The following is a 57,671-nucleotide window of genomic DNA, read 5'->3' as shown; positions in this document are numbered from 1 at the left end:
AGGTTGTCGCTCAATACGTCTGTATCCGCCACCACCACAACGTTGATATTCTGCGCCTCGGTAAGCGCTCCGGGAGAGTCCAGGAAAGCCGAGCGTGCCGCCCCTTGAAGGCGTACCGCGATCAGGTAACGCTCGCCTGTAGCCTTGAAGCTCTTGGACAACTCATCGGGCTTTTCCAGATGATTCAGAAGCGCTGTCTTGTAGGGCATAGCCTGCTCCGAACTGTGCAGCAGCGGTGTCAGAGTAGTTGTTGCACCCGGCAAGGCGCTCAAGATACCGGCGGTGGTCAGGTTAAGGCTGCCAATACCAGCAGTAATCACATCCTGTTCATTCATCGCAGAGGGTGACAACCCCAGGGCAGTCACTTGCCAGACCGGCTCTGCGTCTTGTGCCAATGCCACAAACTGACCGTAGCGGCTGTCGCCTAACACGCTATCGGGTAGAAGCTTGATGCCCCACGCCTTGAACAAAAGCGCGAGGTCAGAAGACTTGTCTTTGCTGGGTATCCCAAAATAGTAATCGCCACGATCCTGCTCGCTATAAGGGTCGACGAACACCAGCAAACGCCCACCACGCAGCACAAACTGGTCAATAGCGCGCAGTGTCGTCACAGGCAACCGTTTGGGATGCACGAGCATCAGGACATTGAGTGCACTGTCGATGGTGTCGACATCGGACGCCAATTCGCGCACTTCAAACGCATTGTTGATCTCCTGCATAATGCGCCACGGCTGCCGGGTTCGCCCCGACTGCACATCGAAGCCACCTGCCAATGGCAACGAAGACATCAGCCCAATCACGGGCCGCGCAGGCCGATTCAACTTCTGCAATGTGCGGCTGATGTCGTACTCAAGGAACGTTTGTTGTTCAAGCGCAAAGAACCCAATGCTGGCGTGGTGCGCCTGGGCGTCAACGATGGCCAACCCAAAGAAAACCGCAGCACCCGCCTTGCCGATAGGGGCAGGTTGCAGGCCAAGTTCGACTGCTCGGGCTTCGTCTGCTGAAAACGGCGCAGGGTCAATCATGTGCACCCGTAGTCGACCATTTGACACACGTTCATATTCACGCAGCAGTGCCTGGATGCGCACCGCGTAACTGCGCATGACCGTAAGGTCCCTGGCGGCCTGGCTGGAAAAGTAGAAGTACAGGTCGGTGGGTTCCAACACGGCCTGAATGATCTGACGCGACCCCGGGCTCAGGGTGTAAAGCTGCTGCTCGGTAAGGTCCAACCGCATGGACGCCAAACGTGGTGCCAACTCGAAGTTGACCGCCACGAACCCAGCGATAATGACCATTAGGCGCAAGCAAGTGCGCGTCACCGATTTGAATGACATGGCGTCATACTGCCTTTTTCAATTCAACCGCAATCACGGTGACGGCGAGCCAGCCAATGATCTGACTGAAAAAATACAGCACGTCCTGCGGGTCGATTACACCTCGGCATAGTCCTTCGAAATGTGTGAGAAAACTCAACGAAGCCACCCCATCGAGCCACGGCAAACTTGACCAATCACGCAAGACATCCAATACCACCGGGAAGCCACAGGCCATGAATGCCAGACATAACGCCATTGCAGTAAGGAAGGCAATCAGTGGGTTCTTGGTCAGTGCCGACAGGCACCCGCCAATAGCCAGGCAACTGCCGGCCAGTAGCCAACTGGCCATATAACCACAAAGGATGACGCCGTTGTCTGGCGCCCCCAGGTAGTTGACTGTAATCACCAGTGGAAACGTCAACGCCAGCGCCAACCCGCTGACCACCCAGGCGGCGAGGAACTTGGCTACAACCGCCTCAGCCGTACCCACCGCCAGGCACATCAACAGCTCGATAGATCCGCTCTGCCGCTCGATAGACCACATGCGCATGGCAAGGGCCGGCAGCAGCAACGCATATAGCCACGGCAGATAGTCGAAGAACGGTGCCAGGTCAGCCTGGTTACGCTGGTAGAAGTCACCCAGGTAAAACGTGCTGATACCGCTGAGCAGCAGTAGCAAGAGGGTAAACACATACGCGACGGGAGTGACGAAATAACTGCACAGTTCGCGCTTGAACACCGGCCAGAACGTCCTCATGGTTGTTGCTCCCGCGTCAGCAGCCGGAAGACCTCCCCCAGTGAGCCTCGCTCGACTTCCTGGCGCGGTACATCCCAACTGCGACTCAGGATCAAAGAATTGATGGCCGGTAATATGACCGTTCCCGTGCGCGCCAGCACCCGCACGCTATAGGGTTCAGGCCCCGCCTCTATGCCTGCAACGCCGGGCAGCATGCCAAGCGTCATTACATCCAGGGGCCGGGTGGCGTACAACGTAACAGCCTGGTGATAGCGCGAACGACCTTCCAGTTCCAGAGGGGTGCTGTCGACCAACAGCCGACCTTTATCCATGACCAGCACGCGGCCGCACAATGCAGTAACCTCTTCGAGGATGTGGGTAGAAATGATGACGATTTTGTCGCGGGCCAACTCCTTGATTTGCTCGCGCACGCGGTACTTCTGATTCGGGTCCAGGCCATCGGTGGGCTCATCGAGAATCAGTATCTTTGGATCATGCAGAATCGCTTGCGCCAATCCGACCCGGCGCTGGAAACCCTTGGATAGGGTGTCGATGGTCTGGCCACGTACTTCCATCAGCTCGAATTGCTCAAGCATGGCCGTGACCCGCGCCGTCTTTTCGCGCCCACGAAAGCCACGCACTTGAGCAATAAAACCCAAAAAACTTGCGACGGACATTTCGTTATAGCAAGCAGCTGTTTCAGGAACGTAGCCGATCAGACGTTGAGCGTGGCGCGTCTGACGGCGTATATCAAAACCGAAAAGGTTGGCGGTGCCTGAAGTTGGCGACATGAACCCGGTGAGCATACGCAGGGTGGTGGACTTTCCCGCGCCGTTGGGGCCGAGCATCCCCAACACCTCACCCGAGGTGGCCTTGAACGACACATCGTTTACAGCAAAGGCTTTTCCAAACCGCTTGGTTAAATGGGTGATATCAATCATGACAGTCAAATTACCTACGCGGGCATTGAAGCGCCTCTAATAAGTGTACGCCTCGTTTGGCGACGCACCTTAACCGCCGCTCGTACGCAGCGGAAGATTGCACAAAGCAAATCCGAAAACGCCTTGGCAGTTGTCGAATTATCGCCGCCACCCGTACGGATTATCTTACGGCGTAGCGTAGGTGATCTATATAGCCTGTGTAGTACATATTCATCTCACTCAACCTAGATCCGCGTCGCCCTCATCTCACAGCACCCAACACGATTCACACGCAAGGTAAAGCACCTTATGCTATTAAAATACTTTACACCATTAGCCTCATATCATTATGAAGTACCCGGTCACTTGCTTTCTGCTGCGACAATACGAACGCAGGGCTGGGCATTACCGTCCCACTCCCTGTCTCCATCAACTACACAGGTGAACGAGAAAACTCTCAGCTCATTTCGTCAAGTTGGCATTCAGTTTCAAACTCACAAGCAATCACTTGCTCATTGGGAGAAATTGAGCAACTTTATTGCGCCGACATTAAAATATATGTAGATACCGTCGCGAGCTTCAGTGGTAAGCGAGCTTTACTGAATGACACTACATATGATGTATTTAGTACGGGTACGCCAGGGATAGGTATGATCGGCGAGGTTCGCGTGTCAGGCGACTATCTGCCGCTGACAAATGCCAGGACACTACTGGTCCGGCCAATACACACTAATCCTGTAGTCTATCACTTTGGTATGCATACTCAGTAAACTGTGGCGGCACTTACGATAATTACGAAGTAAGTTACATGATGACAGACACCAACTTTCCTGACAACACAACTCCAAACTTAAAACTTACTCAACCCTACAACACAGTAACAGGAATCTCAGCGCAAACAACAGATAACAATAACGCAATAACATTTACCCCCTCAAACGCCACAACTAGCAGACAAACTTTTGGCACCATATCCTTGAGTGGCAACACCCTGTCCAAAATATTGATCGCCCGATATATCTGCACCAGCACAACTATCACACCCGGGGCGGTAAGCGCATGTCATACAAGCAATATCTAACTCACTCACCGAAGTGACCATATCAATTTAACAGCGACGAATACTGGATAAAATTATGTTGTTTTGCAAATCGACCCCACATCTTCCCAACAACAGTCGAATATCTGCACACACCTATCGAACTGCCATTGAAAAGTGCATTTTATCTGACAACGCCTTCAGGGCCAGCTGACTTGTTTGCTCGCCCACATTGAAAGTTTAGTCCTTACGGAGCCGAATCCCCTATGTTACTAAGAACTCTCGAAGTACCCGATGCCCACGGACATGTACTCAACGCAGTCGTCCTGTGTGCTTTCGCCGCAGCCCCAGATAACCAGAAGTTTCTGGTTTACAGCCTCAATGAGAAATCGGACGATGACCTGGTCAAGATTTACCTGACATCTGTTGAAGGTAACCAACTGCAGCTGAGCATGTGTGATGCCGCACCCGAAATGCTTAAGCTCGCCACCCAAATACTCAAGGTTATTTTCCGGGACGCTTGCACGACAGAACCAAAGCAGACCGACGATAGCTATACCTTACTGGACCTTAACGACACAGACATTCAATGCAGCGCAATAAATACGCATTACAGCTTGAGGGTCAGCGACGCCTGGCTCCTGAGCCTTATGCAATACAACCCACAGGCTGAGGCAAGTGACCCGCCGGTGCCGTTGCAGGCCCCTGTAAACGCCGTGCCCGTGACAACATACGGGATGAGCGGTTCGATAGATGCCCCCTTGGTAAAGCTCGGCGAAAAAACAACGTCAGACAAAATAGAGGCGAACATCAAATCACTGATCGCCAGCGTCACAAATCATAAAGAAACGCTACTGAGCAAGTATGTTCAATTGGAGGACCGTCAACGACAATTGGAAGAGTGGGATCAGCTATTGATGCAGCGGGAATCCGCTGTGCAAAAACGTGAAGATGATCTTCTGACCATTATTAAGTTACTACAGGAAGGCGAGAAGCAGCTTAATGGACTGATGGGTGCTTGAGTCTCACACACTCCACTGAAGATATAATGAGAGGCAGGCATCAACGACATGTAAGCGGGAACTCCGCTGCCCAATTAGCGGCGCCTGCCCTCAACACATCCTTACTGCTCAATCGAATACAGTGCGTACTTAAAGGTATTTCCGCACTCTCACCTACCTGCTTCATCGCAGACCCTGCTCCGTCATATCAAATCAACTGCTTGGTCAGTTTATTATTCATCATAATTCCGAAACCAACCTCGAGTGAACGGCGGCTTCGATATGACTATAGCCCTGATCGCCGATATGCAAATGCAAGCTGGTTGCGGCCTTGAATGCATTGCGCTCAGTATAGATATCAAAAAATAAGGATTTTTTGCTTCAGAACGCTCGACACTGAGAAGTACGTAAAGCTGAACCGTGGTTCAAACGCATCAGTGGGCACGATAGAAATGGGATTTTTCCACGAGGTAGATATTCAGCGCCAGCTGAATGTAAAAGTAGCTTGCCCATTGGCACTACCAGGTCGTAAGGGATTACCAGTGCGAACGTAACGCGCGCGTAATGGAATTTGAAATAGCGCTTCACCACGTTTGATTTCACCGGCTTTCCATCGATTAACATTGTCCGGAGCAGAAGAGTCAGGCCCAAACTTTAGGAGATCATCACCGTGAAAAATCTGTATACCTATCCCGCTTGCAGTTGAGCGAGGACTTAACGACAATATATCGGTAATATTTCCAGGTGAAACAACATCAGTCAAAGTGATGTAGGGATATATTGACACACCTACATCCCCGCCCGTGCAGGACAATGATATAGAAAAATAGCTTGGGCTTGATGTATCTCCGAGGCGAGCAAAAGAACTCAAAGATACTTTCCCCAATTGCACAGCAATTACGGGCGTGGAGACCTTACAACTTGGTCCGACCTTGATCGACGAAGCACCACTGATTGTCAGTTCGAACCGACCACCACAAGCACCTCCCATGTCGTAACACAACGACATCCAAAGACCAGGGACTTTAATAGCAGACGTGGCGCTAATGGATCCTACTTTAACTAACTCAATTGAGAACTTTTGCTGATAGCTGTCACCAGTCACCCAATTTTTTATAGGGTAGGGACTATAACCATCAATGGGTGTTGGTTTCAGTTTTACGCCACCAGGGTTATCCCTTGAGGTATAATATACATTGTACCTTACCCCTATACCTGGGACATTCGTTTGAAACACATCTTCAAACCCAGATACTCTAAACGACTGCGCAGTAAGCCAAATATTTGGCTCAACGACTGCTCCGCCCAACCGTGTAAAAACTGGAGCAGAAGACCAAATAACACTGCCAATTGCAAGACTACCTGGAATACTCAAAAAGGTTGGCAGCTGTATATTGTTTTTCGAAGGTGTAAATTCGCCCATTGCTTGAGCATGCATTATAGGATGCATTAAAAATGCCATTACAAAACAATAGAACACTCGCACTGAACAATCCTTCTTAGTTTGTTAATAACATATATTACCCAATCGCTAAAGAGCACCCCAGCAGACTACTCACAAAATCACGTCGACAAATCCCAACCCCATCACAGAAAAATCCTACGGGCAAAAAAAGCGGCTGGCAGCCTATGCTCAACTGATCCCGGACACGACGTTAAGTCTTTTTTCGGACTGAGTCGGCGGCAGTCCGTTGCCCTGGCGCTTGCGATTGATCAACTTCGGTGCGGCGATCTCTGCCGTGGTGACATTGACGCAGTTGAGTATTACGCAGGTTTGCAACAGCGTTGATACTTCATCACGGGTGTCGGACAGGACTTAGGGTTCAGTCAGCGACGGCTTGGTCAGGCATGCCTCTCCAGGAGAATAGTCACTAACTCCGTTGTCATGAGGCACGAAGGTACTGCCCATGGGCAGATTCCATAGCCCGGTACGATCCTCCCAGTACAGCGGGGTTATGATCACCCCGCCGCGCTCTTCCTGCAGGAAACCTCGGGTATACGGCAGCCAATTGGCGATTTCCGGGTACATGGTCAAGCACAGGACCAAGCGCTTGGATGAGCGGATACCTCCCACCTTTTCACCACCAGCACCATCCGGCCAGAGCCAAGGGCGTCAAGGGCTACCACTGGATACGGCAGGCGAACCATGTCGACATGCGCCTGGCGTAGCTCGCTCATGCCAACTAACTTGGCACAGTTGGGCAGCAGGAATTGCACGCTGTCGTGCAGTTGCTTCGCCACAAACGTGTGAGCCGTACGAATACCGGGAAGATCCTGACTCAGCAACGGTAGGCACACCTCCAAGTGCTCCGAGGCCTGAATCGAATTGTTCATGCTGCGACGTGATCGGCCTTATCCATCAGGCAATGTGATGGTGCACACCAACTATTGGGCAACCGTCAATACCCGAATCGTTGCATCCTTTCCATCACCGTCGACCACAACAGGAACGTCGTCGGGTTTGAGGCCGATGAAGGCGAACTGCTTGCTCTCCAGTGGCTGCCAGTCGTTCAAATCTGGGCCGCCTTAACGCGACCTACGCTGAGGCCGGCTAACAAAAAAACACCTGAAAAATGTCATTTCCATGAAGGATCTACTCGACAATGAAATCCGTTATCGTCGCCATCGCCCTACCGCTCTTTGCAGGCTGCGCAACGCCGAAATATTGGGAGGCCACCGGCAGCAGTGCAACCTCCTATGTACGGACGCCGTTTGAGTACGCTCAGATCCGGGAGTCGCAAGGGCTGGCGATTGCCACGGGGCGCGGCCAATTTTGGGATTACCAACGCGCTGAACGCGCGGGCGACGAAAAGTCCGAGTGCCGGACCACGGAGCAATTCCACTGCCTGGAAACTACCGTGACTCAGGATTACCAGTGCCAGAAGTGAGGCCCTCCCAAGGCGTCGAGGCGCGTCGGGAAGTTGAAAGAACGGTAGCTGGCCTGGTGACAGGCGAACTGAGCGTATCTAGAAACAATACGAACTTGAGTGCGTCCCCTACGGTTCTGCACACAAACAAAAAAAATGCCGAAGCGTCTATTCCGTAAATCGCAGGCAAAAAAAGGCCACTCGCTAGAGTGGCTTTTTCATTAATGCGTGGAGCGGGAAACGAGACTCGCATCTGGAGTCCGACCCATTGAAATCCAAGGGGTTTATTTTCTTGCCGAAGCAGGAAAAGACTCAATTCTGGACTTGTTTTTGGGGTGTTCCCCCCGTATCTTCAAGAGCGAAAAAAGGGGCAATTCCTTTGCCTTTTTACAAGGATCAACAGGGAATACCCCCCCCCCCCCCCCGAAAAGACGTCCCAACCTCCCCCGCTCACCAGTCAACTCACAACCGACGAATATCGGCTACCGCAGGCAACTCTTCGGGCTGGTAGACCATGAGCAGATGTTCTGGAGCCCTCTCCCGCTCTGGATCAATGGCCGCTCGGAAGGATTGGATTAAATACTTGGCGATAGGGGCGCGGACGTTAAAAACCGTTGCTGCAGTACCCCCCATGTATTCCTCACGGACCATACGGACCTGTTCGGCCGACAGATCCCTGTGTGGCACCAGACGCACTGCAACTATCCTGTGCCAATCTACGTCTCGATCCAGCCTTGGGAGGCCGGCGTCTTCAGATGCACTTGCCGCCGAAATTCGGCCAAGATTTAGGTCGCAGAATGCCTCGGCTTTCGAGCAGTACGCCCGGATGTGCCACCGCGGCCCCGCTTGAATAAGCGAGTGCAGGCGAATTAATCGTTCATGTGCTTCAGGATTACTCAAGGAGCGATAGAGCACTCTGATGCAACGTCCTAGCCGCATTGCACGGTGAATCTGAGCAAACAGCGGGTGCCGGATCGATGTGGCATCGACCTGAATGCTCTCAACCGCCACACCTGCGGATACTGCACCTAGGCTTCCAATTGCTCCGATGAGTCTCTGGTACTCATCGAAAGTGCCACGGGTGAGTGTAGGACATAGGCTTCAAGAACCCACACAGCTCTTGCTACCACTATAGGGCTCGCAAGCCCACAAGGTGCGGATCCGGAAACCTCATCAGCGACGAATCAGATTGGCCCCTGGCACACTTCGAACTGTCCGCCTGCAACTACGATTTATCTGATAACGTTCATGAGCTCGACTGACTATTCTGCTCACCTCACCGCTACTCCTCAGTCTGACAGAGCGGAATTTCCAATGTTATTGCGAACACTTGAAATACCCGATGCCCAGGGCCAATTACTCAACGCCGTGGTCTTGTGCAGCTTCACCGCGACCAGTCTCAACCGGCAGTTCCTGGTTTATAGCCTCAATGAAAAATCGGGCGATGAGCTGGTAAGGATTTACCTGACGTATCTTGAAGGCGAGGATCAGAGGCTGCGCGTGTGTGATGCTCCGCCCGAGACACTTACGGCGGCGGCTCAAGTACTCAAAGATGTTTTGCGCGATGCGTGCGCGAGTGACCCAAGACAAACCGAAGATACTTATGCGTTGATGGACCTGTCCGACAGCGTCATTGAGTGCAGCCCTGTAGATACGCATTACAGCTTGAAAATCAGTGACGCGTGGCTCATGAGTCTCTTGCATTACGACCCACAGTCCAAAGCCAGTCCCCTACCCCTGCAATCGCAGCAGACTGGCAATTGCTCACCTACAGCAACACGCGTGACGAGCAGCTTGACGGGTGCGTCGGTGAAGATATGCGACGTACAGACGACTTCGTCAAAAATTGACGCGAACCTGAAATCACTTGTCGCCAGCATTACCAACCATAAGGAAATATTGCTGGGCAAGTATGTACGACTGGACGAGCGTCAACGCGAACTCGAACAGCGCGAACAGCAGTTAGTGATCCGTGAGCTCGCATTAAACCAGCGTGAGGACGAGCTAATGACCAGTATCAGTTCCTTACGGGCAGCTGAAATGCAACTCGATGCACTGCTCGACAACTGAAACAGCAGCGAGGCAACTGGCGGGGCACGGCTGTCAGGATAAGCCGTTGCGCATGGCTGGTGTCCAGCGGCAAACCACGCGCCTGGACAGCTGACGCCAGCCCAGTTCGTGGGACAAACTAACGTCGTGTCCGGGATTAGTTGACCGCTACAACATAATCTAACACTTCGATACACGTATCAAAAGGAAAAATTGCAAATAACTCCGCCAAAGCGATCGAAGAGAAAGTCTGAAATATCCTTAAGCGCGTGCGAATTATCTGATAGCCGCGCCGGTGCCACCGGAGTATTCTGCCGCTATATATTATAATAGGTGCTTAGCCTTTCCAAACTATCGTACGCCAATACCTGAACGTCATAATCGAGACTCTAGCATGACCCCGAATACGTTACTGATCAAGCAACTCACTGCAGCTCTACTTTTATTATCTCCTACAATTACTTTTGCAGCGTGTGCATTTACTTCGAGTACGAGTAATAGACCAGATTTAATACAGATCGACATGCCAGAAACTATAACGCTGCCACGAGACCTCGCCTCAGGAACGATCCTTTTTGAATCCTCCGTGTTCACACAGGGGCCCGGATATTCTTTCAATTGTTCAACTCCGGCACCTTTTGGCATAAAAAATAACTTGGGAAGCGCCGTCGTAGGCACCTCGGAGTACCCTATCGGCAATACTGGGCTTTCTTGGGTAGTTCTTCGATCGGGAAACGCCTCACGGGCGTATGGGACTATCACTCTCCAGCCTAACAACTATAACGATATTGGAAGAACCACACAAATTCGTATCATAAAAAGCGGTAATATAACTCAAGGGGCGACTATTCCCGCAGGTGAGTTCGGCAGCGTGGTGGCCGATGGATTGGCGCTGGGGATTTACACATCAAACAAAATTACCCATATAGTTCCCAGCGCCTGCGAAACACACAACGTCAACGTAAAAATGGGCCAACACCGCTTAGAGAATTTTTCTAAAGATAGCTCTGCCGCGTCAACAGCAATCCCTTTTAGTCTTGGGCTTTTCAACTGCCCAACAGGTATTAATAGCGTTACATATACACTTACCCCTACATCGTCCTCGCCCTCGTTGAGCGACAACCAAGGCCTAATCCGTCTCACTCAAGCCTCTACGGCTAAAGGTATAGGCTTGCAAATAACTGATGGCAATCTAAAACCTGTTCCATTGAACAAGGCAATAGCTTTCAACGAATACTCAACCAAAGGTGGAAATTTCACCATTCCTTTGAGCGCTCGCTATGCGCTACAGGCTACTGGAACAGGAGTGGTTCCAGGTACAGCGAATGCCGAAATCACATTCACCATGAATTATAATTGATCTAACGATCACTTTTCATATTGAGCGGCAAACCTAAACTGCATGAATTTCGAAAAGTTTCAGGCGACCACTATCGGGCCCCTCAGGCCTTCGACGCGTCTTCGTTTGGGCGACTCAGCTAGCTCCCCGCTACTGCACATAGCCCCTTCTGCTATTCGCCTGGGTCCGACAGTCCCACACGCAGCAATTCGCTGGTTGAGCGCTGTCCAAGTTGCACACACCCGCCATTCAGTGATCGCAGGTCTCGAAGTAAATCAGCCCAATGCCGCTTGACTCAAGGCGGCGGGGCCACGTTTATACCCCGGCAAGCGCTTGTTCCTCCCGCCGGACAAACGCCGCTAGCGCCTCAACGTTACGCTTTAGCCCCTGTTGCACCACCGTGGTCTCCAGATCAGGGCATACCTCAATCAAGCGCTTGCCCTTAGCAGCGGCCAACGCCTTGGCGTCCGGCCAAGTCCTGGGCAATGACTTCAAAAAAAATTGAAGCATACGTTCGGGCACTTGGATCTCATCCACACCGAGGCCCTCGGGCGCCACGGACACTTAAAACACTACGGGTTTCAGCAACCCAAACTTTTACCTACTTGCCTACTAAGCCCTCGTAGAAACAACGATGGCTAACTCAGATCTGCTCACTTCACTGCTATCAAAGCTCTACGATAACCAACTGGCCCTAGGGATGGTGTGTAAGCGAACAGCCAACACACGTACAGCGCCCCCCCCAAATTAAGAGCGATGGTGCCCCTTGGCTGTCGCCAACACAGCCTGCGTTTGGGCTAGGCGAACAGGGTCCAACTGCCAGTCGGCACCCTTAACCCGCGATTTACCTGCCAATCGCGCAAACGCTGGCACCGTCGGAATGGTGGGGGCATCGTAAACGGCCAGCATCGCAATACGCTCCCGCTGAATATCCAAAACCGTCTGCTCCGCTTCCTTGACCACGCCCTCCTCCGCCGCGACTTCACACGTCGCAACAACCAACTCGAACAGCGAGCGCAGCATCTACTCATCCGCGAACAGGCACTAAACCAGCGTGAGGATGAATTACTGACCAGCATCACTTCCTTAAAGGCAGCTGAAGAACAACTCGATGCACTTCTCGACAGATGAAAAAATCCAGCAAGAAAACAAAAATTATTGGTTGTCTAGAGAATCGACATACGCCGCCTGCTGTATTCCATCAAGGAAAAGTAAAGGTAAACTCCGCCGCTCCATTCGCAGCACCAGCTTTCAATGCCTCACCCTGCCCCTGGCGAACATAATGCGCGCTCAACGGTATTTTGGCTCCATCGCCAGCCCGTTTCATCGGATAAGCCGCGCCGTCATAACGAACCACCTGATGCGTCAACTCATTGATCATGACTATCCCAAAACCCTGGACACTGGTCACAGAGGGTTCAAGAGTCAGTATCGTGGGGTCCGCAGGCGGCCCGTACTTGTCAGTGAATGTAATCTCTGGCTTGGCGTTGGCCGCGCATTGGCTCAACTCGATGGCAAAGTGCACAGGCGTTGAGGTCGAGCCCACTTGCGGAAAATCGTTCAGGCTCATGCGCCCCAGTTGCACCGGTATCGTCTGGTAGGTTTGCACGTCACAGGTATTTGGGATTTCAATCGGGCCACCATTCCCCATATTGATAGCAGCGGGCCCCATCAGCAGGTAGGGCGCACGACAGATGCCAATCGGTATGTTGTCTGTAGGTACCTCCACACTGCTGCCAAAAGCAGCTTTGCCCCTGGGTAAATCCACCGCATAAAGCGCAAGCCGAGAACTGCCGGCGACACGATCAACGATCAATTTTCCGGCAGGCAGTTGGCTGGGTGCGACCGTCAGAATCAACTGTTGCATATAATTGGTAACCATCGTTGAACCACGCGTTTGCGCAGCGGACGAATCATATTGAACACGCTCTTTCTCCATCGCTACCGGCAACGGCGTTTGCAGCAGTGGTCGACGTTGGCCGTCCGATGAGTTCACATATATTTTCAGGCCAATGCCGTCAACGTTGGTGGGGGCAATTCCGTCTGTCAGCGGTGTACCGGGTCCCCAATACCCCATAGAAACCAACTCATGGGCAATGCCGGCAGCCGGGGCAAAGTTGTAGTTGGCATTCAGCGCTACAGCGCGCTCCCATAACACCGAGCCAGTGGGCGTATTACTCGTCAAAGGTGTCACTTGCGACCACGGCCTGCCCATACCGTTGCTGAATGTGCAAGACGTCGCAACACTGTCGACCAACGTCCCGGCTTCAGCCGCCACGCCACATATAAACAGCCATATGCCGACGCACACTATGGCCGACCTTGAACGCCGAACATTTAGTATTGAATTCATATCAGGCATCGCAGAGTCAACAGACGGCCTGACGCATCACCTGCGTCAGGTCGTCTGTGATTAGAAGGAAAGGTTAACGATCAATGAATGGAGCCAAAATTTATGCCATACAAAGGCACAAGCGCAGCCTCTCCGGAGACGCCATTGAATGCCATATCACCGAAGTTAGCTCCGACCAGGCCACCAAAGGTCTGGCCATAATAAGGCGATAACACGGTGAGCTTCCCAGTAGCGACAGACAGGCGAACGTTTCCGGCGTTCGTGCCGACCAAGCCCCCCAGGGTGGCATTGCTACCACCACTGACCCCGCCAGTTGCCGATGAGTTGGTGATAGAGCTCTGGTTTAGACCGACCAAGCCGCCCACGATCGCACGCACGCCCCCCTGAACGGTGCCACTGGCCATGGCCGATTCAATATGACTGCTGAAGTTGCTGCCATGGGTGCCGACGAGGCCGCCGACATAGCTGCTTTCCCCACCCACCACCGCGCCACTGGCTTCAACCGACTGCAACTCGCCAGCATTGGCCCCTACCAGGCCTCCCACCTGACTTGAAATCGACCCGCTGGTTTTTCCGCGAGCCACGGAATGAGTGATGGAGCCCTCATAGTTGTTCCCCACCAGACCGCCAACCCGAGCATTGCGCCCGCCTGTGACAGTGCCCAAGGCTTGTGCTGTATCAATGGTGCCGGAAATATTATTCCCCACCAAACCACCAACATTCTCCCCAGCGCTATCCCATACATCGCCGCCAGCCTTGACCTCTTTGAGCCTGCTATTCTGGCTAGTTCCCACCAAGCCTCCGGTACCGATGGCGCCGTACCCTGTAACTTTGCTGGTGGAGGTTGACTGGATAATGTCGCCGTTTTTGCTGAAGCCTACCAGACCGCCCACATTACCGGCCCCCGTGCCGCGTACCTCACCCGATGACGCCGTGCGCTCAAGCGAACCGTTGGAGTTGAAACCCACCAGGCCGCCCACATTGACGCCGGCGCCGTTGCCATTTGTCGACCCGGTACTGATGGCATCAGTGATGAAGCCCCCCTGGTTGGCACCCACCAGCCCGCCAACGCCACCCATGGCGTCTCGCTGCATGGCGCCGCCCACCACGGTATTTGAAACCACATGGTCTAAGCGCGCCGTACCGCCTGAGGTCGTAACGTTTTCACCGACCATACCGCCGATGGCGTGCGTATACGCGTTGCCCGCCACGCGCCCGCTGGACACGGCATTTTTGATTGTGCCACCGTAGTTTTGCCCAACAACCCCACCGACGCTGTTCGCCCCGCTGCTGCCAGCGTTGACCAAGAGGTTGCGGGCAGTCACGTTGGACAATGTACCGACGTTCAGCCCCACCAGCCCTCCGATCGCTGCAAACCCATAGGCTTGCGACCCACCATTATTGATAGTCGCACTCGCCAGTGTCAGGTTGCTGATCGTGCCTGAGGAAACCGCAAACAGCCCGCTGTTACTGCCGGTGCTGGAGACCCACAAGTTGCTCACTGTGTTGCCCAAACCATCGAAAACACCTCCGAAGACGGATTTATCGCCAATCGCCTTGAATTGAGCCTCGCGGCCAACGATGTTATTACCCAGCACGTAATGGCCGTTGAGGTTCGCGTTGATGTTCTGTAACTGCGCAAGGTTCTGGATCACGGTGTATCGATCACCATTGGAGGCGTACGTCGCCCCTGCGCCAGACAAGGTCAACTGACCGCCCGTGCCTAATACCGAATCCCCTACGTGATTCAATGTGAGGTCGCTGAAGAGCCCGGTCAGTGAAACCTTACTGTTTACGTTCACATCACCACCGGCGTTGACCGCTACACGCGCACCGCTACCGGTCGCAGCCACGTTACCGTCGAGGTTGACGTTCCCGGTCGCGCTCAAGGTCAGACCATTGGCGCTGTTCCAGGCTATCGGCCCAGCCAGGTTCAAATCACCGTCGGTACTGACCAGCTCAATATTGGTGCTGGTCAGGTTGCGCGACAATGTGTCGGAGTAGGCTGTCTTTCCCGCAGATGCTGCAGTTGGCTGAATCTGGACTGTCTTGGCGCTGACTTTAAACGTACCGGTCTGGCCATTGGTGGCCAGCGTATTGACCTGGGTACCCAATTGGGTCTCGACCGTGGCGCCCTTGGCCTCGATGATGCCACCGCTGCCATAGGTATTTTGGGCGTGAGCCTGCAGCGAACCGCCGACCTTGACCGTACCTGCATCGCCGCCATCCAGCGTGATACGGCCAGCTTTGCCGCTCAAGGTTTTGGCTTCAATGGCGCCCTGGTTATTCACCACCGTTTGCAACATCGCATTGGCGCTTTTACCGCTCATCAGCACCTGACCACCGTCGGCCTTGAGCAAGCCACCGTTTTGCGCCAGGGCGTTGATCGCATCGCCGGTGACCTGAAGGTTGAGCAGTTGGTTGCCGTCGAAATTGACCGTGAAATCATTCCCAGCGCCCAGTGCAACCTGGCCCATCTGGGCCTGGATAACGCCATCGTTGCGCACCTGATTGCCAAGCAGCGCAATACTGCCGCCCGGTTGTGCGTTGATCGTGCCGCTGTTGCTGATTTCAGCATTGGAAACACCGCTGAAGGTGTATTTGCCCGCGACAAAATCCGCATCTTTGATGTCCTTGGTGGTGGCAATCAAGCTGCCGACGTTGATCTGTGCGCCCTGACCGATCACGATCCCGTTGGGGTTGACCAGAAACACGCGACCATTGGCGTCCATCTGACCTTTGATGCTACTGACATTGGTGCCAATCACTCGGTTGAGCGCGATAGAAGAGGCGCTTGGTTGGTTGAACACCACCTTTTGCCCAGCGGCAATGCTGAAGTCCGTCCAGTTGGTGATCAGCTTATCGGTGTGCTGGTTGATCGACATTTGCGAATTGGATTCAAACCCCAAAATATCGGCCTTGCCGGAGACCACCGTACCGCCTACCGGCAAGGCAAATGCCGGTGAAGCGCCCAACAACGCCAACGCGCCGATGGCCGAACATTTGGCGCCGGTTTTGCAGTGCCGACGAGCCCCTTCGTGAGCAACCTTCCAGCAGTTCATCGCGTGGTTCCAGACCAGTGAGTAAACCTTGTTCACATGAATTTCCTCTTCCTTAAATGACGCCTTGCATAGCGTTGCAAGGCGGTACTGCTTCCAGGCACGAATGTGCTTAGAAATACTGAATGGCGCTGAACCACACGCGCGGATCCTGATGCGGTGCGTCGTTCTGCTCAGTCCCGTGGATGGGCCATGCTGCGGTGACGCTGAGCTGTTGCCCGGCTCCGCGCCAACTGGCGCTAACCCCTGCGGCCGTGAGTGATCGCTGATTGCTTTGCGCGGTCCAGGGCCGCTTGCTGACCGTGATGACGCCCCGGTCGGCGAAGCCGCTCAATTGCACGCCCGGCGCAGCCAGGTAGCGCAGCTCGGTGCTGGCCTGCCAGCCCTGGTCGCCGCTGCCGGCGCCCAGCGCGTAGGCACGAACGCCATTGGGGCCACCGAGGCCAAACTTCTCCGAACTGTCGAGATTGTTACCCGCCCACTGCGCATTCAATTGGCTGTACAGCTGCCAGCGTGGGCTCAGGTACTGCAAGCGGCCGAGGCTCAGATTGGCGCGTGTGAAATGTCCCGCGGCGCCGGCGCTGAGCCTATCCATGGTGCGGTCGATGGCTTCGCCGATACCCAGGCGCCCGGCGCTGTAGCTGAGCGAGACAAAACTTTGCCCACCGCCCAGCCAGCGGTCCTGGCCACTGGCGTTAATACCCAGGGTCCACAATTCCACATGCTTGGGGCTGCGCAGGTCGAACAGGTCGATATCGTCTTGCAGTTGCTTGTCGTCGAACTGCAATTGCGCGCTGAGGTTGAAGGTGCGGCTGCGAATCAAGGGTTGCAAAGCGAAGAGGCTGCGCACGGTGGCTTGGCCTTTTGCTTCGAGCACTTCTACGTCCTTGCCCAGTTGGTAGCTCATGCGCGAATAGGAAGTGCCAAGGGTGGTCGACCACGGGCCCACGGGCAGGCTGTAGCCGAAGCGGTAGTAACGTTGGTGCTGATCGCTTTGCAGCAGGCGCATGTTGAGGGCATCACCCAGGCGCAGCGGGTTGTTTAAAACCAGGCTGGCGCCAAGGCGATATTCGCCGGTGTAGCGGTCGCCGTAGTTGTCGGCTTCCAGGGTGCCGGCGTACCAGGGGCCAGGCTCGGCATCGACCACCAGGTCGGTGCTGCCGGGCAGTGATCCGGGGCGCAAGGTGCCTTTTACTTCCACGCCTGGAAGATCGCTGAGCAACAACAGGCTTTGCTCCAGGTCTGCGTCGTAGACCGCCTCACCCGGACGCAATGCCGACAACGGTTGCTGCAACACAGCATCGATCACGCGGGAGCGATTGTTCAACTCGATGCGGCCGTAATGCCCCTCCAGCACCTGGATACGCACGATGCCTTGATCAATGTCCTGGGCGGGCAAAAAAGCCCGCGCCAGTGCATACCCGTGAGCCTGGTAATACTGTGTGATGCGTTGTGCAGCGGCGCGTAGCCCGGCGAGGTCCAATGACTGGCCCGGCAAGTCGGCCAGCAGTTCAAGCAGTTGCTCGCGATTGAAGACCTGGTTGCCGTCGATCACAAAACCTTTCACTTGCAACTGCATACCGCCGCCAGGCGTTGCCTGAGACGGTGCTGAAGGCTGGGGCATGTCAACCTGCACCGGCGCAGAAGGCAGGGGTGCCGGTGCCAGGGATTCAATGTCACGCATTACCTGACCCGCACTGGGCACCTGGGCCCAGACCGAGGGCACGCCAGAGAGCGCCAGCGCGACACCGACGGCGAGCAAAGGCCTCGTCGCGAAATCGTTAATCATGGTGAACCGGCGCCCGTGCATCGATCATTTCTCCCCTGTCTGCAACAAATTGGTAATGGATAAAAGAAGGTGTCGCCGACGCCCCTGTAAGGGGGAAATCCGCGCAGGTAAATGGCGCAATCGTGGCGCTGCGCTGAACCTCGTCAGCGGCGCCCGGCTCCAGTCGCTGCGCAGTGAGCGAGACAAAAAACGGTGCCTTATTGCAGGCCTCAAGGGCCTTGCGGTGTGCGCGCCAGATCAACTGTCGGCCCGCCTCTTCCGCGCTACCCGCCAGCCCCGCCGGCCTGAACAGCAGCTTCATGCGCAACCGATACGAAAGCCGCAGCAGATGCGTACTGCTTGGCGGCAGCGGTGGCACTTCAAGGAAGTTCAGCCAAAACAGCGACTCGCGGTCGGCGGGCAGCGCTTCGCCGGTGTAGCGGACTTCAAGTGCGCTGCGCTGCCCAGGGTCCAAGCGCAATAACGGACGGCTGACCACGAACGGCACGGACAGGCCTGAGGGGTCTTGATTGATCTGGCCCCGGTCCAACCAGCTCTGGGCCAGGATCGGCGCTTCGCCGCCATTACTGATTCGTACCGTCAGCGCACGTGCATCGGCTGCATAGACGAAGCGAGTTCCCGTCACCGTCAACGCTGCCTGGCTGCTACTGGCATGCGCGCAAATCAGCAGGCACGCGGCATAAAGCGACCTCACAACACACGCTCCTTGCCTGCAGGCCGGGCGTCTATGTCGTGACACACCAGATTGAGCAACTCGAACGCGCTACCTTCGCGGGCGTGGCGCTCGGGCAGCGCATAATCCACTTGGCATTGCTGGGCGGCATCGCTGCCCCACTCCACGCGAATCGAGCCGCGATCCTTGTCACTGCGTACCACCAGCCGGCTGCCCTGCCCCACCGCACCAATCACTTGGCCGCTCTGCACATCAATGGCTGAGGCAGCGAACGGCAGGCGCTGGCCATTACTGCGTCGGCTGTCGATCAACAACGGGCGGGATTTACGCGTCGGGAAATCCAGCATCACCACGGCGCCGGCACGGGGGGCGACACTGCGCGAGCTGACTTGAAGTTCGACGTCGTTGGGCACGCCCTGCGGATCGACATCGATCTGGTTGAGCTGATAGGGGCTCAAGCTGGTGATGACCGCGTAACCATCCTTGCCAATGCTCGATCCTGCATAACCGACACTGGCGCCTTCGGCGTCAAGCGCTCTGACCACGCCCACTGTCTCGCCAAGGGTTTGTGCGAACGTCGCGCCGCCCGGGTGCAGGACCACGGCGCCCGATGCACTGAGTGACTGCTGGTGATAATCCGGCCCCTGGGAAAGACTTGCACCGAACGCGCCTTGGGGCAGACGGTAGTTGACGCTGGCATTGCTGGAGGCACCGCGCTGCCGGTCGGCATGGGCGACCGAAACGGCATAAGAGGTATCGCCGCGCTCATTGAAGCCGCCGGATATACCGGTAGACATCTGCCGGCCTGAGCGACGGTCATGGCTGGCATAACTGTTGATCACCGCACCGCCATGACCATCGCGGCCCAAGGGAATCGACAGCGTGAAGGTGAGCTGCGTGTCGTCTTGATCCCCTGCATATCGCAGCCCGCCCGGCGAGGCGCTATGGCTACGCTGAGCCGCAATCGAGTAGAAATTGCCACGCCACTGATTGCTGTAGCCCATGGAGAAACTGAGGGTCCGCCCCCCATGCTGCCAGTACTGGCTTGAGGAACTGTTGAGATAGACGCTGCCTCCATCGGCGCCCAGCCCCTGGCTGATGTTGGCGTCGAACCGCGCGCGTACGCGGGCAAAGTCTGAGGTGCGCCCTGACTCGTTGCGCATCCGATCCTTTAGCGCAACCGCATCGTGAAGCCCCAAGTAACCGGACGTTGAATAGCGATAGGCGAGCAACGAGAAATTCGTACGGCTATTGGGCAGGTTCTTGCTGTATGACAGGCGCAAACTGGAACCCTGCTGGGTCTGCCCTGCGGGGAGTTCGGTGCTGGCTGCGGTGAGGTCGGCGGCGAAACCGCCGAACCGGGTATTAAGCGCCATGCCTGCCAGGCCGGATACATAGCCGGGGGTCAGTGCGGTGCCGCCGTAACCGGTCAGGTTGTTGTCCAGCCCGCGTTGCAGGGTGCCTTGCATGACAACTGGCGGTCGGCCATGCAAGCCGGGATCGACCAACTGACCGGCCACCAGGCTGTAGCGCGTTGAGCCTGGGCGGAGTAATTGCACGGTCGTGGCAAAGGGCACGACGAACCCATGTTCGCGACCATCGGCTTCGGTGACTGTTACCCGCAGGTCGCCACCAAAACTCGCTGCTTGCAGGTCGGCGATCTCGAAGGAGCCCGGCGCTACGGTTGTTTCATAGACAAGGTAGCCACGCTGATAGATCGACACCTTGGCGTTGGAGGCCGCAGTACCACGCACCACCGGGGCGTAGTAGCGCTGCGTATCAGGCAACATGCGGTCGTCGCTTTCGAGCTGGACGCCACGAAACGACACCGCATCGAACAACTCACCACTGGTCGTGCTCTCGCCGACCAGCAACTGCGACTTCCAGTCCGTGAGGTCAACCTGACCATAGGCGTAACCGCGCTGGTAGCGCCCACCCAATGTGGGTGACCAGGTCAGGCTGGCGTTATGCCGCAGCCTGACACCGCCCAGGTTCAGGCCCATGTTCAACCCTGAATAGGCATGCGTGTCGCGGCGCCCTTGGCTCTGAACGCTGAACAGGTTGGCGTCGTAGTTCAGCAAGCCGGCTGTTACGCCACTGTCCCAACTGGACGGGTCGACATAGGTGCTGGTGGCGGGCCGTTGCAGGTAGTACTGCGCAACGGTGATGTGCAGTTTCTGTTCGGGCAGGTCAACACTGATGGCAGCGCCCGGCACGAAACGTTCAAGCTTGTCGCAGGTCAGCCCTTGCGGGACGACCGCGCTCTGTTGATCGCTGCCACGTCCTCTGCGACTACGCTTAAGGTCTATGCCAACACGCGTGAGTAGTTCGGCGCTATAGCATGGTTGTGCATCCACCAGCCCGGCGACCGTCCGTAACTCGACCTCCTGAGTCGCACGCCATTGACCATTGACCAGGATATCCAAGCGATAAGTCCCCGGAACATTACGTGCCGGCTGTTCAAAACGGGTGGTATCAATGGCCATGCCGGACGCTCCTTGCATTAACATCTGTGAATCGAAAATGATCGGCTCATCAAGCTGGCTGGGCGTGACAGGCGTTGCCGTTGGCACATCCTGAGCCCATGCCTGAAGTTGCCCTCCCAACAGGACGGCAATGAATAAAAACAGTGCCCAAGGACGACTTTCATTCGCCCATGGCATAGCCAGACCACCGAATGCTCTCGGTCGAAATCGAACAGGTAAAAACATAGTCAGTCCCATGCCACGGCTGTGCGCCGGAACCGGAAAGAAGCGCGAGGCCTGTGGCGTTATTTGCCTACGGGCTGCTCGAACATCCGCCTTGCGCCATAGTCATTGATGGCTTCGTAACGCACTTTTGGCCCACTAGCGTGGCAGTTAAAGCGGGTTGAGGTTGTGAGCACTGTCTTGCCGAACGGTGCAACCATCCCGGTTTTGACGGGAAACGCCTGGCCATCGCAGTCAACTTCGACATGGCCGAAGGACACGTAATACGGCGTCGGATTCGCCACCTCCAGGTTCGTCGCACCCGTGCTTTTGGGCGTCGCCACAACCGTCCATTTGAGCTGCTCGGGAGCAGCGTCTACGCCCGATGCAAGCGCGGTCGGGCGGTAAAGCAGCTTGAGTCGCGTCCTGAAGGCAAACTGCAACACCGCATCATCCGAAGCTCTGCGTGGTGGGGTTTCCAGCACATTGAGCCAGAACAGCGATTCGCGGTCGGCGACAGCGATGGATTGGGTACGACTGATCCTCAAAACCGCTCCACCACTGGGGTCAATCCGGCTGACCGCAGGCGCGACAACAAAGGGAACCTGAACATCCTCAGGGGCCATCTCTGCCTGCCCATCATCCACCCAGCTTTGCACCAGTACCGGTTCACGACTTGAATTTGCCAGCCTGACCGTCACGTCATCCACATTGGCAGGGAAAATCACTCGAGTGCCTTGCACCACAATGGCTGCCTGGGACGCTTGCACAAACAGCCCGAGGAACACAGCGCCGATGGCGAGAGAATACGTACGCGCTATCGGCGCCATGAACCACCTCCTGCATCGTCAGCGGTTATTGATAGGCCAGCGTGTAGCGCACGAACGAAATGCCAGAACCCGGAGTGACAGCAGGCGCGGTCGATACGTAAGATGCTTTGTAGGACAAGGTCGCAGTATTGCCTTTGACCACTGCCACCTGAGGCGTTGTTTCCCTTTGGCCCAGCTGGATTTTCTTGCCATTGGCCGTATCGTTGAATACTTGAATCTGCACGCCTGTTGCAGGTGCACTGCCGATCAGCTTGAGATTGCCGGTAACCGAATCGATATTTTCAACTTGATCAAAATCGATCGAAACCTTGGCGTCGTTAGTGCATTGCGCACCCGACAATTGCAGCTTGAACGGCACAAACGGTGACGCGTTGCCTATCGCGGCGAATGTACCTGGCGCGATCCGCCCCAGTTCCACATTGGTCACGTTGCCCCCCCCTGGCGCCTGGCCGTTAATGTCGCAAGTCACATCTGTGATGCTTCCTGAAAAGTTCACAATCCCATCCGCCGCATAGGTCAGCGAAGGCGCAACTAAAGCACATAGGAAACTGGTTAGAACCAGCTTTTTCAACGAGAAATTTTTCACATCATATCCTTATCAATTAAGTTCACGACCATGCAAATAGCAAGTGTAACGCACGATGATGCGACCACTTAGTTATATGCCTACCGACATCTACCGGAAGACCAGAACAACAATACAGGAAGCCCGTTCTATTTTTTTATAGATCATTCCTACAAGGACTAAGGACATTTCGTATAGACGATATTTTCTTGCCTATATCTCTAAAACCACATTTAAGTTAGTGGCACCTTCATCGCATGAGACCTGTATTACTTGCGATGGACTTGGCCCTGCGTAAGCAGTTGGAACGTTACCCTAAAAGGATTTTACGGATGAGCACCATTGTTATCGCCGACAACCATGCGCTGATGCGTTTTTCGATCAAGAAGCTACTGGAACAAAACGGCCACACCGTCGTCGCCGAAACTGGGAATGGCCAGGAAACCCTGCATATGGTGAACAGGCTTGAGCCGAACCTGCTCATACTGGAACTCGACCTGCCAGAAATGCATGGGTTGGACGTGATCTCTTTACTGACCCTGGGTAAGTGCTCAAGCAAAATACTCGCGCTCACTGCCTATGATGCGGAGAATTATTTAATCCGCTGTTTAAAAGCCGGCGCCTCGGGCTTTGTCTCAAAAACTGCTGAACTGAGTGAAATACAAAGCGCTGTAAAAGCGCTGCTAAGAGGTAAGTACTACTTTCCACATGTCACACAAAGAATGGCACAAGCGATTAAGCATACTTATTTATCACATACACCAAAGCCAATAAAACTCACAAGGCGCGAAACCGATATCTTGGAGCTTCTGGCAAAGGGCTATAACAACCAAGAGATCGCCAAGCTCTTGATGATCAGTCATAAGACTGCAAGCGCTTACAAACTTAGATTATTATATAAATTCAATACTTCCCACCTCCTTGGAATGATTGACGCGGCGCGTCGGGGAGGTTACATCGCAGGGAGTTTAACGGTTTTATAACAGCGAACCTGCGGTCAGTATTTATCCACTTGAAACCGCTCATATCTGAACTGAACCGGCGGTTCATTTCAGGATGCGCAGATATTAGTTTCAACCGCTTAATGATGTGAACACCGTCTCGGCTAACGCATTTCAAGTGATACCGTCATCCGACATCACGCAGAGCAACGAAAGAACGCGCCGAAGCGTCTATCCCCCAAATCGCAGGCAAAAAAAAGCCACTCGTTAGAGTGGCTTTTTCATTAATGCTTGGAGCGGGAAACGAGACTCGAACTCGCGACCCCGACCTTGGCAAGGTCGTGCTCTACCAACTGAGCTATTCCCGCTTGGTGATGCGCATTCTATAGAATCCTCAGCACCCGTCAACCCCTTGATTCAAAAAAGTTTTATTTCTTTTCAACGGTGGTTCGCAGATGGGGCCAGGCCGCACGCAGATATTGCAGCATGGACCACAGGGTCAGGCCTGCGGCGACCAGCAGCAAGGCGTAGCCCGTGAGGACCCAGAACGAGAAGTCCGACGGGTTGGCCAGCAGGATGACCAGCGCGAGCATCTGCGCGGCGGTTTTCCATTTGCCCATGTTCGATACGGCCACGTGGGCGCGGGCGCCGATTTCGGCCATCCACTCGCGCAGGGCCGAGACGACGATCTCGCGGCCGATGATGACGGCGGCCGGCAGGGTCAGCCACAGGTTGCCGTGTTCCTGTACCAGCAGCACCAGGGCGACGGCCACCATGAGTTTGTCGGCCACAGGGTCAAGGAACGCGCCGAAGGGCGTGCTCTGTTCCAGGCGGCGGGCCAGGTAGCCGTCGAGCCAGTCGGTGGCGGCTGCGAAGGCAAATACCGAACTGGACGCGACGTAGCTCCATTCATACGGCAAATAGAACAACAAAATGAAAATCGGGATAAGCAGGACGCGTAGAACGGTGATCAGATTAGGGATATTCATCGGCACAACTGGCTACGAGGTGAGAAGGCATTCTATTCGCTGTGCAGATTGGCATAAATCAATTCAGCGAGCTTTTTACTGATACCGGGTGCTTTGGCTATTTCGTCAATGCTGGCACGGGAGAGCTCCTGCAAGCCACCAAAATGTTTAAGCAAGTCGCGACGCCGCGTCGGGCCAACCCCTGCCACCCCTTCCAGGGTTGAGGTTCGCCGGGTTTTGCCACGGCGCGCGCGATGGCCGGTAATGGCGAAACGGTGGGCTTCGTCGCGAATTTGTTGAATCAGGTGCAGCGCGGGCGAGTCGCCTTTCAAGGTGAATTCATGGGCGGCATCATTTAAGTACAACGTCTCGAAGCCGGCCTTGCGCGTGGTGCCCTTGGCGACGCCGAGCAGGATCAGGTCAGGCACGGCCAGCTCGTTGAGCACGTCTCGCGCCATGGATAACTGGCCCTTGCCGCCGTCTACCAGCAGGATATCAGGCAGCTTGCCCTCTCCGTCTTTCAACTTGCTGAAACGCCGCGTGAGCGCCTGGTGCATGGCGGCGTAGTCATCGCCTGCGGTAACGCCTTCGATGTTGTAGCGCCGGTAGTCGGACTTGATCGGCCCTTCCGGCCCGAATACCACGCAGGAGGCCACCGTGGCCTCACCGCTGGAGTGGCTGATGTCGTAGCACTCCAGGCGCTGGGGCGGCTCATCCAGGTTGAGTACCTCAGCCAGAGCGTCGAAGCGTGCGGCAACGTGCTGTCGATTGGCCAGGCGCGCGCTCAGGGCCTGTTCGGCGTTGGTCACGGCCAGTTGCTGCCAGCGGGCACGGGTGCCGCGTACGCGGTGGCTGATGTCCAGCTCGCGGCCGCGCAGCTCGTGGATGGCCTCGATCAAAGTGGGGAAGTCTTCATGCACCACGTTGACGATCAGTTCAGACGGCAGGTCGCGCTCAGGGCTGCTGACGTAGTACTGGCCAAGAAACGCAGCCATCACTTCTGACACGTCTTCGTCGATACCGGTCTGCGGGAAAAAGTTCTTGCTGCCCAACACCCGGCCAGCGCGCACGCTGATCAGGTGCACACAGGCGCCACCCGGATTGACGAACGCGGCGATCACGTCGACGTCGCCGGTGCCGCCTTCCATGCTTTGCTGGTCCTGGACCCGGCGCAGCAAGGAGATCTGGTCACGCAGTTCTGCAGCCTTTTCGAAATCCAGAGTGCTGGCCGCCTGCTCCATCGCCCCGGACAGCTCATCGGTGAGCGCGTTGCTGCGCCCTTCGAGGAACATTACGGAATGGCGCACATCCTCGGCGTACTCCGCCGGCTCGACCAGGCCCACACAGGGCGCCTTGCAGCGCTTGATCTGGTATTGCAGGCACGGCCGCGTGCGGTTCTTGTAAAAGCTGTCTTCGCACTGGCGTACAAAAAAGGTTTTTTGCAGCAGGCTCAGGCTTTCACGAATTGCACCGGCACTGGGATAAGGCCCGAAGTACTTGCCCTTGAGCTTTTTAGCCCCGCGATGAATGCTCAGCCGGGGGAAATCGCCGTCCGACAAATACACATAGGGATAGGATTTATCGTCACGCAGCAGGATGTTGTAGGGCGGCCGCCATTCCTTGATCAGCGTCTGCTCAAGCAGCAACGCCTCGGTTTCATTGGCGGTAATGGTAGTTTCAACCTGGGCGATACGCGCCACCAGAGCGGCGGTTTTCGGCGCAAGGCCGGTCTTGCGAAAATAGCTCGCCAGACGGTTCTTCAGGTTCTTGGCTTTGCCCACATACAGCAGGCGCGCCTCGCTGTCGAACATGCGGTACACGCCGGGGCGGCCACTGCAGGTCGATAGAAAGGCACTTGGATCAAACGGCGTAGTCATGTCAGGCGCTGGCGTCCACCATGCCGTGGCGCACCGCGAGCAGGGTCAATTCAACATCACTGCTGATGGCGAGCTTCTCGAAGATGCGATAGCGGTAGGTATTGACGGTTTTGGGCGACAGGCACAGCTTGTCGGAGATCGACTGCACCTTCTGGCAACCGACGATCATCAAGGCGATCTGGATTTCCCGCTCCGACAGCGTATCAAACGGCGAATCGCTGGTGGGCTGGAAGGATTTGATCGCCAACTGTTGGGCGATCTGAGGGCTGATGTAACGCTGGCCGGCGAAGACCAGGCGAATGGCCTGCACCATCTCCGCCAGGCCCGCGCCCTTGGTCAGGTAGCCCGCGGCACCGGCCTGCAGGAGCCGCGTCGGAAACGGGTCTTCCTCGCACACCGTCACCACTACGACCTTGATGTCCGGATGGCTGCGCAACAGCTTGGTCGTGGCACCAAGACCGCCGATCCCGGGCATCTTGACGTCCATCAACACCACATCGGGCTTCAATTCCCGAGCCTTGATCAGAGACTCCTCCCCTGACTCAGCCTGGCCGACTACTTGCAGGCCGTCGATGTCAGCCAGCATTCGTGTAATGCCTGTACGAACGAGATCATGGTCATCGACTACTAGCACCCTAATCAAGCAGACACCTCGCGATATGGTCTTATAGATTGCTGAACACCTTAGCAAAAAAGCTGGGCGCAGACCTAGCCGCAAGCGTCATATATATGGAGTTTGCCTGCCCGATAGTCGTCCACCGGGTGGCGGACGACCGGATTTATTGGGCAAAAGGTCAGGAATCCTGGGGCGCAGACCTGGTTTTTCCATTCAGGGATTGGGAATGTTCGGCCAGGGTCGACGTCAGGCGGCGAATTGCATCCTGGTCTTCCTTGAACATCGCCCGGTAATCCACCAGGACCTTTTCTTCAAGCTGGCTGAGATTTTCCAGCTGGATCGGCGTGGCAGTGCCGGTCAGCACGTACAGGATGTCCACGCCTCTCTCGGCGACACGTGACAGGTAATCAGCCTTGGGCGCACGCCCGCCGCTTTCATACTTGCCTTGAGCGTTAGCTTCGACGCCTCCGATTTCACCAAAAACTTTTTGCGACAGGCCAAGTCGCTCTCTTTCTTGCCTTAAACGCGAATCGATTCCACTCATTTGGATGTATGATCCTATTTGGCACACCCCAAGAGGTGACACACTCATCTCTTTGTTAAACGAACTTGAACGGTTTTGAACTATGCCCGGAATCCGTACTGCTGCACAAGCCAAGGCCTGGCTGGAACATCAAGGAAAGTCAGTGCAGGCGTTCGCCCGTGAACATGGCGTTGATCCGGCAACCACCTATCAAGTGCTCGCTGGGCGCAAAAAGGGACGGCGTGGTGAGGCCCATAAGGTAGCGGTCCTGCTGGGCATGAAAGAGGGGATCATCCTCGCTGAGGCAGATGGCCAAAACGACGATCAGGAAGTCGGCTCCTGAATCAGTATGCGCTTATTAGAACTTTGCGCATGACTTAACATGCGCGACAGACACGCTCCATCCGCCAGAAGCCGTCCTCTTCGCCGACAATGCTGAACCCGATGCGCTGATAGAGCTTTTTGGCCGGATTGGTCTTGAATACGGTCAACCGCAATAGCCCCAGCGCTTGCGCCTTCAGCGCCATGTGCTCCAGCACCCAACTGCCTGCGCCCTGCCCGCGATGTTCTTCGAGCATATGCAACTCGCGGATGTACAGCGCGCCATGGTCGCGACTCAGGCTGACAAACCCCAACGTTTCATCGCCTCGGCAAACCAGCCAGTTTTCCCGACCGGCCCAGGCGGTGTCGAAGCCGTCATTGGACCAAATCAGCCGGTTTTGCACGTAGTAGCGGTTCATCGCCTGGTGGGTCAGGGCTCGTGCAAACGGCAGATCCTTTTCTGTGGCTGCGCGCAGGTAAAAGGCCATTTACACCGCCACCACGTGACCCAGCCAATGCTCGCCATCGCGGCGGGCAATCACCAGCGCCTCGCCGACGCAGGGCACCGCTGCAAGCAGGCGGCCATCCGCGCCCCAGATCGCACTGCGGCCTGCACACGCCCAGCCACCCGACGGGCCACCGTGGTTAGCCATCAGCACCAGCAGACGATGTTCGGCGGCATAACCCTGCAGCAGCGCGCTGTCTTTGGCGTAACCGCCTTCGCTGATCAGCACGCCGGCTGCGTACACATTGGCACCCGCTTGCGCCGCTTGGCGCGGATGACTGGCGTGGGAAAAGTCAGCGCAAACCGCCAGGGCAATTCGATCATCACCCCACGCCAGTGCCGCACCGCCCTGCCCGGCTGCAAACGCCACTTCTTCGCCTGGATGCAAATGCTGCTTGGTATAGACGGCCACCGAGCCATCGGCACCCAGTACCAGAGCGCCAATCATGACCTGCGTTTGTGAGGCCAGGCGAATCGGCATCCCTACCACCGCCGTCAGTTGCAACTCACGCGCCATTTCGCGCAGGGGTGCCAGCAATGGGGCGTCGGGAGCAATAGCCAGGTCGGCGGCCAGCGTGGGTTCGTAACCGGTCAAAGACAGCTCCGGAAACACCAGCAATTGCACGCCCTGCTCTGCCGCAGCCTGCATAAACACCAAGTGCCTTGAGATGTTGGCCGCGACGTCGCCGGCAATGGAAAGGGTCTGCGCCGCAGCAAGGGTCAAGGCAGTCATGGTCGCGTCCAGGCAATCATTGTTTAAGAGTGACCAGCATAGCGACACTCGCCCCATAGTCGTAAGTACCCTCAAGCAATAGAAATTACTGATTGAATCCACCCGTGCGCCTCTAGTAAGCTCCCCCCATCATTTGGAGAGCCACCATGTTGCAACTCACCCACACTCAGGTTTGCCCTGCTGCCAGCGCCTTGCGCTCGGTGTCGGCTACCCGCGTGAACGGTTCGAGCGCACTGGCCGGCTTTTATTTTGGGTATTGGTTTAGCCACTGGCGCGCCTGATACCTGAAATCGGCGCCCACTACTCAAGGGGTCGCCTACCAGAGAAATCTAAACCCCCGGTCGGCTCCCCGACCGGGGGTTTTGTTTTTTCAGCCGCTAACTATTTTGTTTGCTCAAGAACACTTAAAGGAATCACACCATGAACTACACCAACTATTACCGCTTCGACACTTGCACTGCATGGCGATTTAGCCAGCTCCGTTCGGGACAGCCTGCCGCCTCCGATCGGTCACCTATTGGTGGCAAACCAACACACCTTGCCAGTACGGCCAATTGTCGAACACCCCAGTAGGCCAAGCGCGCGGGAACAACCCGCCGCTTGCCCAGGAAGCCTTGAATATGAACTCCTCCGTCGCCGCTTTGCCCGTCTGCACCCTCAACAGCGCCAATGAAACCCTGACCCAGCGCTTGCCCAGCTCCCTTGAGCTGAAGCACCAACTGCCCCTCAGCCCGTTCCTCAATGAACAGATCCACGCCCATCGCCAGGCCGTGCGTGCCATTCTCAATGGCCAGGATTCGCGCTTACTGGTGATTGTCGGCCCGTGCTCGATCCACGATCCGGAATCGGCCATGGAATACGCACGCAACCTGAAGAAACTTGCGCTCGAAGTCAGCGACCAGATGCTGCTGGTGATCCGCGCCTACGTCGAAAAACCGCGCACTACCATCGGTTGGAAAGGCCTGGCCTACGACCCGCACCTGGACGGCAGCGATGACATGGCCACCGGCCTGACCCTGTCCCGTGAACTGATGCGTGAAATGCTGCGCCTGGGCCTGCCGGTCGCCACCGAACTGCTGCAACCCATGGCAGCAGGCTACTTCGATGACCTCCTCAGTTGGGTTGCCATTGGCGCGCGCACCACTGAGTCACAGATCCACCGCGAGATGGCCAGCGGCCTGGGCATGCCCGTGGGCTTCAAGAACGGCACCGACGGCGGCGTCGCGATTGCCTGTGATGCGATGCGCTCGGCGTCCCACCCCCACCGCCATTTCGGGGTCGATAGCCAGGGCCATCCCGCCATCATTCAAACACCGGGCAACCCCGACACGCACTTGGTGCTGCGCGGCGGTCACGGTGGGCCAAACTACGATGCGCAGAGCGTGGCCCAGGTGAAACATGACCTGGCCAAAGCCAAGGTGGCAGCGCGGATCATGGTCGATTGCAGCCACGCCAACAGCGGCAAGGACCCGCTGCGCCAACCGGCGGTGTTCAATGACGTATTGGAGCAGCGCTTACAGGGCGATACCTCGCTGATCGGCATGATGCTTGAGAGCCACTTGTTCGAAGGCTACCAGCCGCTGAGCACGTCGATGAAATACGGCGTGTCGGTGACCGATGGTTGCCTGGGATGGAGCGGGACCGAGCAGTTGTTGCGCAGCGCGGCCGAACGGTTGCGCGAATACAGTAAAACCGACTGATCGCTGGCTGGGCTGGGCGGGAAAGTTGACGAGCGCTCGTGCGAGTGTTCAGATGCCCGCCTGTTTCAGGTGCCCCCTGCCGCCGTGCTCGGGGTGAAACGGGAAACCGGTACGCTCTTGCCGAGCAAGTCCGGTGCTGCCCCCGCAACGGTATATGCGTGATCCCTTCGACACACCACTGTGGCCATTGCGCTATGGGAAGGTGAAGGGATCCATACGCATGAGCCCGGAGACCGGCCTGAAATTTCTGTTTGGCAAACTCCTGCGGTGGGCGGGCATGGGCCGGTATTGGCGTGTGCTCGATGCCTTCTCTTGCGTGCTTCTGCGAAGATACTTTCGAGAAGACTATGATTCGACGTTCATTCACTCCCTTGGTCGGTTGCCTGTTCAGCCCATTGCTGCTGGCTGACGACAATGCCCTGATACTCAATGCGCAACTCGTCTCGGCGCCTTCGGTGGAGTCCACCACCGTCGCAGCCATGGCCCGGTACGGCAGCAAAATCGACGTGGTCAGCCGCGCCCAGATCGAGCGAGCCGGCCCTGCCGCCGACGTGTCCCGGGTCATGCAAATGTTCATTCCCGGGCTGTACGTCGCGCCGAAAAACGGCCCGTTCGACTACGGCACCTATTCCCTGCTTGGTGGACGCAACGATGACACGTTGATCCTGCTTGACGGTGTGCGCCTGAATAACCGCTTGTACGGCGGTCTTTACATCGACACCCTGCCAGCCAATGCCATCGAGCGCATCGAAGTGCTCAAGGGTGGCCAGAGTTTACTGTTCGGCACCCAGGCCGTGTCCGGCGTGATCAATATCGTCACCCGCAGCCCGCAGACGCCCAGTGCTTCCGGCGAAGTGAACCTGGGGGTCGATACCTTCGGTGGCACCACCGGCGACGCCCGGGTCGAAAAACTCTTCAACAACGGTTGGGGCGACATGGGCCTATTGGCCTACGTCAGCCGTAATGCGTCCGAGGGCTACCAGCCGTTTCGCAACCGCGATATGAAAAATGTCAGCAACAAGAAGCGCGCCTACGAGGTCACCACCTTCGGCACCAAGGCGATTCAATCCTTTGGCGACCATTCACGCCTGGAACTGTTCTACCAATACGCCGATGCCAACCTGGATTTCGCTCGCCCGGTGGCATCCCACAAGACCACCAACGACCGTGTTCAGCAGATCGCCACAGCGACCTTCGAGCAAAATATCAACGAACGCCTGAGCTATTTCGTCAAGGGCCATATCAACGATTGGGACACCCGCTATACCCGCATCAACAACCTTGACGCAGGTGGCACCCAGGTGATCAACCATAACGACTATTGGGGTTTCACCGATTGGGGCGTGCAGGCCGAGGGCAAGGCCCAATTGCCGGGCGGGCATGTGTGGATCGTCGGCAGTGATAACCAATGGTTCAAGGGCCAGGACGATGTGCTGGTAATCGACAACAACAAGGCCCAGGCCCACGCGCTGTACACCCAACTGCGCCCGCAGATCGACGCCCTGCCCGATTGGCACCCCAGCCTTGGTGTGCGCCACGAAGCCATGAGCGGGGGCGACAGCGCCACCGTCGGTATGCTCACCTCGCTCTATGACCTCAACGAGAATTGGGCGCTGCGCGGTCAATATGGCACGGCCTACAAGCTGCCCAACGCCGAACAACTGTTCGTCAATGAAACCGACGAAAAAGGTAACCGCCACCTCAAGCCTGAGAAAAGCCGCAACGCCGAGTTGGGTGTCGACTACAGGGGATCACTCGCTGGACGCGATTTCAACGCAAGCGTGACGTTATTCAAACGTGAGATCACTGACCTGATCACACTGAACGATAGGCTGTGGGTCAACGGCCAGGGCCAAGTCAAGATGCGCGGCTTCGAGGCCGACGCCAGGCTGGCGCTCAATCAACAATGGAGCGTGCAGGCGGATATGACTCGCAACCTTACCGAGTCGCGTGCCGGAGTGACCATCAACGACATCCCGAGCTTTTTCGCCCGCTCACGCATCGGTTTTGAATCGCAAAGCCGCTTGTGGGGTGCAGGTGCAGCCATCCGTTATATCCGCGATATCGCTAGCTCCAGGCAGGTCGAGTACGGTCATTATTCAGTGGTAGACGCCGATGCCTATCGCTATCTGGACTCAACGCACCAGCACCGCGTAAGCCTGTTGGTGGAAAACCTGTTCGACCGCGACTACGTCACCAGCCGCTCCAATAACGTCGACAACCTGGGCCGTCCGTTCACCTCAGAGGTGCGTTATACGTATCGTTTCTGATGAAAGACATCACGCAAATCGAAGGGGTGGATACCCATCCAGACTGGTCGCATATCCCCGACCACGCCTACCATGTGTTGCTGTGCACCGGGCCACGCTGCACCCAACGCGGCGCCTTGCAACTGTGGAAAAGCCTGCGCCGCCGATTGCTGGAACTTCATCGCATCGAAGTGACCGGCGGCGTGCTCTTGACTCGCACTCATTGCCAGTTCCCCTGCAACCTCGGCCCGGTGCTCACGGTCTACCCCCAGCGCTGCTGGTATGGCGTGCATAGCAAGGCCGATGTAATACGCCTGGTGGATAGGCACCTGATAAGTGGTGAGGTCGTCGATGATCTGTTGATCACGGGGCACTCATGAAATCGCCCTGGTTATGTGTGGGCGCCCTGCTCTGTGCGGCGCCGGTACTGGCGGACAGTTACCGCAATTGCGCCCAGACCTGGACACTGCCGCACTCGCCTCCCTCACGCATCGTCGCGCTCAATCAGCACGCAGCCGACCTGTTGCTGGCCCTGGATGCAGGGCCGTCACTGGTCGGCGTGGCCTACCTCGACGATGACGGCAAGGCCCATCGACGGGGCAAGTATTTCGAGGTGCCGGTGATTGCAGGCAAATACCCGTCCGGCGAAATGCTGTATGCACAAAAGCCAGACTTGGTGGTAGGTGGGTTCGCCAGCGCGTTTGGTGACGGCGTGACCTCACGCACCGGCCTGGCAGATAACGGCGTTGCGTCTTACCTGCTGGAGTCCGCTTGCGCCGGGCACACCCTTGATTACTTCCGACATATTCGTCAGGACCTGCGCACCCTCGGCGACCTGTTGCACAAAAGCCGGCGTGCCCAGACATTGATCGACGCACTGGACGCCGACCTGCTGCAGGCCCGGAAAATGGCAGACGCGACCAGAACCGTGTCGGTGTTTTACCTGGACAGCGAGGTCAACGGCCTCGACAGTGAAGGCCAGCGGGGGTTTGTCACTGCGCTACTGGCCGCATCCGGGGCCCGTAACGTGCTGGCAGACATCCCTCTTTCACGGGTCACCGTGAGCCGCGAAACCTTGCTGATAAAGGACCCCGACATCCTATTATTGGCCGATGCCCTGTGGTCGCCCGCCAGCCGTAAACGCCAGTTGTTGACCACCGATCCGGTCTTGTCGACATTACGCGCGGTGCGTGAGAACCGAATGATCGATGTCGCGTTTACTCATTTGGTGCCCGGCGTCGGCAGCGGCCAGGTAGCGCGCGAACTGGCCCGCGAACTCCATGGCATTCCTTGCCCCCCTGCAGGGCTTGTTCTTGATTGACCGGGATGACGCCTAGGCCCCTGCTACCCGCGGCACCCGGGACAGCTCCCGTAACCACGGCAGCACCCGCAAGCCGTGGGCTGCCTCGGATGGGTCGACGATATCCATAAAGTGTTCGAGGCTGACATTGTCCGGCACGCCCGGCAGACGCACCCGCACTGCTGACGTTGCGCCGCCAGGCTCGCCCAGATCGATGTGCTCGTACACCAACACATGGTGCACCGAGTGCTGGGGCCCACAGGCGTGGGCCAGCAACCCGGCATTGATGATGAGCACATCGAAGGGCTCGGCTGGAATGGAGGTCAGAATCTGGACTTCTTCAAGCGTTTGCACCGGCACAATCCGGTAATACCCCAACTGGTTGAGCATTTTCTCGATGTACAGGCGTTGCAGATGCTGTTCATCGGCAATCAGGATAGTCAGTGCTTTGTTTGGCATGGCAAACCCCTGGGGCAGGCAGTGCTCGACAGTGAGCATCGCCCATTGTCCAGACATATGCCGACGACAAAATCAGGCGTTTTCCCCGTTAACGTAAGAGTTTTCCCAAATCACCTGAATGGCGATCAACCGCCGTCAAGGCTGATTGCAATAAGCCTCCAAGCCATGCTGCAAAGTAGCGATCGCCTCACTGACGCCATCAACCGCGGGGCTCAATGCTAGAGGGTCCCGCTGTTCACACACCGCCTCCAATGCTTCACAACACGCGATCAACTCCTGCGCCTTGACCATGCGTGCGCCGCCCTTGGCACGATGGGCCAGGTCGTGCAGCCTGGCAAAGTCGGCCTGGCTTAACAGCTGTGAGAGCAAGGCACGGTCCGTTTCCAGGCTGTCGAGCAACGGCACCAGCAACTCAATAAGCGCGGGGCGATCATCCCCCGTCAATGCGACCAGGGTGCTCAAGTCGAACGCCGCTATTTGTGGCGGGCCCAACTCGGCCGAGCGCGAAGCCAATGCCGAACGCAGGTCGTCCAACCCGGTGGGTTTGAACAGGCAGCCGTCCATACCGGCTTGCCGACAGCGCTCGGTTTCCTCCGGCTGAGCGTTGGCGGTGAACCCCAATAACAGGCAAGGTGCCTCACCCCGCTCACGCTCTTGCGCGCGAATCTCCTGCGCCAACTGGTAGCCATTCTTGAACGGCATGTTGCAATCGGTGATCACGCCGTCGAATTGTCCCGCCCGCCACTGCTCAAACCCCTGGACGCCATCTTCGGCCGTGGTGATCTGATGGCCCAGGAAGCTCAACTGACGCGCCAGCAGCAAGCGGTTGGCCGGGTAGTCATCCACCACCAGGATGCGCAGCGCGCGGCCCTGTGGCGCCGCATCAGCCGTGGGTGCTGCATGGGCCGGCAGGCTGTCCGTCAGGGCCAGGGGCAATGTCACCTCCACCCGGGTGCCCTGCCCCAGCACGCTGCTCAGGTGCAACTGACCGCCCATCATTTCGCACAAACTGCGGCTGATCACCAACCCCAGGCCAGAACCGCTGCGGGCCGACTGCTGGTTATTGCTGCCCTGGATAAACAGGCTGAATAACCGCTGCTGATCTCTGACGCTGATCCCGATGCCGGTGTCTTGCACCCATAGCTGCACATTCAACCGGTCGCCCTCGATCACCGCCTGCGCGCCGAGGCTGACCTGGCCGTTGGCGGTAAACTTGATGGCATTGCTCAACAGGTTCGACACCACCTGTTTGAAGCGCAGCGGGTCGACCAGCACCGTCCGGTCAATCAAGGGCTCAAACTCAATTTGCAGCGCCACGCCCTTGGCTCGCGCCAATCCCTCGAACACTCGCGCCACCGACGCCAGCAGCTCGCGCAGGTTGGCCGGCTCCAGGCTCAGTGACAGGTGCCCGGACTCGATCCGCGCGATATCAAGAATGTCGCCGATCAGTTCCAACATGCCGCGCGAAGCCACCGATGCCACTTCCAAGGCATCGCGGTCGGCCCGCCCCTGTTCGGCATTTTTCAAGGCCAGTTCGATCATGCCGATCACGGCGTTCATCGGCGTGCGGATTTCGTGACTCATGGTCGCCAGGAAGGTGGTCTTGGCGCGGTTGGCGGCGTCGGCATCGTCCTTGGCTTCCTGCAATTGGCCCAGTAAGCGATGACGCTCGCTGACGTCCACCCAACCGGCAATCATGCCCACCACCTTTTCATCGCCGTCGCGGTACGGCAGCATCCATTGGTAAATGGTCAGCACATCACCATTGGGCACCTTGAGTATCCGGTCATGAATCTGCGGCTCTCCTGCGGCCATCAAGCGCAAATAATCCTCATGAAACGACTGGGCCTGCGGAGGGTTGTTGACGTCGGTTTCCATCACCGTCTTGCCGATCACGTCTTCAAGCTTGTAGCCAAACACATCGAGGTACGCGTTGTTGCAGGCCATCAACCTGCCCTGGCGGTCGCGCACATAAATCGGGTGCGGGGTGCCGTCGATCAATACACTCATGAACCGCATCTGATCGCTGAGCGCCCGCTCGGCCTGCACACGCTTACGAATCAGGCTACGCAAGTAGATGACCCATCCCAGCGTGACCACCAACAACAGTGCGGCCAACCCGAAGCCCTGAATGATCACGTTGCGATAACGCAGCCAGTAGCTGTCCTCGATGATGACTTCGCTGCGCCATTGGCCAATCAACTCATCCATTTCCTGCGGTGTGATGCTCAGCAGCGCCTTGTCCAGGATCGAATACAGCTCCAACTGACTGCGGTTGACCCCGAAGGTCACGCGTGCCGGTTCAGTGCCGACCGTACTGGTGATACGCAAGCGGTCACGGTAATGCCGGCTGATCAGATAGCGCGCACTGATCAGCGAGTTTACGGCGCCATCGGCGTCGCCATTGGCCACCAGCGCCATGGCTTGCTGCGGGTTTTCCACGTCGATAAACGCAACCCCTGGGAAGTTTTGCGTTATCTCGTCATGCAAGCCATTGCCGGTCACCATAGCCAGGCGTTTGCCGACCATATCCTCCAGCGTGAGCGGGCTGTCGGGGCTGTCGCGGGTCACCAGCACAAACGGGTTGGTCAGGTAGGGCCGGGTAAAGCGCACTTTGTCGGCACGCTCCATACTGGGGGTGACCACCGCCAGCATATCCGCCGTGCCTGCACTGACTATATTGACCTGGCGCGGCAACGAACTGCCCGGCACCACATCGAACTTCAAACCGGTGCGCAAGCTGATGCGCGACAACACCTCGGCACTCAGCCCTTCGAATTGCCCCTGGTCACCGATAAAAGACAGTGGCAGAAAGTCGTTGAGCACCGCGACTCTGACCCGTGGGTTTCTCTGCACCCAGCGTTGTTCATTGGCACTCAAGTGCAGCCGGTCAATGCCCACGATGCCCAGGTTGCCACCGCTCCAGCGGCGCAGGATCTCCATCTGCTCACTGGCGGGAATGGCCTCCAGCGCCGCATTGATGATCTGCAACAGCTGCGTATTGTCCCGGGTGACGGCAAACGCAAACGGGTTGACCTCCAGAGCGGAAAAATCGGCCATGCGTACATTGTTCAGGTGGTTGCGATTGATCAGGTAATTGCTGCTGATGGCATCGCCCAGGTAAACATCGGCGCGACCAAACGCCACCGCGCCTATGGCCTCGAAGGTCGAGGCAAAAAGCTCCAACTGTGCACGGGGGTAAAATGCCCGGACGGCGTTTGGCTGCATATAGTGATACAGCATTGCCACCCGCTTGCCTGCCAGGTCATCACTCAACGCCTGGCTGTCACCGCTGCGCGTCACCAGGGTCGGTTGATCGTTGGCGTAGGAGCGAGACAACTGCAATTGCGTGTCGGCAGCCTCATAACCATTGGCGGAACCGAGAAAATCCACGTCCCCCTGCTTCAGGGCGTGGACCACATCATCGCGAGTTTCGTAGCGCCGGACCTCGATGGAAATATGCAGAGCCTGGCCAATCAGCGCGGCAAAGTCGGCGGTGATACCTTCGAGCTCGTCGTTGTTATTGGTCAGGTCAAACGGGACGTAATCGGGGGCAGAAATGCCCATGACCAATGTGCGCCGCTCGCGTAGCCAGCGCCAATCGGCCTCGGTCATCTCGACTTTGGGGAGGTCGAGGTGGGAGTGCCCCAACAGTTGCAACGACTGGGGATCTTCAAAGGCCACCGCGATCAGGGGTAACAGGCTCATCCACAGGATCGCGACGAACCTGGTCAACGCAGTGGTGATCATTTGCCGCTCAGATCAAATGGTTGCGCTGGGCAAACTTGGACAAATGCACTACCGAAGACATACGTAACTTCTCCTTGAGTCGAGTCTTGTAGGTGCTGATGGTCTTGTGGCTCAGCAGCATTTTCTCGGCCACCTCCTTATTGCCCAGCCCCAGGGCCAGCATCTGCAGGACGGTCAATTCACGGTCCGACAAGCACTCGATCATCTGTCGTTCCGTTTCCTGCAGGTCATCACGGCGTACCGAGCTGGTCGGCAAACTGGGGAAACAGCTGTAGCCCGACCTGATCGCCCTGATGGCCTTGATCAACTCGTCCAACTCTCCAGTCTTGGCAACAAACCCCATGGCGCCGGCACGCATACAGCGGGTAGAAAAGAACACCGCCATGTAGGAGGTAAGCACCAGAATCTTGCACGGCAGGGCCAGCGCCTTGACTCGGCTGATAACCTCCAACCCACCCAGCTTTGGCAGCGCAAGGTCGAGAATAATCAGCTCGGGACGTTGCTCCCTCGCCAATTGCATTGCATCTGCCCCATCTCCTGCCTGGTAGATTTCAGTAAACCCTTCAGCTTTCAGGAGGTGCGTGACCGTCGCGCGGATGAACGGATGGTCATCCACAATTAATGCTTTGCTCATAAAACTTCCCTATGTGGACAAAATACCCTTACACATCACACCGGGACTGGGTACCTGTGAGAAATGACAGTTCCGACGAACGGCACTGCACACCCTCAGGGCGATAACCAGGCGATGTCTGGCCCCTTCAATTAACTCAGCATAACCACGGCCGCCAGCCTCAACGACCCAACAGCCGCATGTGCCCAACCTTAGCAACGGCAAGATGTTTCAATTGAAGGGATATTCCTGACTACATGTAGGATTTTTCCACGACTAAGCTTAGCCAATCCTGGCGCGCCCAGAGGGATCAGTCGGTGGTACTCGGGCTCCAGAAAGCCTGTACCACCAGGGTTGACGTGGAGATGCGCGCCACCAGCGCATCCAGCTCATCGCCATCGACCGAGGTTGCGACCAGGGTGGCCTCAATCTCCACTTCTTCGCTGCCAAATGGCCGCACGTCGACATCGCTGGCCGGGTAGTTAGAGCGTGCCAGCTCGGCTTCCAACAAGACCATCACCGCCTGTTGCTGACTGCGCCGTGCAATTACGTAAAGGATGTTGGTGACCTCTGCCGAGACCACGTCCAGCGGCTGACGGTTGATGTTGTTGACGATCGGTCGCAGCAAGGTATTGGCCGCCAGCACAAACAGCGTGCCCAGCAATGCCTCAAGGATCAGGTCGGCACCGGCACAGGCGCCCACCGCCGCCGAAGCCCACAGGGTGGCCGCCGTATTGAGGCCACGCACATTGCCTTCCTCACGCATGATCACACCGGCGCCCAGGAAGCCGATGCCCGACACCACGTAAGCAACTACACGCACAGCGCCTTCGGCACCGCCGAGGCGGTTGGCCATGTCGACGAAAATCGCCGCGCCCACCGCCACCAGCACGTTGGTGCGCAAGCCCGCGGTGCGCTGGCGATACTGGCGCTCGAAGCCGATCAAGCCCCCCAGAATAAACGCCGCGCTGAGGCTGACCACGGTGTCGATCAGGGAGTTGAGGTTGATGTTGTTGATTGCCTGCATAAAAAGATCTCCATGAATGCAGCGGCAAATTGGAAGCACCGCAGGTCCCTGTGGCAGCTGCTTGCGATAGCGGCGCGTCAGCTAATGAATCAGGCGACTGATACACCGTCATCGCGGGCAAGCCCGGCTCCCACAGGTTTTTGCGGTGTTGCATAAAACGTATTACTGCCAGCCAAACTTGCGGATGTAGTAGCCCTTCACCGCCTGGGTCAGCGCCATGTACGCCAGCAAAATCACCGGCAGGAATACGAAGTACAGCGACGGCAGCGCCTGCAGTTTGAAGTAGTGCGCAAGCGGCCCCATCGGCAGAAAGATCCCCACAGCCATGATCACGCCCGTCATCAGCATCAACGGCAGCGCCGCACGGCTTTGCAGGAACGGGATTTTTGGCGTACGGATCATGTGCACGATCAAGGTCTGGGTCAGCAGCCCCACCACGAACCAGCCAGACTGGAACAGGGTCTGGTGGTCCGGGGTATTGGCATCGAACACATACCACATGAGTGCGAACGTGGTGATGTCGAAGATCGAACTGATCGGCCCGAAGAACAACATGAAGCGTCCCACTTCCCCCGGCTGCCAGCGTTGCGGCGTGGCGAGCATTTCGTCATCGACGTTATCGAACGGAATGGCAATCTGCGAGATGTCATACAGCAGGTTCTGCACCAGCAGGTGCATCGGCAGCATCGGCAAAAACGGGATGAACGCACTGGCCACCAGTACCGAGAACACGTTGCCGAAGTTGGAACTGGCGGTCATCTTGATGTACTTGAGCATGTTGGCGAAGGTACGCCGACCTTCCAGCACGCCCTCCTCCAGGATCATCAGGCTCTTTTCCAACAGAATGATATCGGCCGCTTCCTTGGCGATGTCCACGGCACTGTCCACCGAAATACCAATATCCGCCGTGCGCAGCGCCGGTGCGTCGTTGATACCGTCCCCCATAAACCCCACAACGTGCCCATTAGCCTTGAGCAGGCGCACGATGCGTTCCTTGTGGCTGGGCGTAAGTTTGGCAAACACATTGGTGGTTTCTACCGCCTGGGCCAGCTCAGCGTCGGTCATGGCTTCGATATCGTTGCCCATCAGCAAGCCCTGTTGCGCAAGGCCCACTTCGCGGCAGATCTTCGCTGTGACCAGCTCGTTGTCGCCGGTCAAGACTTTCACCGCCACGCCATGGGCCTTCAGTGCCTTGAGGGCCGGAGCAGTGCTTTCCTTGGGTGGATCGAGAAACGCCACGTAACCGATCAACGTCAGGTTGTTTTCATCCGCCAGGCTGTAGGTATCACGCCCCGCCGGCATCGGCTGGGCGGCGACCGCCACCACACGCAGCCCTTCCTCGTTGAAGGCGGCGGTCACTTGGCGAATGCGCGCCAGCAGCTCTTCGCTCAATGCTTCATTGACGTCACCATGGCGCACGCTGGTGCACACCGACAAAATTTCCTCCACCGCCCCTTTGCAGATCAGCAGGTGCGGCTGGTCCCGCTCAGCCACCACCACCGACATGCGGCGGCGGTTGAAGTCGAAGGGGATCTCATCGACCTTGTGGAACGCGGTGCCGACTTTGAGCTCGCGATGGATTTCCACGTGTTCCAGCACTGCTACATCCAGCAGGTTTTTCAGGCCGGTCTGGTAGTAGCTGTTGAGGTAGGCCATTTCCAGTACGTCTTCGGACTCCTGGCCCCACACGTCCACATGGCGCGCCAGGAAAATCCTGTCCTGGGTGAGCGTGCCGGTCTTGTCGGTGCACAGCACGTCCATGGCGCCGAAGTTCTGGATCGCGTCCAGGCGCTTGACGATGACCTTCTTGCGCGACAAAAACACCGCGCCCTTGGCCAACGTCGAAGTGACGATCATCGGCAGCATTTCCGGAGTCAGGCCCACGGCAATCGACAACGCAAAGAGCAGCGCCTCGGTCCAATCGCCCTTGGTGAAACCGTTGATGAACAGCACCAGCGGCGCCATCACGAACATAAAGCGAATCAGCAACCAACTGACTTTGTTGACACCATGCTGGAACGAGGTGGTGGCGCGATCAGTGGCGGTGACGCGCTGTGCCAGGGCACCGAAATAGGTGCTGTTGCCGGTGGCCAGAATCACCGCCGTGGCGGCGCCCGACACCACATTGGTGCCCATGAACAGGATGTTCTCCAGTTCCAGCGGGTTACGGGTATGGGCGTCCTGCTGATGGGCGAACTTCTCCACCGGCATGGATTCACCGGTCATCGCCGCCTGGCTGACGAACAAGTCCTTGGCGCTGAGCACGCGGCAGTCGGCGGGGATCATGTCACCGGCCGACAACACAATCAGGTCGCCCGGCACCAGTTGCTTGATGGGCAGCTCAATGCGTTTGGCAGCGTCGCGGCGCAGCACCGTGGCGGTGTTGCTCACCATGGCCTTCAAGGCATCGGCGGCCTTGTTCGACTTGGCCTCCTGCCAGAAGCGCAGCAGAGTCGAGAGCACCACCATGGCAAAAATCACCGTGGCGGCCTTCATGTCTTCGGTCAGCCAGGAGATCACCGCCAGCAAGGTCAGCAGCAAGTTGAACGGGTTCTTGTAGCAGTGCCACAGATGCACCCACCACGGCAGCGGCTGTTCGTGCTCGACTTCGTTAAGGCCGTATTGCACGCGCAGGGCGTCGGCTTCCTGAGTGCTCAGGCCCTCGGCGTGGCTGCCCAGCACGCCCAGCAACTGCACGGCGCTGCCGTTGGCCGACGCCACCAGGGTGTGCGCCAGGCTGGGTGGTACTTCGCGGCTGACACTGGCGTCGGTCACGGTCTCAAGCATCGCCAGGCGGCGAAAATGCCGAGCGATGTGCCGGGTCCGCAGGAAGCCGGCGAAGAACTCTTTAAGCAGCGTAAGGTTCATGGTGTAACTCCTGCGCGAGGAAAACCGCCGTGCAGGTACTGCCCGTCCACACCGCGCCCGTCCCACAGGCACAGCCGAACCTGGCCCGCCCGCCGTAAAAGGCAGGCGCGTCCGTAGCCTCCAGGCGTTACCCCGGTGCTGGTCAGCGTCGATGAGAGGGGTTCAGGCAGGCGCCAGGACGGGCGACTGCCGGGATACCGCTTCTCGCTTTGTGAGGCGAGACAACGGCATCGGAAAAATGCGCGTTACCTTGCCAAGTAGATGCCGGTTACCGAAACCGGCCGACGACTGTCACTCGAACAAGTACCCACTGAGGGTCTCCGCTATTAATGAAAACGCGCGAAGCTTACGCCCCGATGTTGGCCGAGTAAACCGTAGGAAAGTGCCCGCATGGAGAATACGAAAATTCTTCAGGATGGGTTCAGGTAATGACTGTAGGAGCGAGCTTGCTCGCGAAAAACGTCAACGATAACGCGTGCTTGCTGAATGAACGCGGCGCCTGCGAGTTCTTCGCGAGCAAGCTCGCTCCTACAGAAGGCGGCGTGCTGCCTTCATTCATGAGCCTGCCGGCTATCGGTGGGCGCTTGAACACGATCCTCGAGACTGTAATCGCGCACTACGTGGGCGATACGCAGGTGGTAGTCAGCAAAAACCTGCTGACGGCCTGTAGATTGGGCTGCTCGATGTAGCTCAATACTCCGCCATTGCTGGATTGCTGCCTCATCACGCCAGAATGATAGCGAGAGCAGCTTTCCAGGTTCACTCAAGCTTTGGTAACGCTCAACTGAGATGAAACCATCGATTTGAGCGAGCAAGGGTTTAAGTTCGGCAGCGAGGTCGAGATAACGCTGGTAGTGCTCCTCGTGTGGCCAGGCTTCGAAAATAACAGCGATCATTGTTGAGTCTCCTCATCACGGTAGAACCGCGGGATACGGCCATTGAGCGAAGGCAAATAACGCCAGCGATAAGCACAAGCATTTGAGCCTGGCTGTCGATGCAAGAATGCGGAAATTACCTCTGAGGCAACAGCCAATGCCAAGGGCTGGCCTGGGCATTGATGCCTGCCTGAGCCGAAGCTTAAGGTTCGTCGCTGCGCTCGCTTGAGCAAGAAGCTGTCCGGGTCCGGGTTGGCGCATGGGTCTCGGTTGGCAGCCGCGAGCAATAATAAAATGGTATCGCCCGCCTCCAAAACGCTGTCGCCAATTGTGCATCGCTTGGCAACGAACCGCCGAGTGTTTTGTACCGGTGAATCGTAGCGCGCTACCTCTGCTACCCACTCAGCGACAAGCGTCGGTGTGGCTTGCTTGCCTTCAAACAGGTCAGGGTTACGTTGGAAGGCTATGAGGGTGTTGCCGATCAGCCCGGCAGTGGCTTCGCAGGTTTGTGACAACAGCCCGATCAGATTCGCTATCAACGCATCATCGTCTTTCCAGGCCGAAACTTCGTAATCGCTATAAAGGCGGCCCAACACGCCGCTACCCTTATCATCGTTATTCAGCAGCGCTTGGAACATATGGCTCAGCCGTGCCGCCCCGCAATGGGCCTTACTGAGTTGCGCCTCGTCACTTAAAGGCGAAAGACAGGCGACAAAATCCCGTGTCAGCTGCGCAACTTCCTGTAGCTGACTGGATGTGAAACCCATCATGGTCGCAATGACCGAAACCGGTACGGTGAACATCCATTGATTCGGGTTATCGCCCGAGATATCAAGTGCCTCGATAACCAGCGCCACGATGCCTGAGATGTCTTGCCTGCCCATCGAGGCCAGGGTGGGTTCGATAACCCGGCGCGGGCACTGGTGTTGCGCGTCCTCGTTCATGCGCATCAAACGACCGAACACATCGCCTGCGGCACCCTGTAAAAGAGCAGCTGGAATCGGCTCGTGCAGCGGACGTACAAGGCAGTCAGGATGTTCCAGAATAGCCTCGACAACGCTGGCACCACTGGCCATCCAGACACCCAGCTCGGCATCGAATAACAGTGCGCCTTGCTGCCTGAGGCGTGAGTAATAAGCGTAGGGATCGGCATGAGTGGCGGCTTCAAACGGCGTCATTTTGGCAGTCCTTTTCACAAAGAACGGCTACTATCGAACAATCGTCACACCGACAATTCGCCCAGGAACGAAATATGGATTCCCACAGCAATGACACCGCCATTTCTCGTGTCGCAGGCGCGATTGCGGAACCCGCGAGGACGAAAATGCTTTGTTCGCTGATGGACGGTCACGCCCGTACCAGCACCGAAATGGCCGTCATCGCCGACGTCAGCGCATCCACGGCGAGCGCGCACTTGGCGAGGCTTAAAGAGGACGGCCTGATAAAACTGCACACCCAGGGCAGGCACCGCTACTTCAGCCTGGCAGACGCCCACGTCGCCCAAGCCATTGAAGCCCTCATGGTGATCAGCCGAAACGCGCACACCCGTTTTGTTCCGACGACACCCAATCGATTGCAGTTGGCGCGCACCTGTTATGACCACATGGCAGGATCCCTGGCTGTACAACTGCACGACTATTTCATCGACGCTGGCTGGTTGAGCGTGCCGATCGCTGATGACGGTACGTATCAGCTCAGCATGGAGGGCGAAAACGCGATGACAGGGCTCGGTGTCGAGATAGAAACCGTTAGAGCACAGCGACGTCGTTTCGCTTGCTCATGCCTGGATTGGAGCATGCGCCGCCCTCACTTGGCCGGCGCACTGGGGGCGGCTGTTCTACAGGCTGTTATAAGCCGCAAATGGATGATCCAGGACCTGGATAGCCGGGCGTTGGCACTGACCCCCAAGGGGCGAAAGGAGCTGTACGGCAGATTTGGGATTACGGTCGAAAGCAAAGCGCTGGAGAAATCAGGCACCGCGCCCTCATGAGAACGGTACATGCTACAGGGTGACGGGCCGGTCCCGCTCAACCAGCGCCAGGTATCCCTCAATGGTCCCGTTACCAAGAGGCTTGATCTGGATCGACACCTTATTCACCTGCCGACCCATCGTGATGCCCTCGCGGGTTCGCACCTGCGTATACCCAAGTTTGAGCCAAAAGCGCTCGGCCCTGGTATTGCCCACCACTACCGTCAATCGCAGCCACTGGCCACCCTTCGCGGCGGCCCAAGCCTCAAGGTCGGTGTGCAAGCGCTGCGCCAGCCCGCTGCCGTGCCAGCGCGAATGCACCAGCAGCAACCCGATATGCCACACCCCGGCGGCAAGCAAATCCGCGGCGATATTCACCACAGCCACCAGGTGGCCCTGCGCATCACGGTAACCCAGCCAGTACAGGCGGCTGCAATGCCAGCCGGCGGGTAATTGGCCGAGTAATTCTTCCCGTGCTTCGGTCGGGGTAGCCGGTTCGCCATTCACCGCAATGAAGTAAGCTGGCGCCTGTTCAAAAAACTGCTGCAGCTCAGCCTCATCGCAGCCAAGCAGCTCAACCACCCGAATGCCTTCGAGGGAGCAGCCAGGCAACACATGTGGATCAACGTCCATGTTCAACCTCTTCAATCATCCCGCGTCAGCACTTCCAGCAATTCAATCTCGAAAAGCAAATTGCTGTTGGGCTTGATATGCGCGCCCATTGAGCGCTCGCCATAGGCCAGGTGCGCCGGTACATACAAGGTGCGCACGCCGCCAACCTGCATGCCCATCAAGCCCTGGTCCCAACCCTTGATCACACGGCCAGTGCCGATCACGCACTGGAACGGTTTGCCCCGCTCCCACGACGAATCGAACACCGTGCCATCTTCCAGGGTGCCGGTGTACTGGGTGGTGATCAGCGCGCCCTTGACCACGGTTTTGCCGGTGCCCAGGCGGATGTCGGTGATCTGCAGTTCATCGTGACTCATAGGGTTCTCATTGAAGGCGTGAAAAGGCTGGGGTTTTCCCAGAATCGGATGGGTTTGGCAAGTGCAGGGGAATGGCCAGCGTGAACGCAATCCAATGTGGGAGCTGGCTTGCCTGCGAAGGCGGTGTGTCAGTCACTGCATCTATGACTGCACGACCGCTTTCGCAGGCAAGCCAGCTCCCACAATTAGATCTGCGTGCATCCAAAAGCCTTTACAACCAATGCCAGAACCGGCTCCAGAAGCCGCGCCCCAATTCATCCTTGCACCCGGCATATTGCCGCGCATACATCTGCGAGCGCGCTTGTACCTTGCTCGCTACCGGCGGCAGCCAGGCTTTGCTGGCGTAGGTACGCTGACGGTAGCCGCCCCAGCCTTCGTGGTAGTTCAGGTATTGGCCGTAGGCGTCGTATTTGTAGACGCCGTTGATGGTGTAGGCCTTGTCCATGTACCAGCCGATAAAGTCGATGGCGTCGTCGAAGTCTTCGCGATCAGCGCCACTGCGGCCGGTGGCCTTGCGGTAGTCGTTCCACACTTCATCCTTGGCCTGGGCGTAGCCCGAAGCGGTGGACACTCGGCCCCAGGGGATGATCCACAACAGGTATTTACGCGGGGTCTTGGCGTCGTAGCGAAAGCCCGACTCCTGATACATGATCGCAAACGGCACCTGGATCGGTACGCCCCAGCGCTTTTGCGTGACCTTGGCAGCGTCGTACCAGTCATCTTTTTCGCGAAAGATACCGCACAGGTCGTTGGGCGTGCGTGGCGGCGAGGTGCCGCACGCCGCCAACATAGAAGTGAGTAGTAACAGTCCAACAGCTTTGCCTGCGCTCAAGGGGCACCTTTGCGAGATACGGGTAAAAGGCCAGCATTTTACCCGTTCACGCAGGCGGCGTCCTTGCCGCAGACAGTTTTAAGCCAAAGGCACGCGACGGGTAGTCAGCGCGATACGGCCGACAAAGAAGCTCAAGGCCGCGCCCAACAGCAACATGGCCAGGGTGCTCCACGCAGCGCGGGACAGTTGCTTGGCCGCCACTTCACCGGCTTCACGGGCTTTTTGTTCAGCCTGTTTTTTCAGCTCATCGACCTTTTGCATGGCTTGCTGATAAGCCTGGGCATAGTTGTCGACGATCTGGGTGGCTTCCTCTTTGCTCTTGCCGGTACGGGCCGCGACGATGTTGACCAGGGCCTCTTTATCCGCTGCATTCAGGGCTGGCTCGCCGGACGCTTTTACCCGCTCGAACCACTGCTTGAGCTCATCACCGGCCTGGGCAGGGTTGGCCGCTGCATCGGTGGCCGATTGTTTGCCATCGGCTGCGGCCTGGTCGGCTTTCTGCTCGACATTGGCCGGGTCCAATTCAGCCTTGCCGCTTTGCTTGAGCAAGGTATCGAGTTGGCCTTGCAGGCTGTTCCAATCCAGCTCAATCCCCTGCTCGTTCAACTGCTGCTTGATGCTGTTGCCAATGCCCGGCGCTGCGGCCGCAATGCCACTGCCCGCAGCAGACAAGCCTTTACCCACGACGTTACCGGCGGTGCCGACAACGCTGGAAGCCAAGCCTGCCAATAGCCAGGTGGTCAGCAAGGTGGTCAAGGTCCAGGTCAGCACCCCGTGCAGCCCGCCGCGATCCGGCGCCGTGCGACCGGCCACAAATGCGCCCAGCGCAATGGCGACCAATGTCGACACAAACAGCCAGATACCTGCACCCGTGCCGAAGCCGCTCAATGGGTTACCGGCTTCCATCGGGTCAACGGCGCTGGCGCCGATTGCCGTACCCAATACACTCAACACCAGGTAGGTGACCAGTGCGATTGCACTACCGGCCAATACCGAGCTCCATGACACGCGAAACAGCGATCGATTGGTTTCATAGACAGTGGTCATACAAAGGTCCTTTTCAAATGTGGGAGCAAGGCAATGCGCCTTGTTGAGTGTGAGTGTGGCGAAACGACATACGTTCAGTCCTGGCCCATTTGCACCAGGCGGGCTGGTGCATTAGTACTTCCCCCAAGGCAAATTCTCTGCACTATCCTGAAGCCGGGATGTCGTACTCGAATGCACCCAAGCCTTGCCCCCTCGGAGACGTTATGACCCAGGATGTTCTTGCCAAAGAAACCAACCGCCGCCAGTTGCAGCAGATCATTTCCGGGTTGTCCGACGGCGTGATACTGGCCGAGGTCGATCAAACTATCCTGTGGGCCAACGACGCAGCCTTGACCATGCACGGGGTCAGCACCGTTAAGGAACTGGGCGCCAATACCGAGGCCTATGCCGAGCGTTTCGCCTTGCGCTATCGCAATAATCATCCGTTACAGCTGGACAGCTACCCCTTGAGCCGCGTGGCCGCGGGCGAGGAGTTCAGCGATGTGGTGGTGGAAGTCACCCCCGCCGCCGATGAAAGTCGCTGCTGGGTGCACCGCCTGCGCAGCCTGGTACTGTCCGATGCACAGGGGGAGCCGGAGCTGCTGGTGCTGATCCTCACCGACGCCACCGAATGGGCGAGCGCCGAGCAACGCTTTGAGAAAACCTTCAATGCCAACCCGGCACCGGCGGTGATCTGTCGCCTCAGTGACCTGCGCTACATCAAGGTCAACCAGGGTTTCCTGGAGATGACCGGCTACAACCGCGACCAGGTCATCGGCAAATCCGTGTACGAACTGGATGTGCTGGAACAGGCCGAGCGCAAGGACCTGGCGATTCAGCGCCTGGGCGAAGGCGCGACGATCCCGCAGATGCAGGCCGAACTGAGATTGCCCGAAGGTGGCAGCAAACTGGTGATCGTCGCCGGCCAACCGTTGGACATGAACGAGGAAGACTGCATGTTGTTTTCCTTCACCGACCTTGAGCCACGGCGCAAAGCCGAAATCGCCTTGCGCCAGAGTGAAGAACGCTTCGCCAAATCCTTTCGCCTTACGCCGGTACCCACCCTGGTGTGCAGCGCCGACAACCGCCAGGTGGTGGATATCAATGAAGCCTTCATGACCATCACCGGGTACATCAGCGAAGAACTGATCGGCAAATCCATCGAAGACATCAATTTTATCGACAGCCCCCAGGCCGGCGCGCAGTTGTTCGCCACCCTGGAAAAAGCCGGCAACCTTGAAGGCCAGGACCTCAAGGTGCGCAAGAAAGGCAACGAGGTGATCGACTGCGTGGTGTCCGCCGACACCGTGATTATCCAGGACGTGCCCTGCTACCTGATGGTGCTGATGAACATCACCGAACGCAAACGCTCGGAGCTGGAACTGGTGGCGGCCATCGAGGAAGTCATGCAGGACGCGTCCTGGTTCAGCCAGACCCTGATCGAGAAACTGGCCAATGCCAAGAGCGTCAACAGCCCCAACCTGCCGAATGTTTCCTTCACCGACCTGACCGCCCGAGAGCGTGATGTATTGGGCCTGATCTGCGAAGGCCTGGCGGACAAGGAGATCGCCTCGCGCCTGAAGCTGGCGCCCAATACCGTGCGCAATCATGTGGCCACGGTGTATTCCAAGCTGGGGGTGCACAGCCGCAGCGCGGCCATCGTTTGGGCCCGTGAACGCGGGCTGTTTGCCGGTGAACTGCGCCTCAAGAACAAGCCCTGACCCGCGCAAATGCACTAGTTCATCTAGTGCGAATTCGCCTTATGGCGCGAGGGGGCACGCAATAACCTTCAAGGGATCGTATTTATGCCTTGAAGGAACCCGCATGTTTACCCTCTCTCAACTGCGCAACTGCATCGAAGAAGGCCTTTCACCGCTCACGTGCGAATTCACCCTGTGCCGGGACGCTTCCTTGACCCTCAAGGTCTTCGACGCCGAGACCGGCCGAGTCGACCTGGTGGTCACGGGTATCAGCACCAACCGACTGCAAACCCCGCAGGAAGTGGCGAAGATGGTGGATGAGTTGCGCTACGAGCTGCAAAGCAACAACGTCGGCAAGCTCACACTGGATGATCTGCCTTCAACGCCGCTCCCATGAAATAGAACACCCCGCCGCCAACGATAAACGCGCCCAGCATGTAGAACATGTAGTGGGCCGGCAGGCTGGCCAACACCAGCCCACACAGCACCGGCCCCAGCGCGGCCCCCAGATTGGACAGGTTCTGCGCCCCGTAATACATACCCCGCAGGTGGTCCGGGGCGATTCGGTCGATAAACATGTACTCGGCCGGGAACACGATAATTTCCCCAACGGTAAACACCGCCATTGCCAAAACCCACCACAACACGCTGGTGGACAGCGCAAAACCGATCAACCCCAGCATGAACATGCTCAAGCCCGCGATCAGCCATTGGCTGAGATAGCGATGCGAAATGCGCCGACCAATCAGATACTGCAAGGCAATCACCAGCACGGCGTTAGTGGTCAGCACTGCGCTGATCACGGTGTAGGTGTATTCGGCGGTTGTGGTGGTTACCAGGTATTGAGACAGGTAGGCCGTGAACTGACCGAACACCACCGCACTGAGCAAACCGCCGAGGGTGAAACACACCAGACGGCGATCTTGCAGCAGCACGCGGGCGACGGCCAGAAACGGCACCGGTTTTTGCGTGGCATCCACAGTGGCCAAGGTGCGGTCGCCCCACCGCCAATACAGCAGGAAAAACCCCAGCCCCAGCAGCGCCGACAGGATAAACGGCAGGCTGATGTCCAGCTTGGCCACCATCGCGCCGAAGGCCGGTCCCACGGCATAACCGATATTGGTGAGGGTGTATTTGATGGAAAACACTTCACTGCGTGCGTCTTCGGGCAACAGGCTGGCGAAGCCGGCTTTCACCGCAATGTCGATGACCGCATAGGCCAGGTTGATCAGAATCAGGCAGCCATAGAACGCCCAAATATCCTGCGCCAACAGCGTGCCGATAAACCCCAGTACAAACACCAGGCTCAACGCGAGCAACAACCGATAGCTGTTGATGCGGTCGACCAGGAAACCACCGTACACACTGAGCAGCGAGCCGACGATCAGCGAACTGCCGATCACCAGGCCAACCTGGGTAATGTCCAGGGCAAAGTGGTTGGTGAGGTAGATCACCAGGTAGGGAAAGGTGATGGCTTTGGCCAACGTCAGCAGTAACGTGGCGCACAGCAGCAGGTTTACGGTGCGGGGGTAGGTTCTTATTGTGGCAAGCATCCTGCTCTCTTTTTGTTAAGGTAACGCAACCATTGCAGTCGGTTACCTTAACGCAAGAAACATGAAACGAGCAGGTGGCCCGGCAGGATTATTTTTTGACCGGCGTAATCTCAAGGATGGTGCCGTTGGTGGTCTTGAGCAGAACGTACTTGTCACCTACACGCGCCCATTGGCTCTCATCTTCGGGCTGTTTGAGGCCGTGTTTTTTCCAGTCTTTAATCGCTGACTCCTCGCGCATCAAGATGTCCGGGGCGCGATCACCTTCTTTCAAGTCACGGGCGTTGATGTTTGAAGGTTGCACGGTTTCCTGAGGGGTATCGCCGGCCTGCACGACAGCGCTGGCGGTGGAAAAGCTGGCAGCAACCAGCAGGCAAGCGGCTAAGGTTTTCGACTTCATGGGTGCTCCTTCAATTAATGGTGCGTACCCAGGTTCCGACCGCGGCGGCGCGCAATCATTCACCCCACTCAGTTTTTCCCTGTAGGCCAGAGATTGCTCTCTCACCACAAGGGTTTGTGCATAGGGTTTGCGAGCGTGAAAATAATCGTGTAATTTTTCATGAAATTATTCGAATTAAATTTCATGAACCAGCAACAAGAACTCGCCACCCTTGCGACCCTGATCCACGACCTGCGCAAGCACAAGAAACTCACCCTGGCGCAATTGGCGCAAAAGATCGAGCGCTCGGTGGGTTTTCTCTCTCAAGTGGAACGTGGGTTGTCGCAACCCACCGTAGCCGACCTGACCGCCATCAGCCACGCCCTTGACGTGCCCACCACCTACTTCTACAGCCTGCCCAAACCCAAGGCGGTGGAGTGGGTGACCCGCCCCAACGAGCGGCGCACGGTGTATTACGCCAATGGCATTACCGACATCCTGGTGTCGCCAAGCATGAATGGTGCGTTCTCGATGCTCGACAGCCTGTTGGCCCCCGGTGCCAACAGCGGCGAACAGAGCATGAGCGACCGCGCCGAGCAGGCCGGTTTTGTGCTGGAGGGCGAGCTGACGCTGTGGGTTGAGGGTGAGCCCGATGCGGTCACCCTCCACGCTGGCGACAGTTTCCACCTGGCCAGTTTCGCTCACTGCCGCTACGCCAACCTGACCGACCTGCCCGCCCGCGTCCTGTGGGTTTACAACTAGGAGCTGCACCCGTGAAAAGCCCATCTGCAACGTTGCTGGCCGAAGTACGGACCTTTCGCCAGAACCACCCCGACGTGCGTTATGTCGACCTGATCGCCCTGGACATTCCCGGGCATTTCTACGGCAAGCGCTACCCGGTGGAGATGCTTGAAAAAGTCGCTGCCGGCAGCCCGTTGAAGTTGCCGCAAAACGCGGTGTTGCTGGGGGCTCAGGGTGGGTTGTTCAAGATTGGCGACTACTGCTTCAACGATGGCGACCCGGATGCCAATCGCCGTCTGGTGCCGGGCACATTGAAGCCGGTGAGCTGGGAATCGCAGCCCTTGGGGCAAATGCTCATCACCTCGGACGGCACCGCAGCGCCGATCGAATTCGAGCCCCGCGAAGTGCTGGCCAAGGTGCTGGAACGCTTGCAGCACAAAGGCATTCACCCCGTGGTCGCGTTTGAGCTGGAGTTTTACCTGTTCGATAAAAAGCTCGACAACGGCTTGCCGCAGTTTGCCCGCGACCCGCTCAGCGATGATGCCGACGACCAGCCCAACCTGCATATCGAGCGGCTCTCGCGTTTCAGTGAAGTGCTCGATGACATGGCGCAAACCGCCAAGCAACAGGGCATCGACATCACCGTGATCACCGCCGAAATCGGCCCCGGCCAGTTCGAGATCAACTTTGGCCACTGCGACGATGGCCTGCGCGCCGCCGACTGGGCCGCGCTGTTCTGCCGCAGTACCCGAGGCGTCGCACTCAAGCACGGTTACCGCGCCAGTTTCATGGCCAAACCTTACCTGCAATTTCCCGGCAGCGGCATGCATGTGCATGTCAGCCTTTACGACGCTGCGGGCAATAACCTGCTCGCCGCCCATCAACAGCAACCGCTGCGCCACGCCGTGGCCGGCTGCCTGGAACTGCTGCCCCACTGCATGCCGATCTTTGCACCCAACCACAATGCGTTGCGCCGTCTGGGTGGCACCGTCAACGCCGCCGCCCGCGCCAGTTGGGGCTTTGAAGACCGTGATGCATGTGTGCGCATCCCCGAGTCCGACCCGCGCAATTTGCGAATCGAGCACCGCCTGGCCAGCGCCGACGCCAACCCCTACCTGGTGTTAGCAGCAATTCTGGCGGGATTGGAGCATGGGCTTGAGGCCAAGCGCGAGCCCATCACACCCCTGAACGAAGACCGTAACAGCGGCAACGATTTCCCGGTGGAGATGCTCGACGCCGTGCGCGCCATGCAGCAGCAACCGGTCGTGCGCGACAAGCTGGGCGCGGAGTTTGTTGATGTGTATTGCGAGAACAAGCGCCAGGATCACTTGGCTTTCCAGCAAGAGATTCATGCGCGGGAATATCGCTGGTTTCTTTAAAAGTCGCCGAAAAAGACTTGGCAAAACCCTGACTTAAATCAAATAAAGGCTCTAGCACGGGCCTTTCAGGCGGATAAATTGTCGAACAATCCTGGCTTTTGCCGTTGAGACCCATTATCATCCGGCGCCTTCTCGCTACCCGCCGGGTAGTTGTTTCAATGTGTCACCCGAGGCGCCCATGTACCGTTTTTCGTTTCACCGCCCTTTGATTGCCATCAGTCTGGGGCTTGTTTCCCATTCCGTCAGCGCTGCCCTGCAACCTATCGCCGAAGCTCCACTGGCCAACGACACCGAATTGCACTGCCACTTCAACCGCGACGCCAGTACCGACTGCACCACCACCTACCGCTACACGATCCTCAAGCCTAACGGCCGCGAAATGCTCTCGCGCATCGACTTCGATTACTCCGAAGGCGATACCTTTGAGGTGATCAGCGCCCAGTCCACCCAGCCTGGCGCCAAGCCGGTCGCCCTGGCGGCCACACAAATCGACACGCGTAGCGCGCCCAACCCGGACCAGGGCTTCAGCCGCGATAAACAAACCTCCCTGGCCTTCCCCAACCTGCGCGTGGGCACCAGGATCCGCTACACCGTACGCCACCACTACCCGGCCAAACCGTTGATGAGCCAGTTCCATTACGTGCTCAAGTTCGGCCCCGGTGCGGCCCGCCGTGATCGCTTCAAGGCACGCTTTACCGCCGAACGCCCGATCCACTGGCGCAGTGAAATGTTCGATGCGTTCAACGTCACCCCTTCGAGCAACGGCAAGACCCTGGACGTGGCACTTAAAGCGCCGATCTACCTCAATTACATCAATGAGTCCTCGGCTGCCGCCCTGCTGCGCATCCCACGCCTGGAAGTCGGTAGCGCTGTGGAACGCCAGGCTTACTTCGGTGATTTCGCCCAGCGTTACAACCAGATTCTCGGCGCCAACCTGCCGGCGCAAGCCGCCGTCGCCGTGGCCGCCGCACGCAGCCTGGCACCGGCTGAGCAAGTGGCCGCGCTGATGCAGCACATCAATGATCACTACCGCTACCTGGGTGACTGGCGCGCCAGCGAGCGTGGTTATGTGCCATTTAGCCTGGCCGAAATCGAGCAGCATGGCTACGGCGACTGCAAGGACCTGGCGACGCTGCTGACCGCCATGCTCAAGGCCGTTGGCATCAAAGCCGAGACCGCGTGGGTGAGCCGTGGTGATGTGGTCGATGCCTTGCTGATTCCGGGCACCCAGGCGCCGAACCATGCCATCGTGCGTGCCGAAGTGAATGGCCAGGTGTGGTGGCTTGACCCGACCAACCCGGTCTTCGCTCCCGGCCAGACCATGCCCGACATCCAGGACCGCTGGGTGCTGGTCAACGACGCCCAGAGCCAGGTACGCGAAGAGCGCATCCCGCTGGAGCGCCCTGAAGTCTCGATACGCCTGGACAAACAGGTGCAGTACGGCAAAGAGGGAGATGGTGCGGTCAAGGCGACGATCATTTTCAGCCGCCTGCCGCTGATGCAAATGAGCGCCGCCGACCGCCAGCAAGGCACCACCGCCACCGACCAGAACATCTGCGCCAACTTCGGCAACGACATCAGCGACTGCCAGATCACCCGCGAACCCACAGGCTTTGTGGTGCATGACGGCTACAGCGTCACCGCCCGCATGAACGATCAGCGCGCCCTGGAAAAACTGGCCAATGACTATGTCTACACCGACCCGTCGTTGAAAGACCGCTGGGAGGGTTACGTCAACTACCGTCGCCAGGGGCAACAGGCTGACCTTTACCTGGGCAACCCGGAAACCTACGACTACACCTACACACTGACTGGCGGGAAGATGGAAAAAGCCATCCCCGGCTGCACCGTTCGCTCGCCCTGGTACGACCTGGACCTGGACGGAAAACTGCAGGATGGCTCGCTGCGCTATCACTATCGCCTGAGCCAGAAAAAACGCTGGCTGACCCATGCTGAAGTGACCAGTGATGCGTTCGGCAAGATGATTGACGAGGCTCGGGCGTGTGCCGAGCAGGTGCATCAGGTAGTAAAGTTCTAGACCGTCCCTGACACACACCATAGCCCAAATGTGGGAGCTGGCTTGCCTGCGATGGCGGCGGGTCAGCTTGCACATGAGTGACTGATACACCGCCATCGCAGCATAGGTATCTACACAACTTCGCTACAACGCTGGACCTGTGGCGAGGGAGCTTGCTCCCGTGACGGCCTGACAGCCGACGCTGATCTAGCTGACGCACCGCGATCCAAATGTGGGAGCTGGCTTGCCTGCGAAGACGGCGGGTCAGCCTGCACATGAGTGGCTGATACATCGCCATCGCAGCATAGGTATCCACACAACCTTGGAGGTTGTTGCAGCCAACGGTAACCACGATGCGAAGCGAGCCGCTCTTGCTCTTGATCTGCTTTTGATCTTGATCTTAAGCGCCCCGTCAAACCACGCTGGCAGGAATTCGACAGGGATTTGGGGGGGTAAACCGGCAGGGATGCCGGTTTAGCCGCCCCGCGCCATGGATGGCGCGTGGCGGCGGCCCCCCAAATCACTGGCGGATTACGGGCAC

At 57.5% G+C, this 57,671-nt stretch carries 51 protein-coding genes, 1 tRNA gene and 1 riboswitch (1 of these 53 running past the window's edge); of the genes, 17 read left to right on the top strand and 35 right to left on the bottom strand.

The features are described from left to right. The 3 genes in view from TX23_RS22255 to TX23_RS22245 are tightly spaced (at most 4 nt apart) and all read right to left on the bottom strand, a layout consistent with a single transcriptional unit that may run on beyond the window. A protein-coding gene (locus TX23_RS22255) for a Gldg family protein (RefSeq protein ID WP_057704045.1) crosses the window boundary here: on the bottom strand, positions 1–1,334 show its 5' portion. The gene continues 502 nt to the left of window position 1, outside the view; 1,334 of the gene's 1,836 nt are visible here — the first part of the coding sequence; the start codon lies at positions 1,332–1,334; its stop codon lies off the left edge, out of view. Between the two features lie 4 nt (positions 1,335–1,338). Continuing rightward, the gene (locus TX23_RS22250; protein ID WP_005787291.1) at positions 1,339–2,073 is read right to left on the bottom strand and encodes a heme exporter protein CcmB; all 735 of its coding nucleotides are present in this window, start codon (positions 2,071–2,073) and stop codon (positions 1,339–1,341) included. Then, positions 2,070–2,993 (bottom strand): ABC transporter ATP-binding protein, encoded by a 924-nt coding sequence (locus tag TX23_RS22245; RefSeq protein WP_057704044.1) that lies wholly within the window; start codon positions 2,991–2,993, stop codon positions 2,070–2,072. The genes TX23_RS22250 and TX23_RS22245 overlap by 4 nt, the downstream gene beginning before the upstream one ends. Positions 2,994–4,277: 1,284 nt before the next feature. Here TX23_RS22245 and TX23_RS22240 point away from each other — a divergent pair. Continuing rightward, positions 4,278–5,033, top strand: coding sequence for a hypothetical protein (locus TX23_RS22240; RefSeq protein WP_057704043.1), 756 nt, complete (start codon positions 4,278–4,280; stop codon positions 5,031–5,033). A 457-nt stretch (positions 5,034–5,490) separates the two neighbouring features. Here TX23_RS22240 and TX23_RS27520 read toward each other — a convergent pair whose 3' ends face one another. Then, on the bottom strand, positions 5,491–6,498 hold the full coding sequence (locus TX23_RS27520) for a fimbrial protein (RefSeq protein ID WP_157243935.1): 1,008 nt from the start codon (positions 6,496–6,498) through the stop codon (positions 5,491–5,493). An 899-nt stretch (positions 6,499–7,397) separates the two neighbouring features. Continuing rightward, on the bottom strand, positions 7,398–7,526 hold the full coding sequence (locus TX23_RS28850) for a hypothetical protein (protein ID WP_277953085.1): 129 nt from the start codon (positions 7,524–7,526) through the stop codon (positions 7,398–7,400). A gap of 89 nt (positions 7,527–7,615) precedes the next feature. Here TX23_RS28850 and yecR point away from each other — a divergent pair, with 89 nt between their 5' ends. Next, positions 7,616–7,900 carry a YecR family lipoprotein gene (gene yecR / locus TX23_RS22230; protein ID WP_057704041.1) on the top strand — a complete coding sequence of 95 codons (285 nt, stop codon included), beginning with the start codon at positions 7,616–7,618 and terminating at the stop codon, positions 7,898–7,900. Positions 7,901–8,341: 441 nt separating this feature from the next. Here the strand turns inward: yecR and TX23_RS28845 are convergent, their stop codons facing one another. Continuing rightward, positions 8,342–8,890 (bottom strand): WYL domain-containing protein, encoded by a 549-nt coding sequence (locus tag TX23_RS28845; RefSeq protein WP_082629683.1) that lies wholly within the window; start codon positions 8,888–8,890, stop codon positions 8,342–8,344. A 237-nt stretch (positions 8,891–9,127) separates the two neighbouring features. On the opposite strand from TX23_RS28845, the gene TX23_RS22220 reads away from it, so the two are divergent. Then, positions 9,128–9,949 carry a hypothetical protein gene (locus TX23_RS22220; RefSeq protein ID WP_157243934.1) on the top strand — a complete coding sequence of 274 codons (822 nt, stop codon included), beginning with the start codon at positions 9,128–9,130 and terminating at the stop codon, positions 9,947–9,949. Positions 9,950–10,322: 373 nt separating this feature from the next. Next, the gene (locus TX23_RS27510) at positions 10,323–11,288 is read left to right on the top strand and encodes a fimbrial protein (RefSeq protein ID WP_082629682.1); all 966 of its coding nucleotides are present in this window, start codon (positions 10,323–10,325) and stop codon (positions 11,286–11,288) included. Positions 11,289–11,582: 294 nt separating this feature from the next. Here TX23_RS27510 and TX23_RS22215 read toward each other — a convergent pair whose 3' ends face one another. From TX23_RS22215 to TX23_RS22175, 9 genes are all read right to left on the bottom strand, one after another. Then, a complete protein-coding gene (locus TX23_RS22215; RefSeq protein WP_157243933.1) occupies positions 11,583–11,789 on the bottom strand; it encodes a hypothetical protein in 207 nt (68 codons plus the stop codon). A gap of 225 nt (positions 11,790–12,014) precedes the next feature. After that, entirely contained in the window at positions 12,015–12,290 is a 276-nt protein-coding gene (locus TX23_RS22210) for a hypothetical protein (protein ID WP_057704038.1), read from the bottom strand. 178 nt (positions 12,291–12,468) lie between these two features. Next, the gene (locus TX23_RS22205; RefSeq protein WP_242462656.1) at positions 12,469–13,461 is read right to left on the bottom strand and encodes a fimbrial protein; all 993 of its coding nucleotides are present in this window, start codon (positions 13,459–13,461) and stop codon (positions 12,469–12,471) included. Positions 13,462–13,700: 239 nt separating this feature from the next. Beyond that, positions 13,701–16,718: a two-partner secretion domain-containing protein gene (locus TX23_RS22200; protein WP_057704037.1), complete on the bottom strand. Its 3,018-nt coding sequence runs from the start codon at positions 16,716–16,718 to the stop codon at positions 13,701–13,703. Between the two features lie 73 nt (positions 16,719–16,791). Continuing rightward, complete coding sequence (locus tag TX23_RS22195) at positions 16,792–18,468, bottom strand: ShlB/FhaC/HecB family hemolysin secretion/activation protein (protein WP_082629693.1); 1,677 nt, start codon at positions 18,466–18,468, stop codon at positions 16,792–16,794. Continuing rightward, positions 18,461–19,162 carry a fimbrial biogenesis chaperone gene (locus TX23_RS22190; protein WP_057704036.1) on the bottom strand — a complete coding sequence of 234 codons (702 nt, stop codon included), beginning with the start codon at positions 19,160–19,162 and terminating at the stop codon, positions 18,461–18,463. The genes TX23_RS22195 and TX23_RS22190 overlap by 8 nt, the downstream gene beginning before the upstream one ends. Next, a complete protein-coding gene (locus TX23_RS22185; RefSeq protein ID WP_280513738.1) occupies positions 19,159–21,651 on the bottom strand; it encodes a fimbria/pilus outer membrane usher protein in 2,493 nt (830 codons plus the stop codon). Before TX23_RS22185 ends, TX23_RS22190 begins: the two co-directional genes overlap by 4 nt. Before the next feature lie 260 nt (positions 21,652–21,911). Then, entirely contained in the window at positions 21,912–22,658 is a 747-nt protein-coding gene (locus TX23_RS22180) for a fimbrial biogenesis chaperone (protein ID WP_082629680.1), read from the bottom strand. Positions 22,659–22,683: 25 nt separating this feature from the next. After that, positions 22,684–23,244 carry a fimbrial protein gene (locus TX23_RS22175; protein ID WP_057704034.1) on the bottom strand — a complete coding sequence of 187 codons (561 nt, stop codon included), beginning with the start codon at positions 23,242–23,244 and terminating at the stop codon, positions 22,684–22,686. 311 nt (positions 23,245–23,555) lie between these two features. Between TX23_RS22175 and TX23_RS22170 the strand changes: the two genes are divergently transcribed. Then, a complete protein-coding gene (locus tag TX23_RS22170) occupies positions 23,556–24,206 on the top strand; it encodes a response regulator transcription factor (protein WP_057704033.1) in 651 nt (216 codons plus the stop codon). A 250-nt stretch (positions 24,207–24,456) separates the two neighbouring features. On the opposite strand, the gene TX23_RS22165 is transcribed toward TX23_RS22170, so the two are convergent. The 5 genes from TX23_RS22165 to TX23_RS22145 form a co-directional block, all read right to left on the bottom strand. Further along, positions 24,457–24,532, bottom strand: a tRNA-Gly gene (locus TX23_RS22165). 60 nt (positions 24,533–24,592) lie between these two features. Continuing rightward, positions 24,593–25,153, bottom strand: coding sequence for a CDP-diacylglycerol--glycerol-3-phosphate 3-phosphatidyltransferase (gene pgsA, locus TX23_RS22160; RefSeq protein ID WP_003190391.1), 561 nt, complete (start codon positions 25,151–25,153; stop codon positions 24,593–24,595). Positions 25,154–25,185: 32 nt separating this feature from the next. After that, positions 25,186–27,009, bottom strand: coding sequence for an excinuclease ABC subunit UvrC (uvrC, locus tag TX23_RS22155; RefSeq protein WP_057704032.1), 1,824 nt, complete (start codon positions 27,007–27,009; stop codon positions 25,186–25,188). A 1-nt stretch (position 27,010) separates the two neighbouring features. After that, a complete protein-coding gene (gene gacA, locus TX23_RS22150; RefSeq protein ID WP_005786991.1) occupies positions 27,011–27,652 on the bottom strand; it encodes a response regulator transcription factor GacA in 642 nt (213 codons plus the stop codon). 151 nt (positions 27,653–27,803) lie between these two features. Next, a complete protein-coding gene (locus tag TX23_RS22145; protein ID WP_057704031.1) occupies positions 27,804–28,169 on the bottom strand; it encodes a helix-turn-helix domain-containing protein in 366 nt (121 codons plus the stop codon). A gap of 82 nt (positions 28,170–28,251) precedes the next feature. Between TX23_RS22145 and TX23_RS22140 the strand changes: the two genes are divergently transcribed. After that, positions 28,252–28,491, top strand: coding sequence for a DNA-binding protein (locus TX23_RS22140; RefSeq protein ID WP_057704030.1), 240 nt, complete (start codon positions 28,252–28,254; stop codon positions 28,489–28,491). A 34-nt stretch (positions 28,492–28,525) separates the two neighbouring features. Here the strand turns inward: TX23_RS22140 and TX23_RS22135 are convergent, their stop codons facing one another. Both TX23_RS22135 and TX23_RS22130 read right to left on the bottom strand, forming a co-directional pair. After that, positions 28,526–28,957, bottom strand: coding sequence for a GNAT family N-acetyltransferase (locus tag TX23_RS22135; protein ID WP_057704029.1), 432 nt, complete (start codon positions 28,955–28,957; stop codon positions 28,526–28,528). Beyond that, positions 28,958–29,707: a carbon-nitrogen hydrolase family protein gene (locus TX23_RS22130; protein WP_057704028.1), complete on the bottom strand. Its 750-nt coding sequence runs from the start codon at positions 29,705–29,707 to the stop codon at positions 28,958–28,960. Positions 29,708–29,853: 146 nt separating this feature from the next. Here TX23_RS22130 and TX23_RS28685 point away from each other — a divergent pair, with 146 nt between their 5' ends. From TX23_RS28685 to TX23_RS22110, 5 genes are all read left to right on the top strand, one after another. Further along, positions 29,854–29,988, top strand: a complete 135-nt coding sequence (locus TX23_RS28685; RefSeq protein WP_267910996.1) for a hypothetical protein — start codon at positions 29,854–29,856, stop codon at positions 29,986–29,988. A gap of 339 nt (positions 29,989–30,327) precedes the next feature. Beyond that, positions 30,328–31,407 (top strand): 3-deoxy-7-phosphoheptulonate synthase, encoded by a 1,080-nt coding sequence (locus tag TX23_RS22125; protein WP_057704027.1) that lies wholly within the window; start codon positions 30,328–30,330, stop codon positions 31,405–31,407. A 50-nt stretch (positions 31,408–31,457) separates the two neighbouring features. After that, positions 31,458–31,663, top strand: a riboswitch (cobalamin riboswitch). Between the two features lie 91 nt (positions 31,664–31,754). After that, a complete protein-coding gene (locus TX23_RS22120; protein WP_057704026.1) occupies positions 31,755–33,677 on the top strand; it encodes a TonB-dependent receptor plug domain-containing protein in 1,923 nt (640 codons plus the stop codon). Next, complete coding sequence (locus TX23_RS22115; RefSeq protein ID WP_057704025.1) at positions 33,677–34,036, top strand: (2Fe-2S) ferredoxin domain-containing protein; 360 nt, start codon at positions 33,677–33,679, stop codon at positions 34,034–34,036. Before TX23_RS22120 ends, TX23_RS22115 begins: the two co-directional genes overlap by 1 nt. Then, positions 34,033–34,977, top strand: a complete 945-nt coding sequence (locus TX23_RS22110; protein ID WP_057704024.1) for an ABC transporter substrate-binding protein — start codon at positions 34,033–34,035, stop codon at positions 34,975–34,977. Before TX23_RS22115 ends, TX23_RS22110 begins: the two co-directional genes overlap by 4 nt. Before the next feature lie 12 nt (positions 34,978–34,989). On the opposite strand, the gene TX23_RS22105 is transcribed toward TX23_RS22110, so the two are convergent. The 7 genes from TX23_RS22105 to TX23_RS22075 all read right to left on the bottom strand — a co-directional run bounded on the left by TX23_RS22105 (position 34,990) and on the right by TX23_RS22075 (position 45,726). Continuing rightward, entirely contained in the window at positions 34,990–35,415 is a 426-nt protein-coding gene (locus TX23_RS22105) for a hypothetical protein (RefSeq protein WP_057704155.1), read from the bottom strand. 135 nt (positions 35,416–35,550) lie between these two features. After that, the gene (locus TX23_RS22100; RefSeq protein ID WP_082629678.1) at positions 35,551–39,165 is read right to left on the bottom strand and encodes a transporter substrate-binding domain-containing protein; all 3,615 of its coding nucleotides are present in this window, start codon (positions 39,163–39,165) and stop codon (positions 35,551–35,553) included. A 7-nt stretch (positions 39,166–39,172) separates the two neighbouring features. After that, complete coding sequence (locus TX23_RS22095; RefSeq protein ID WP_057704023.1) at positions 39,173–39,799, bottom strand: response regulator transcription factor; 627 nt, start codon at positions 39,797–39,799, stop codon at positions 39,173–39,175. A 289-nt stretch (positions 39,800–40,088) separates the two neighbouring features. Further along, positions 40,089–40,805 carry an MgtC/SapB family protein gene (locus TX23_RS22090; RefSeq protein WP_057704022.1) on the bottom strand — a complete coding sequence of 239 codons (717 nt, stop codon included), beginning with the start codon at positions 40,803–40,805 and terminating at the stop codon, positions 40,089–40,091. A 162-nt stretch (positions 40,806–40,967) separates the two neighbouring features. Then, positions 40,968–43,673, bottom strand: a complete 2,706-nt coding sequence (gene mgtA / locus TX23_RS22085; RefSeq protein WP_057704021.1) for a magnesium-translocating P-type ATPase — start codon at positions 43,671–43,673, stop codon at positions 40,968–40,970. Positions 43,674–44,224: 551 nt separating this feature from the next. Further along, complete coding sequence (locus TX23_RS22080) at positions 44,225–44,569, bottom strand: antibiotic biosynthesis monooxygenase family protein (protein WP_057704020.1); 345 nt, start codon at positions 44,567–44,569, stop codon at positions 44,225–44,227. Next, entirely contained in the window at positions 44,566–45,726 is a 1,161-nt protein-coding gene (locus TX23_RS22075; RefSeq protein ID WP_057704019.1) for a cytochrome P450, read from the bottom strand. The genes TX23_RS22080 and TX23_RS22075 overlap by 4 nt, the downstream gene beginning before the upstream one ends. A gap of 74 nt (positions 45,727–45,800) precedes the next feature. On the opposite strand from TX23_RS22075, the gene TX23_RS22070 reads away from it, so the two are divergent. Then, a complete protein-coding gene (locus TX23_RS22070) occupies positions 45,801–46,538 on the top strand; it encodes an ArsR/SmtB family transcription factor (RefSeq protein ID WP_057704018.1) in 738 nt (245 codons plus the stop codon). Between the two features lie 12 nt (positions 46,539–46,550). On the opposite strand, the gene TX23_RS22065 is transcribed toward TX23_RS22070, so the two are convergent. From TX23_RS22065 to TX23_RS22050, 4 genes are all read right to left on the bottom strand, one after another. After that, positions 46,551–47,150 carry a GNAT family N-acetyltransferase gene (locus TX23_RS22065; RefSeq protein ID WP_057704017.1) on the bottom strand — a complete coding sequence of 200 codons (600 nt, stop codon included), beginning with the start codon at positions 47,148–47,150 and terminating at the stop codon, positions 46,551–46,553. Positions 47,151–47,161: 11 nt separating this feature from the next. Then, positions 47,162–47,506: an FKBP-type peptidyl-prolyl cis-trans isomerase gene (locus TX23_RS22060; RefSeq protein WP_057704016.1), complete on the bottom strand. Its 345-nt coding sequence runs from the start codon at positions 47,504–47,506 to the stop codon at positions 47,162–47,164. A gap of 211 nt (positions 47,507–47,717) precedes the next feature. Next, positions 47,718–48,338: a transglycosylase SLT domain-containing protein gene (locus TX23_RS22055; RefSeq protein ID WP_057704015.1), complete on the bottom strand. Its 621-nt coding sequence runs from the start codon at positions 48,336–48,338 to the stop codon at positions 47,718–47,720. A 78-nt stretch (positions 48,339–48,416) separates the two neighbouring features. Continuing rightward, positions 48,417–49,385, bottom strand: a complete 969-nt coding sequence (locus TX23_RS22050) for a hypothetical protein (RefSeq protein WP_057704014.1) — start codon at positions 49,383–49,385, stop codon at positions 48,417–48,419. A gap of 203 nt (positions 49,386–49,588) precedes the next feature. On the opposite strand from TX23_RS22050, the gene TX23_RS22045 reads away from it, so the two are divergent. Both TX23_RS22045 and TX23_RS22040 read left to right on the top strand, forming a co-directional pair. Further along, positions 49,589–51,085 carry a PAS domain S-box protein gene (locus TX23_RS22045; RefSeq protein ID WP_057704013.1) on the top strand — a complete coding sequence of 499 codons (1,497 nt, stop codon included), beginning with the start codon at positions 49,589–49,591 and terminating at the stop codon, positions 51,083–51,085. Between the two features lie 103 nt (positions 51,086–51,188). Beyond that, a complete protein-coding gene (locus TX23_RS22040; RefSeq protein ID WP_057704012.1) occupies positions 51,189–51,461 on the top strand; it encodes a DUF1652 domain-containing protein in 273 nt (90 codons plus the stop codon). Here TX23_RS22040 and TX23_RS22035 read toward each other — a convergent pair. Together TX23_RS22035 and TX23_RS22030 are read right to left on the bottom strand one after the other, a co-directional pair. Then, positions 51,424–52,617 (bottom strand): MFS transporter, encoded by a 1,194-nt coding sequence (locus TX23_RS22035; RefSeq protein WP_057704011.1) that lies wholly within the window; start codon positions 52,615–52,617, stop codon positions 51,424–51,426. The genes TX23_RS22040 and TX23_RS22035 overlap by 38 nt on opposite strands. Before the next feature lie 88 nt (positions 52,618–52,705). After that, positions 52,706–53,014 carry an RcnB family protein gene (locus TX23_RS22030; protein WP_057704010.1) on the bottom strand — a complete coding sequence of 103 codons (309 nt, stop codon included), beginning with the start codon at positions 53,012–53,014 and terminating at the stop codon, positions 52,706–52,708. A 183-nt stretch (positions 53,015–53,197) separates the two neighbouring features. On the opposite strand from TX23_RS22030, the gene TX23_RS22025 reads away from it, so the two are divergent. The 3 genes from TX23_RS22025 to TX23_RS22015 all read left to right on the top strand — a co-directional run bounded on the left by TX23_RS22025 (position 53,198) and on the right by TX23_RS22015 (position 57,151). Further along, positions 53,198–53,755: a helix-turn-helix domain-containing protein gene (locus TX23_RS22025; protein WP_057704009.1), complete on the top strand. Its 558-nt coding sequence runs from the start codon at positions 53,198–53,200 to the stop codon at positions 53,753–53,755. A gap of 11 nt (positions 53,756–53,766) precedes the next feature. After that, positions 53,767–55,113 (top strand): glutamine synthetase family protein, encoded by a 1,347-nt coding sequence (locus TX23_RS22020; RefSeq protein WP_057704008.1) that lies wholly within the window; start codon positions 53,767–53,769, stop codon positions 55,111–55,113. Between the two features lie 178 nt (positions 55,114–55,291). Then, complete coding sequence (locus TX23_RS22015; protein ID WP_057704007.1) at positions 55,292–57,151, top strand: DUF3857 domain-containing transglutaminase family protein; 1,860 nt, start codon at positions 55,292–55,294, stop codon at positions 57,149–57,151. Positions 57,152–57,671: the final 520 nt, after the last annotated feature.

The organism is Pseudomonas paralactis (genome assembly GCF_001439735.1).
Classification (GTDB): Bacteria; Pseudomonadota; Gammaproteobacteria; order Pseudomonadales; family Pseudomonadaceae; genus Aquipseudomonas; species Aquipseudomonas paralactis.
The sequence above is the reverse complement of the archived record's forward strand: the minus strand, read 5'-3'. Positions and strand labels throughout refer to the sequence as shown.

Excerpts from the sequence above, each read along its gene's own strand:
- TX23_RS22250 (WP_005787291.1), bottom strand. The coding sequence starts at position 2,073 with ATGAGGACGTTCTGGCCGGTGTTCAAGCGCGAACTGTGCAGTTATTTC.
- TX23_RS22245 (WP_057704044.1), bottom strand. The coding sequence starts at position 2,993 with ATGATTGATATCACCCATTTAACCAAGCGGTTTGGAAAAGCCTTTGCT.
- TX23_RS22240 (WP_057704043.1), top strand. The coding sequence starts at position 4,278 with ATGTTACTAAGAACTCTCGAAGTACCCGATGCCCACGGACATGTACTC.
- yecR (WP_057704041.1), top strand. The coding sequence starts at position 7,616 with ATGAAATCCGTTATCGTCGCCATCGCCCTACCGCTCTTTGCAGGCTGC.
- TX23_RS22220 (WP_157243934.1), top strand. The coding sequence starts at position 9,128 with ATGAGCTCGACTGACTATTCTGCTCACCTCACCGCTACTCCTCAGTCT.
- TX23_RS27510 (WP_082629682.1), top strand. The coding sequence starts at position 10,323 with ATGACCCCGAATACGTTACTGATCAAGCAACTCACTGCAGCTCTACTT.
- TX23_RS22210 (WP_057704038.1), bottom strand. The coding sequence starts at position 12,290 with ATGCTGCGCTCGCTGTTCGAGTTGGTTGTTGCGACGTGTGAAGTCGCG.
- TX23_RS22195 (WP_082629693.1), bottom strand. The coding sequence starts at position 18,468 with ATGATTAACGATTTCGCGACGAGGCCTTTGCTCGCCGTCGGTGTCGCG.
- TX23_RS22185 (WP_280513738.1), bottom strand. The coding sequence starts at position 21,651 with ATGTTAATGCAAGGAGCGTCCGGCATGGCCATTGATACCACCCGTTTT.
- TX23_RS22180 (WP_082629680.1), bottom strand. The coding sequence starts at position 22,658 with ATGGCGCCGATAGCGCGTACGTATTCTCTCGCCATCGGCGCTGTGTTC.
- TX23_RS22170 (WP_057704033.1), top strand. The coding sequence starts at position 23,556 with ATGAGCACCATTGTTATCGCCGACAACCATGCGCTGATGCGTTTTTCG.
- pgsA (WP_003190391.1), bottom strand. The coding sequence starts at position 25,153 with ATGAATATCCCTAATCTGATCACCGTTCTACGCGTCCTGCTTATCCCG.
- uvrC (WP_057704032.1), bottom strand. The coding sequence starts at position 27,009 with ATGACTACGCCGTTTGATCCAAGTGCCTTTCTATCGACCTGCAGTGGC.
- TX23_RS22145 (WP_057704031.1), bottom strand. The coding sequence starts at position 28,169 with ATGAGTGGAATCGATTCGCGTTTAAGGCAAGAAAGAGAGCGACTTGGC.
- TX23_RS22140 (WP_057704030.1), top strand. The coding sequence starts at position 28,252 with ATGCCCGGAATCCGTACTGCTGCACAAGCCAAGGCCTGGCTGGAACAT.
- TX23_RS22135 (WP_057704029.1), bottom strand. The coding sequence starts at position 28,957 with ATGGCCTTTTACCTGCGCGCAGCCACAGAAAAGGATCTGCCGTTTGCA.
- TX23_RS22130 (WP_057704028.1), bottom strand. The coding sequence starts at position 29,707 with ATGACTGCCTTGACCCTTGCTGCGGCGCAGACCCTTTCCATTGCCGGC.
- TX23_RS28685 (WP_267910996.1), top strand. The coding sequence starts at position 29,854 with ATGTTGCAACTCACCCACACTCAGGTTTGCCCTGCTGCCAGCGCCTTG.
- TX23_RS22125 (WP_057704027.1), top strand. The coding sequence starts at position 30,328 with ATGAACTCCTCCGTCGCCGCTTTGCCCGTCTGCACCCTCAACAGCGCC.
- TX23_RS22120 (WP_057704026.1), top strand. The coding sequence starts at position 31,755 with ATGATTCGACGTTCATTCACTCCCTTGGTCGGTTGCCTGTTCAGCCCA.
- TX23_RS22115 (WP_057704025.1), top strand. The coding sequence starts at position 33,677 with ATGAAAGACATCACGCAAATCGAAGGGGTGGATACCCATCCAGACTGG.
- TX23_RS22110 (WP_057704024.1), top strand. The coding sequence starts at position 34,033 with ATGAAATCGCCCTGGTTATGTGTGGGCGCCCTGCTCTGTGCGGCGCCG.
- TX23_RS22105 (WP_057704155.1), bottom strand. The coding sequence starts at position 35,415 with ATGCCAAACAAAGCACTGACTATCCTGATTGCCGATGAACAGCATCTG.
- TX23_RS22100 (WP_082629678.1), bottom strand. The coding sequence starts at position 39,165 with ATGATCACCACTGCGTTGACCAGGTTCGTCGCGATCCTGTGGATGAGC.
- TX23_RS22095 (WP_057704023.1), bottom strand. The coding sequence starts at position 39,799 with ATGAGCAAAGCATTAATTGTGGATGACCATCCGTTCATCCGCGCGACG.
- TX23_RS22090 (WP_057704022.1), bottom strand. The coding sequence starts at position 40,805 with ATGCAGGCAATCAACAACATCAACCTCAACTCCCTGATCGACACCGTG.
- mgtA (WP_057704021.1), bottom strand. The coding sequence starts at position 43,673 with ATGAACCTTACGCTGCTTAAAGAGTTCTTCGCCGGCTTCCTGCGGACC.
- TX23_RS22080 (WP_057704020.1), bottom strand. The coding sequence starts at position 44,569 with ATGATCGCTGTTATTTTCGAAGCCTGGCCACACGAGGAGCACTACCAG.
- TX23_RS22075 (WP_057704019.1), bottom strand. The coding sequence starts at position 45,726 with ATGACGCCGTTTGAAGCCGCCACTCATGCCGATCCCTACGCTTATTAC.
- TX23_RS22070 (WP_057704018.1), top strand. The coding sequence starts at position 45,801 with ATGGATTCCCACAGCAATGACACCGCCATTTCTCGTGTCGCAGGCGCG.
- TX23_RS22065 (WP_057704017.1), bottom strand. The coding sequence starts at position 47,150 with ATGGACGTTGATCCACATGTGTTGCCTGGCTGCTCCCTCGAAGGCATT.
- TX23_RS22060 (WP_057704016.1), bottom strand. The coding sequence starts at position 47,506 with ATGAGTCACGATGAACTGCAGATCACCGACATCCGCCTGGGCACCGGC.
- TX23_RS22050 (WP_057704014.1), bottom strand. The coding sequence starts at position 49,385 with ATGACCACTGTCTATGAAACCAATCGATCGCTGTTTCGCGTGTCATGG.
- TX23_RS22045 (WP_057704013.1), top strand. The coding sequence starts at position 49,589 with ATGACCCAGGATGTTCTTGCCAAAGAAACCAACCGCCGCCAGTTGCAG.
- TX23_RS22040 (WP_057704012.1), top strand. The coding sequence starts at position 51,189 with ATGTTTACCCTCTCTCAACTGCGCAACTGCATCGAAGAAGGCCTTTCA.
- TX23_RS22035 (WP_057704011.1), bottom strand. The coding sequence starts at position 52,617 with ATGCTTGCCACAATAAGAACCTACCCCCGCACCGTAAACCTGCTGCTG.
- TX23_RS22030 (WP_057704010.1), bottom strand. The coding sequence starts at position 53,014 with ATGAAGTCGAAAACCTTAGCCGCTTGCCTGCTGGTTGCTGCCAGCTTT.
- TX23_RS22025 (WP_057704009.1), top strand. The coding sequence starts at position 53,198 with ATGAACCAGCAACAAGAACTCGCCACCCTTGCGACCCTGATCCACGAC.
- TX23_RS22015 (WP_057704007.1), top strand. The coding sequence starts at position 55,292 with ATGTACCGTTTTTCGTTTCACCGCCCTTTGATTGCCATCAGTCTGGGG.